Annotated in this window: 55 protein-coding genes (2 of these 55 only partly in view); 36 read left to right on the top strand and 19 right to left on the bottom strand. The window is 57.9% G+C overall.

Features of this window, described 5'->3' with window-relative positions; all coding sequences use genetic code 11:
* On the top strand, window positions 1-324 hold the 3' portion of the coding sequence (locus LG383_RS16910) for an L-ribulose-5-phosphate 4-epimerase (RefSeq protein ID WP_106994063.1). Its footprint begins 363 nt before the window's first position; the window shows 324 of its 687 coding nt (coding positions 364-687); its start codon lies off the left edge, out of view; it ends in the stop codon at window positions 322-324.
* Between the two features lie 81 nt (window positions 325-405).
* Here LG383_RS16910 and yjfY read toward each other — a convergent pair whose 3' ends face one another.
* The gene (gene yjfY, locus LG383_RS16905; RefSeq protein WP_032616201.1) at window positions 406-681 is read right to left on the bottom strand and encodes a DUF1471 family protein YjfY; all 276 of its coding nucleotides are present in this window, start codon (window positions 679-681) and stop codon (window positions 406-408) included.
* 343 nt (window positions 682-1,024) lie between these two features.
* Between yjfY and rpsF the strand changes: the two genes are divergently transcribed.
* From rpsF to LG383_RS16880, 5 genes are all read left to right on the top strand, one after another.
* Entirely contained in the window at window positions 1,025-1,420 is a 396-nt protein-coding gene (gene rpsF / locus LG383_RS16900; protein ID WP_011915632.1) for a 30S ribosomal protein S6, read from the top strand.
* A gap of 6 nt (window positions 1,421-1,426) precedes the next feature.
* Window positions 1,427-1,741: a primosomal replication protein N gene (priB, locus tag LG383_RS16895; RefSeq protein ID WP_014068638.1), complete on the top strand. Its 315-nt coding sequence runs from the start codon at window positions 1,427-1,429 to the stop codon at window positions 1,739-1,741.
* Between the two features lie 4 nt (window positions 1,742-1,745).
* The gene (rpsR, locus tag LG383_RS16890) at window positions 1,746-1,973 is read left to right on the top strand and encodes a 30S ribosomal protein S18 (protein ID WP_000135199.1); all 228 of its coding nucleotides are present in this window, start codon (window positions 1,746-1,748) and stop codon (window positions 1,971-1,973) included.
* 41 nt (window positions 1,974-2,014) lie between these two features.
* The gene (rplI, locus tag LG383_RS16885; protein ID WP_032616202.1) at window positions 2,015-2,464 is read left to right on the top strand and encodes a 50S ribosomal protein L9; all 450 of its coding nucleotides are present in this window, start codon (window positions 2,015-2,017) and stop codon (window positions 2,462-2,464) included.
* Between the two features lie 151 nt (window positions 2,465-2,615).
* Complete coding sequence (locus LG383_RS16880; protein WP_106994064.1) at window positions 2,616-3,557, top strand: DMT family transporter; 942 nt, start codon at window positions 2,616-2,618, stop codon at window positions 3,555-3,557.
* Between the two features lie 23 nt (window positions 3,558-3,580).
* Here LG383_RS16880 and LG383_RS16875 read toward each other — a convergent pair whose 3' ends face one another.
* Window positions 3,581-4,216 (bottom strand): OapA family protein, encoded by a 636-nt coding sequence (locus LG383_RS16875; protein ID WP_106994065.1) that lies wholly within the window; start codon window positions 4,214-4,216, stop codon window positions 3,581-3,583.
* Between the two features lie 231 nt (window positions 4,217-4,447).
* Between LG383_RS16875 and fklB the strand changes: the two genes are divergently transcribed.
* Window positions 4,448-5,068 carry an FKBP-type peptidyl-prolyl cis-trans isomerase gene (fklB, locus tag LG383_RS16870; RefSeq protein WP_032616205.1) on the top strand — a complete coding sequence of 207 codons (621 nt, stop codon included), beginning with the start codon at window positions 4,448-4,450 and terminating at the stop codon, window positions 5,066-5,068.
* A 305-nt stretch (window positions 5,069-5,373) separates the two neighbouring features.
* Window positions 5,374-6,783, top strand: a complete 1,410-nt coding sequence (gene cycA, locus LG383_RS16865) for a D-serine/D-alanine/glycine transporter (protein ID WP_225759747.1) — start codon at window positions 5,374-5,376, stop codon at window positions 6,781-6,783.
* A gap of 95 nt (window positions 6,784-6,878) precedes the next feature.
* Here the strand turns inward: cycA and ytfE are convergent, their stop codons facing one another.
* Window positions 6,879-7,541 carry an iron-sulfur cluster repair protein YtfE gene (gene ytfE, locus LG383_RS16860; RefSeq protein ID WP_225759746.1) on the bottom strand — a complete coding sequence of 221 codons (663 nt, stop codon included), beginning with the start codon at window positions 7,539-7,541 and terminating at the stop codon, window positions 6,879-6,881.
* Window positions 7,542-7,783: 242 nt separating this feature from the next.
* On the opposite strand from ytfE, the gene LG383_RS16855 reads away from it, so the two are divergent.
* Window positions 7,784-9,433 carry a methyl-accepting chemotaxis protein gene (locus LG383_RS16855; protein ID WP_106994068.1) on the top strand — a complete coding sequence of 550 codons (1,650 nt, stop codon included), beginning with the start codon at window positions 7,784-7,786 and terminating at the stop codon, window positions 9,431-9,433.
* A gap of 41 nt (window positions 9,434-9,474) precedes the next feature.
* Here the strand turns inward: LG383_RS16855 and LG383_RS16850 are convergent, their stop codons facing one another.
* The 3 genes from LG383_RS16850 to LG383_RS16840 form a co-directional block, all read right to left on the bottom strand.
* On the bottom strand, window positions 9,475-10,434 hold the full coding sequence (locus LG383_RS16850; protein ID WP_225760159.1) for a DMT family transporter: 960 nt from the start codon (window positions 10,432-10,434) through the stop codon (window positions 9,475-9,477).
* A 75-nt stretch (window positions 10,435-10,509) separates the two neighbouring features.
* A complete protein-coding gene (locus LG383_RS16845; protein WP_225759745.1) occupies window positions 10,510-11,334 on the bottom strand; it encodes an AraC family transcriptional regulator in 825 nt (274 codons plus the stop codon).
* 80 nt (window positions 11,335-11,414) lie between these two features.
* Window positions 11,415-12,263, bottom strand: coding sequence for an SDR family oxidoreductase (locus LG383_RS16840; protein WP_225759744.1), 849 nt, complete (start codon window positions 12,261-12,263; stop codon window positions 11,415-11,417).
* Window positions 12,264-12,352: 89 nt separating this feature from the next.
* On the opposite strand from LG383_RS16840, the gene LG383_RS16835 reads away from it, so the two are divergent.
* Window positions 12,353-12,733 (top strand): helix-turn-helix domain-containing protein, encoded by a 381-nt coding sequence (locus LG383_RS16835; RefSeq protein WP_106994071.1) that lies wholly within the window; start codon window positions 12,353-12,355, stop codon window positions 12,731-12,733.
* A gap of 76 nt (window positions 12,734-12,809) precedes the next feature.
* On the opposite strand, the gene LG383_RS16830 is transcribed toward LG383_RS16835, so the two are convergent.
* Window positions 12,810-14,753: a bifunctional 2',3'-cyclic-nucleotide 2'-phosphodiesterase/3'-nucleotidase gene (locus LG383_RS16830; RefSeq protein WP_225759743.1), complete on the bottom strand. Its 1,944-nt coding sequence runs from the start codon at window positions 14,751-14,753 to the stop codon at window positions 12,810-12,812.
* Window positions 14,754-14,943: 190 nt separating this feature from the next.
* Here LG383_RS16830 and cysQ point away from each other — a divergent pair, with 190 nt between their 5' ends.
* Window positions 14,944-15,684: a 3'(2'),5'-bisphosphate nucleotidase CysQ gene (gene cysQ / locus LG383_RS16825; RefSeq protein WP_225759742.1), complete on the top strand. Its 741-nt coding sequence runs from the start codon at window positions 14,944-14,946 to the stop codon at window positions 15,682-15,684.
* Here the strand turns inward: cysQ and LG383_RS16820 are convergent.
* Window positions 15,678-16,235, bottom strand: a complete 558-nt coding sequence (locus tag LG383_RS16820; RefSeq protein ID WP_225759741.1) for a YtfJ family protein — start codon at window positions 16,233-16,235, stop codon at window positions 15,678-15,680. The two genes, cysQ and LG383_RS16820, sit on opposite strands and share 7 nt — an antisense overlap.
* 324 nt (window positions 16,236-16,559) lie before the next feature.
* Here LG383_RS16820 and LG383_RS16815 point away from each other — a divergent pair, with 324 nt between their 5' ends.
* Window positions 16,560-16,766, top strand: coding sequence for a DUF1107 domain-containing protein (locus tag LG383_RS16815; RefSeq protein WP_032616223.1), 207 nt, complete (start codon window positions 16,560-16,562; stop codon window positions 16,764-16,766).
* 69 nt (window positions 16,767-16,835) lie between these two features.
* Here LG383_RS16815 and LG383_RS16810 read toward each other — a convergent pair whose 3' ends face one another.
* Both LG383_RS16810 and msrA read right to left on the bottom strand, forming a co-directional pair.
* Window positions 16,836-18,173: a hemolysin family protein gene (locus LG383_RS16810; RefSeq protein ID WP_106994075.1), complete on the bottom strand. Its 1,338-nt coding sequence runs from the start codon at window positions 18,171-18,173 to the stop codon at window positions 16,836-16,838.
* Window positions 18,174-18,361: 188 nt separating this feature from the next.
* Window positions 18,362-19,003: a peptide-methionine (S)-S-oxide reductase MsrA gene (gene msrA, locus LG383_RS16805; protein WP_225759740.1), complete on the bottom strand. Its 642-nt coding sequence runs from the start codon at window positions 19,001-19,003 to the stop codon at window positions 18,362-18,364.
* 224 nt (window positions 19,004-19,227) lie between these two features.
* Here msrA and tamA point away from each other — a divergent pair, with 224 nt between their 5' ends.
* The 3 genes from tamA to LG383_RS16790 are packed head-to-tail and all read left to right on the top strand — an operon-like array spanning window position 19,228 to window position 25,081.
* Complete coding sequence (gene tamA, locus LG383_RS16800) at window positions 19,228-20,961, top strand: autotransporter assembly complex protein TamA (RefSeq protein ID WP_225759739.1); 1,734 nt, start codon at window positions 19,228-19,230, stop codon at window positions 20,959-20,961.
* Complete coding sequence (gene tamB, locus LG383_RS16795) at window positions 20,958-24,734, top strand: autotransporter assembly complex protein TamB (RefSeq protein ID WP_225759738.1); 3,777 nt, start codon at window positions 20,958-20,960, stop codon at window positions 24,732-24,734. The genes tamA and tamB overlap by 4 nt, the downstream gene beginning before the upstream one ends.
* A gap of 2 nt (window positions 24,735-24,736) precedes the next feature.
* Window positions 24,737-25,081, top strand: coding sequence for a gamma-glutamylcyclotransferase (locus tag LG383_RS16790; RefSeq protein WP_166181410.1), 345 nt, complete (start codon window positions 24,737-24,739; stop codon window positions 25,079-25,081).
* A gap of 145 nt (window positions 25,082-25,226) precedes the next feature.
* Here LG383_RS16790 and ppa read toward each other — a convergent pair whose 3' ends face one another.
* Entirely contained in the window at window positions 25,227-25,757 is a 531-nt protein-coding gene (ppa, locus tag LG383_RS16785; RefSeq protein WP_106994080.1) for an inorganic diphosphatase, read from the bottom strand.
* Window positions 25,758-26,066: 309 nt separating this feature from the next.
* On the opposite strand from ppa, the gene ytfQ reads away from it, so the two are divergent.
* The 5 genes from ytfQ (at window position 26,067) to LG383_RS16760 (ending at window position 32,339) form a co-directional block, all read left to right on the top strand.
* Window positions 26,067-27,023, top strand: coding sequence for a galactofuranose ABC transporter substrate-binding protein YtfQ (gene ytfQ / locus LG383_RS16780; protein ID WP_032616231.1), 957 nt, complete (start codon window positions 26,067-26,069; stop codon window positions 27,021-27,023).
* Between the two features lie 127 nt (window positions 27,024-27,150).
* Entirely contained in the window at window positions 27,151-28,653 is a 1,503-nt protein-coding gene (gene ytfR, locus LG383_RS16775) for a galactofuranose ABC transporter, ATP-binding protein YtfR (RefSeq protein ID WP_106994082.1), read from the top strand.
* Between the two features lie 10 nt (window positions 28,654-28,663).
* The gene (ytfT, locus tag LG383_RS16770) at window positions 28,664-29,689 is read left to right on the top strand and encodes a galactofuranose ABC transporter, ATP-binding protein YtfT (RefSeq protein ID WP_166181415.1); all 1,026 of its coding nucleotides are present in this window, start codon (window positions 28,664-28,666) and stop codon (window positions 29,687-29,689) included.
* Complete coding sequence (yjfF, locus tag LG383_RS16765) at window positions 29,676-30,677, top strand: galactofuranose ABC transporter, permease protein YjfF (RefSeq protein ID WP_106994084.1); 1,002 nt, start codon at window positions 29,676-29,678, stop codon at window positions 30,675-30,677. Before ytfT ends, yjfF begins: the two co-directional genes overlap by 14 nt.
* A gap of 93 nt (window positions 30,678-30,770) precedes the next feature.
* Entirely contained in the window at window positions 30,771-32,339 is a 1,569-nt protein-coding gene (locus tag LG383_RS16760; protein WP_225759737.1) for a methyl-accepting chemotaxis protein, read from the top strand.
* On the opposite strand, the gene LG383_RS16755 is transcribed toward LG383_RS16760, so the two are convergent.
* On the bottom strand, window positions 32,314-32,670 hold the full coding sequence (locus LG383_RS16755) for a LysR family transcriptional regulator (RefSeq protein WP_166181417.1): 357 nt from the start codon (window positions 32,668-32,670) through the stop codon (window positions 32,314-32,316). The two genes, LG383_RS16760 and LG383_RS16755, sit on opposite strands and share 26 nt — an antisense overlap.
* 159 nt (window positions 32,671-32,829) lie before the next feature.
* Window positions 32,830-33,828: a class 1 fructose-bisphosphatase gene (gene fbp, locus LG383_RS16750; protein ID WP_166181418.1), complete on the bottom strand. Its 999-nt coding sequence runs from the start codon at window positions 33,826-33,828 to the stop codon at window positions 32,830-32,832.
* 179 nt (window positions 33,829-34,007) lie between these two features.
* Between fbp and mpl the strand changes: the two genes are divergently transcribed.
* On the top strand, window positions 34,008-35,381 hold the full coding sequence (mpl, locus tag LG383_RS16745) for a UDP-N-acetylmuramate:L-alanyl-gamma-D-glutamyl-meso-diaminopimelate ligase (protein ID WP_225759736.1): 1,374 nt from the start codon (window positions 34,008-34,010) through the stop codon (window positions 35,379-35,381).
* 106 nt (window positions 35,382-35,487) lie between these two features.
* Here mpl and yjgA read toward each other — a convergent pair whose 3' ends face one another.
* Window positions 35,488-36,039: a ribosome biogenesis factor YjgA gene (gene yjgA / locus LG383_RS16740; protein WP_106994089.1), complete on the bottom strand. Its 552-nt coding sequence runs from the start codon at window positions 36,037-36,039 to the stop codon at window positions 35,488-35,490.
* A 95-nt stretch (window positions 36,040-36,134) separates the two neighbouring features.
* Between yjgA and pmbA the strand changes: the two genes are divergently transcribed.
* The 14 genes from pmbA to LG383_RS16670 all read left to right on the top strand — a co-directional run bounded on the left by pmbA (window position 36,135) and on the right by LG383_RS16670 (window position 47,689).
* Complete coding sequence (gene pmbA / locus LG383_RS16735; protein ID WP_106994090.1) at window positions 36,135-37,487, top strand: metalloprotease PmbA; 1,353 nt, start codon at window positions 36,135-36,137, stop codon at window positions 37,485-37,487.
* A 54-nt stretch (window positions 37,488-37,541) separates the two neighbouring features.
* Complete coding sequence (cybC, locus tag LG383_RS16730) at window positions 37,542-37,925, top strand: cytochrome b562 (protein ID WP_106994091.1); 384 nt, start codon at window positions 37,542-37,544, stop codon at window positions 37,923-37,925.
* Window positions 37,926-38,441: 516 nt separating this feature from the next.
* A complete protein-coding gene (locus tag LG383_RS16725) occupies window positions 38,442-38,780 on the top strand; it encodes a glycine dehydrogenase (RefSeq protein WP_106994092.1) in 339 nt (112 codons plus the stop codon).
* An 11-nt stretch (window positions 38,781-38,791) separates the two neighbouring features.
* A complete protein-coding gene (locus LG383_RS16720) occupies window positions 38,792-39,154 on the top strand; it encodes an SFCGS family glycine-rich protein (RefSeq protein WP_002437459.1) in 363 nt (120 codons plus the stop codon).
* A gap of 2 nt (window positions 39,155-39,156) precedes the next feature.
* Entirely contained in the window at window positions 39,157-39,456 is a 300-nt protein-coding gene (locus LG383_RS16715) for a DUF4312 family protein (RefSeq protein ID WP_006810338.1), read from the top strand.
* A 22-nt stretch (window positions 39,457-39,478) separates the two neighbouring features.
* The gene (locus LG383_RS16710; RefSeq protein ID WP_106994093.1) at window positions 39,479-40,255 is read left to right on the top strand and encodes a DUF4311 domain-containing protein; all 777 of its coding nucleotides are present in this window, start codon (window positions 39,479-39,481) and stop codon (window positions 40,253-40,255) included.
* Between the two features lie 13 nt (window positions 40,256-40,268).
* Window positions 40,269-40,910, top strand: coding sequence for a DUF4310 family protein (locus tag LG383_RS16705; RefSeq protein ID WP_106994094.1), 642 nt, complete (start codon window positions 40,269-40,271; stop codon window positions 40,908-40,910).
* Between the two features lie 42 nt (window positions 40,911-40,952).
* Window positions 40,953-42,086, top strand: a complete 1,134-nt coding sequence (locus tag LG383_RS16700; protein ID WP_225759735.1) for an amidohydrolase/deacetylase family metallohydrolase — start codon at window positions 40,953-40,955, stop codon at window positions 42,084-42,086.
* Window positions 42,070-43,188 (top strand): DgaE family pyridoxal phosphate-dependent ammonia lyase, encoded by a 1,119-nt coding sequence (locus tag LG383_RS16695; RefSeq protein WP_225759734.1) that lies wholly within the window; start codon window positions 42,070-42,072, stop codon window positions 43,186-43,188. The genes LG383_RS16700 and LG383_RS16695 overlap by 17 nt, the downstream gene beginning before the upstream one ends.
* The gene (locus LG383_RS16690) at window positions 43,185-43,925 is read left to right on the top strand and encodes a KDGP aldolase family protein (protein ID WP_225759733.1); all 741 of its coding nucleotides are present in this window, start codon (window positions 43,185-43,187) and stop codon (window positions 43,923-43,925) included. The genes LG383_RS16695 and LG383_RS16690 overlap by 4 nt, the downstream gene beginning before the upstream one ends.
* Window positions 43,926-44,028: 103 nt before the next feature.
* Window positions 44,029-45,165 carry a lactonase family protein gene (locus LG383_RS16685; protein WP_225759732.1) on the top strand — a complete coding sequence of 379 codons (1,137 nt, stop codon included), beginning with the start codon at window positions 44,029-44,031 and terminating at the stop codon, window positions 45,163-45,165.
* 19 nt (window positions 45,166-45,184) lie between these two features.
* Window positions 45,185-47,095 carry a transcription antiterminator gene (locus LG383_RS16680; RefSeq protein WP_225759731.1) on the top strand — a complete coding sequence of 637 codons (1,911 nt, stop codon included), beginning with the start codon at window positions 45,185-45,187 and terminating at the stop codon, window positions 47,093-47,095.
* A gap of 77 nt (window positions 47,096-47,172) precedes the next feature.
* On the top strand, window positions 47,173-47,415 hold the full coding sequence (locus tag LG383_RS16675; protein WP_103178029.1) for a type II toxin-antitoxin system RelB/DinJ family antitoxin: 243 nt from the start codon (window positions 47,173-47,175) through the stop codon (window positions 47,413-47,415).
* A complete protein-coding gene (locus LG383_RS16670; protein ID WP_225759730.1) occupies window positions 47,405-47,689 on the top strand; it encodes a type II toxin-antitoxin system RelE/ParE family toxin in 285 nt (94 codons plus the stop codon). Before LG383_RS16675 ends, LG383_RS16670 begins: the two co-directional genes overlap by 11 nt.
* A gap of 3 nt (window positions 47,690-47,692) precedes the next feature.
* Here the strand turns inward: LG383_RS16670 and nrdG are convergent, their stop codons facing one another.
* From nrdG to treR, 5 genes are all read right to left on the bottom strand, one after another.
* Window positions 47,693-48,157: an anaerobic ribonucleoside-triphosphate reductase-activating protein gene (gene nrdG, locus LG383_RS16665; protein ID WP_225759729.1), complete on the bottom strand. Its 465-nt coding sequence runs from the start codon at window positions 48,155-48,157 to the stop codon at window positions 47,693-47,695.
* Between the two features lie 127 nt (window positions 48,158-48,284).
* Window positions 48,285-50,423, bottom strand: coding sequence for an anaerobic ribonucleoside-triphosphate reductase (nrdD, locus tag LG383_RS16660; protein WP_225759728.1), 2,139 nt, complete (start codon window positions 50,421-50,423; stop codon window positions 48,285-48,287).
* A gap of 372 nt (window positions 50,424-50,795) precedes the next feature.
* Window positions 50,796-52,451, bottom strand: a complete 1,656-nt coding sequence (treC, locus tag LG383_RS16655) for an alpha,alpha-phosphotrehalase (protein ID WP_225759727.1) — start codon at window positions 52,449-52,451, stop codon at window positions 50,796-50,798.
* A gap of 48 nt (window positions 52,452-52,499) precedes the next feature.
* The gene (gene treB, locus LG383_RS16650; RefSeq protein ID WP_225760158.1) at window positions 52,500-53,918 is read right to left on the bottom strand and encodes a PTS trehalose transporter subunit IIBC; all 1,419 of its coding nucleotides are present in this window, start codon (window positions 53,916-53,918) and stop codon (window positions 52,500-52,502) included.
* A gap of 125 nt (window positions 53,919-54,043) precedes the next feature.
* Entirely contained in the window at window positions 54,044-54,991 is a 948-nt protein-coding gene (treR, locus tag LG383_RS16645; protein ID WP_225759726.1) for a trehalose operon repressor TreR, read from the bottom strand.
* Between the two features lie 391 nt (window positions 54,992-55,382).
* Between treR and mgtA the strand changes: the two genes are divergently transcribed.
* Window positions 55,383-56,667, top strand: the 5' end (the start) of a protein-coding gene (gene mgtA / locus LG383_RS16640) for a magnesium-translocating P-type ATPase (protein WP_225759725.1). It continues 1,418 nt past the right edge of the window; only the first 1,285 of its 2,703 coding nucleotides appear in the window; its start codon is at window positions 55,383-55,385; its stop codon lies beyond the right edge, outside the window.

The raw sequence follows: 56,667 nt of genomic DNA, 5'->3' as shown, positions 1-56,667 counted from the left end.
GGCGATATCCCCTGTACGCGGGCGCTCAGCGAAGAGGAGGTGCAGGGCGAGTATGAACTCAATACCGGCAAGGTAATCATCGACACGCTGGGAGAGGGTGAACCACTGCACACGCCGGGGATCGTGGTCTACCAGCATGGCCCCTTTGCCTGGGGTAAAGATGCCCAGGATGCGGTGCATAACGCCGTGGTGATGGAAGAGGTGGCAAGAATGGCGTGGATTGCCCGCGGCATCAACCCGCGCCTGCAACCGATCGACAGCTACCTGATGAACAAGCACTTTATGCGCAAGCATGGCCCGAATGCCTATTACGGGCAAAAATAAAAAAAGCCCCCGGGCAGGGGGCTAATTCGACTATGACATATTCTCGTTGTTGGCTTTCCTGGTGCTAGCGTCAAAGCATTATTACCGGTAGATATCTGCACTGACGTGCATATTGCCGTTGCTGCCCGGTTCACGGGTGAGCATGACGTGATAGTAGCGGGCATCCCGCGCATCGGCTTCTGCGTTAATGGCTTCAGTCGCTTCACTTTCCGTGGCGAAGTTGTGGTTGATATAGATGACGCCCAGACTTTGTACGTCATCCATATTTCTGGCCTGTCGGCCGTCAACCTGAATCGCTGCTGTCGCGTTTGCACTGAGCAAAAGCGCAGCCAGAATGGCAAGGTTTATCTTTTTCATGATATGCGCTCCACGACAAACTACGGTGCGACGATAATCACTTCGGGTTTGGTCCTCAGAAGGGGTCTGATTAAAGTGTAACCCCTTATCTGGCGGGTATTGGCGACCATTTCTGATGCTGTTGTTCAAAAAAGCGCCACGATCGACTCTGAGCAATGGTAAATCACCCACTTAGACGCGCTTTACGCTTTGTGCGAATTATTTGTGCAATGCGCTTGAGTTTCCAGGGGGGGGCAAGTATTATGGCGCGTCAATTTTTCGGCCGACCTTTAACACGTTCCTTGCCTCCCCGGGCCTCGGCTGACCCAGACAGGAGGCTGAATAATCCGTAAGGAGCAATTCGATGCGTCATTACGAAATCGTTTTTATGGTCCATCCTGACCAGAGCGAACAGGTTCCGGGTATGATCGAGCGCTACACTGGTGCAATCACTGCAGCAGAAGGCACGATCCACCGTCTGGAAGACTGGGGCCGCCGTCAGCTGGCTTATCCGATCAACAAACTGCACAAAGCTCACTACGTTCTGCTGAACGTTGAAGCGCCGCAGGAAGCGATCGATGAGCTGGAAACTAACTTCCGCTTCAACGATGCCGTTATCCGCAGCATGGTTATGCGTACCAAAAACGCAGTGACCGAAGCATCTCCGATGGTTAAAGCGAAAGACGAGCGCCGTGAGCGTCGCGATGATTTCGCAAACGAAACCGCAGATGATTCTGATGCTGGGGATTCTGAAGAGTAATTTCTGATGACCAACCGTCTGGTGTTGTCCGGTACCGTGTGCAGGACCCCCCTTCGTAAGGTCAGCCCATCAGGAATTCCTCACTGCCAGTTCGTGCTTGAGCATCGTTCAGTGCAGGAGGAAGCCGGGTTTCACCGGCAGGCGTGGTGCCAAATGCCCGTTATTATTAGCGGACACGAAAACCAGGCCATTACTCACAGTATAACGGTCGGTAGCGCAGTAATCGTTCAGGGGTTCATTTCTTGCCACAAGGCAAAGAACGGCCTGAGCAAAATGGTTCTGCATGCCGAGCAGATTGATTTGATAGATTCTGGAGACTAGCCATATGGCACGTTATTTCCGTCGTCGCAAGTTCTGCCGTTTCACCGCGGAAGGCGTTCAAGAGATCGACTATAAAGATATCGCAACGCTGAAAAACTACATCACCGAAAGCGGTAAGATTGTCCCAAGCCGTATCACCGGTACTCGTGCAAAATACCAGCGTCAGCTGGCTCGCGCTATCAAACGCGCTCGCTACCTGTCCCTGCTGCCGTACACTGATCGTCATCAGTAATCGGGCACGGTCCATTAATACGACTTTAAGAGGATAAGGTAATGCAAGTTATTCTGCTTGATAAAGTAGCAAACCTGGGCAGCCTGGGTGATCAGGTAAACGTTAAAGCGGGCTACGCTCGTAACTTCCTGGTTCCACAGGGTAAAGCTGTTCCTGCTACCAAGAAAAACGTAGAGTTTTTCGAAGCACGTCGTGCTGAACTGGAAGCCAAACTGGCTGACGTTCTGGCGGCTGCTAACGCTCGCGCTGAAGAAATCAACGCACTGGGCACCGTTACTATCGCGTCTAAATCAGGCGACGAAGGTAAACTGTTCGGTTCCATCGGTACCCGCGATATCGCTGATGCAGTAACTGCAGCTGGCGTTAAAGTGGCTAAGAGCGAAGTTCGTATGCCGAACGGCGTTCTGCGTACCACCGGTGAGCACGAAGTGGACTTCCAGGTTCACAGCGAAGTCTTCGCTAAACTGGTTGTTAACGTTGTTGCTGAGTAAGTAATTACTCGTCACCACGTCGAAGCGCCGGCCTTGTGCCGGCGTTTTGCTTTTTAATGAGACCTGTCCCACCTTTTGCCTTCCAGGGTAGCTATTCCCGCTGCATTCTCTGATAATAAAATGAAACGCCATTTTATCTTCGAGATTTGCTATGGACTCCGTTCTCCCCACGCCGATTTTTGCCCGTAAAAACATCGTTTTCGCCTGCGCGACGCTGTGCTGTTTGTTATGGGGCAGCTCCTATCCCGCGATTAAGAGCGGCTACGAACTCTTTCAGATCGCCACCAACGACATTCCCTCAAAAGTGGTCTTTGCCGGTTATCGCTTTGTGTTTGCCGGCCTGCTGTTGCTGCTGTTAGCCCTTGCCCAGCGCAAACCGATTGGTCGGCTCAGCCCACGACAGTTTGGCCAGCTAACGGTCCTCGGCCTGACGCAGACGGCGATCCAGTACACCTTCTTTTATATCGGCCTCGCTTACACGACGGGCGCCAAAGGGTCGATCATGAACGCCACCGCCACCTTCTTCAGCGTCATGCTGGCGCACTTCATCTATCAGAACGACAGGATCAGCTACAACAAAGCTCTCGGCTGTATTCTCGGTTTTGCCGGGGTGATGATCGTCAACTTTAACAGCGGCTTGCAGGACTTCCACTTTGTCTGGAACGGTGACGGTTTTGTGGTGCTGGCGGCGTTTATCCTCTCTGCCGCCACGTTGTACGGCAAACGTATTTCCCAGACGGTGGATCCGATGGTGATGACCGGCTGGCAGCTGGCTATCGGTGGGGTGATGCTGGTGGTGGGCGGCTACATCACCGGCGGGACGCTGGCACTCCCCAGCGTCAAAGCGGCGGCAATCCTGGGTTATCTGACCCTGCTCTCGTCGGTGGCGTTCGCGCTGTGGAGTTTGCTGCTGAAGTACAACCGCGTCAGCATGATTGCGCCCTTCAACTTTTTAGTGCCGGTGGCCGGCACCGTGCTTTCCGCCATTTTCCTTGGGGAGAATATCCTCGAGATCAAATATGCCGTGGCGCTGGTGCTGGTCTGCTCGGGGATCTGGTGGGTCAATAAAGTGAGTGGAAAACAGGCCCGGTAAGCATCACGCCACCGGGCAAAGGGCTATTTTGCGCGAACGAAGCTGCCGTCCGCCTGACGGGTAAACAGCACCTGCTGGCCATTGCCGCTGTCAATGGTCAGCCCGGTCACCACGCCGCTCGCATTCTGGCGGATCTGCACCATCTGACCGTTTTGCAGATTACTCAGCGGTTTACCGGCACCTTCAACCTGTGCCATCGCATAGACATCCGTCGGCGGCAGGTTGTGATCGCGGAACAGCTGCGCCATGGTTTTGCCGGACTCTACCCGGTAAGAACGCCACTGCTGTTCGATACCCGGCACCGGCTGCGACTGTACAGGCGCGGCGGCCTGCTCCTGCGGTTGCTCTTCCTGAATCGGCTCCGGCTCAACCGGCGCCATCTGGCCCGGATCGTTTGTCGGGGAAACCAGCTGCGTCTGCATCGGCTGGGTATCAGGTTGCGGCTGCGTCTGCGAGCGAAAATCCAGTTCGGCATCCCGCCGGACAGGCGTTGTCGCGCTGTCGTCAGCGCCTGGCAGCAGAAAACCAACGATAACCATCAGCGCACCGATGATAATGCCTCTGCGGTGCAGGGGCGGCAGCGGGTCCATGATGCGAAAGTTGTCTGGCGCATGCCAGATTTTCGTCAGGGTAGGTTTTAGTTCAAATGGCCCGGGCATGGCTCTCCTCCTGCTCCGCGTCTTTTTTCCTGTCCCGAGAAGTATAGTTCGCTAACTGCCTGATGAGCGTAGCAAACCCGGCTTCCGTGACACACATTCGGGAAAAATCCAGATAGTCTCTATTGTTTCCGTTTCATCGCAATTTGTCATCTTTCCATAAGACAAAGTTTTACCGGATGGAAGGTGGCTGTTATGCTGCCCGCTACTTTAAATGTGATGGAAGGAAATCCCATGACCACCCCGACTTTTGACACAATCGAAGCGCAGGCAAGCTACGGTATTGGTTTGCAGGTAGGACAGCAGCTGAGCGAATCAGGTCTGCAGGGTCTGTTACCAGAAGCGCTGGTGGCGGGTATCGCCGATGCACTGGAAGGTAAGCACCCGGCTGTTCCGGTAGATGTGGTTCACCGCGCGCTGCGCGAAATCCACGAACGTGCTGACTCCGTGCGTCGCGCGCGTTTTGAAGAGATGGCTGCGGCAGGCGAGAAATTCCTCGAAGAGAACCGTGAGCGCGAAGGCGTGAATAGCACCGAAACCGGCCTGCAGTTCCGCGTGATCAACCAGGGTGACGGCGCAATCCCGGCGCGTACCGACCACGTTCGCGTGCACTACACCGGTAAACTGATCGACGGTACCGTGTTCGACAGCTCCGTTGCCCGCGGCGAACCGGCTGAATTCCCGGTAAACGGCGTGATCCCAGGCTGGATCGAAGCCCTGACCCTGATGCCGGTAGGCTCCAAATGGGAACTGACTATTCCTCAGAACCTGGCCTACGGCGAGCGTGGCGCAGGCGCGTCCATCCCGCCATTCAGCACCCTGGTGTTTGAAGTCGAGCTGCTGGAAATTCTGTAATCCCGCTCGCTTTCCTCTCCCCGACCGGGAGGGGAAATCAGTTAAAAAACCTATAGTTACGCGCTAATCAACAGATTATCTTGCAAATGATCGCATTAAGTGTATTTTTGTGAGCTGTTTTGCGTTGCTTAAGTGATATGACACTCACTTTCAACATATTGTTAACATAATATTTAAATCATAGTATTCATCCCGCCGATTCTTACCTAATATCGATGAGTCCTTAATCGGGCCGTCGCTTTTCGACGTAATAAAGGGCCAGAAGAGCCTAAACAACACAGGCAGTTACAACAGGAAAACATCACATGGTAGATCAGGTAAAAGTCGTTGCCGACGAAGAGGCACCGTCTGAACAGTCACTACGGCGTAATCTCACAAACCGTCATATTCAGTTAATCGCCATTGGCGGTGCCATTGGTACCGGGCTCTTTATGGGGTCAGGCAAAACCATTAGCCTTGCCGGTCCGTCGATCATTTTTGTCTATATGATCATCGGCTTCATGCTCTTTTTCGTGATGCGTGCAATGGGAGAGCTGCTGCTCTCGAATCTCGAATATAAATCCTTCAGCGACTTTGCCTCCGACCTTCTCGGGCCGTGGGCGGGTTATTTCACCGGCTGGACCTACTGGTTCTGCTGGGTGGTCACCGGGATGGCCGATGTTGTCGCCATTACGGCCTATGCCCAGTTCTGGTTCCCCGGACTGTCGGACTGGGTTGCCTCGCTGGCGGTGATTGTTCTGCTGCTGAGCCTTAACCTCGCCACCGTAAAAATGTTCGGTGAGATGGAGTTCTGGTTCGCGATGATTAAAATCGTCGCTATCGTTGGTCTGATTGTGGTCGGCCTGGTGATGGTGATGACCCACTTCACCTCTCCGACGGGCGTTGAAGCCTCGTTCTCCCACCTGTGGAATGACGGCGGCTGGTTCCCGAAAGGGCTGAGCGGATTCTTTGCCGGCTTCCAGATTGCGGTCTTCGCTTTCGTGGGGGTTGAGCTGGTAGGTACTACTGCCGCAGAAACCAAAGATCCGGAGAAATCCCTGCCGCGGGCGATCAACTCTATTCCGATCCGCATCATCACGTTTTATGTGTTTGCGTTGATCATTATTATGTCCGTCACGCCGTGGAGCTCCGTCGTACCGACCAAGAGCCCGTTCGTTGAGCTGTTCGTGCTGGTTGGCCTGCCGGCTGCGGCGAGCCTGATTAACTTCGTGGTGCTGACCTCTGCAGCCTCGTCGGCCAACAGCGGCGTGTTCTCCACCAGCCGTATGCTGTTCGGCCTGGCGCAGGAAGGCGTGGCGCCGAGTGCGTTTGCCAAGCTGTCAAAGCGTGCGGTACCGGCGAAAGGGCTGACCTTCTCCTGTATCTGCCTGCTGGGCGGCGTGGTGATGCTCTACGTGAATCCAAGCGTGATTGGCGCGTTCACCATGATCACCACCGTCTCGGCGATCCTCTTCATGTTCGTCTGGACCATCATCCTGTGCTCGTACCTGGTGTACCGCAAACAGCGTCCACACCTGCATGAAAAGTCGATCTACAAGATGCCGCTGGGCAAGCTGATGTGCTGGGTCTGCATGGCGTTCTTCGTGTTTGTGCTGGTACTGCTGACTCTGGAAGAGGATACCCGTCAGGCGCTGATCGTCACGCCGCTGTGGTTTATCGCGCTGGGGCTGGGCTGGCTGTTTATCGGTAAGAAAAGAATGGCAGGCGTAAGATAAAAGCAAAACGGCAACGTCGGTTGCCGTTTTTTATGTGTTCTCCCTCTCCCTGTGGGAGAGGGGCGGGGTGAGGGCATCAGGCCGCAGCGGCTTTTTTATTCCCCGGCCAGCGCCCGCGGGAACAGCACGTTATTCTCGAGGCTGATGTGCTCCATCAGATCGTCGATCATCTCGTTAATCCCGTTATACATCGCGCGCCAGGTGGTGCAGGCATCCGCCGGTGGGGTGACGTTATTGGTGATATGTTTGATCACCTCCACCAGTTCACCCGCGTCGTCATGCTCGCTTTCCATCACGCTGATAGGCCCCATCGCCTGGCTACCCATCCCCTGTTTAATCATCGGGAACAGGATCTGCTCCTCTTTCATCATGTGGCTGGATAGCTCTTCGTGCAGCATGGTCAGATTTTTCGCCAGGCCGCGCGGGACAGAGGCTTTTTCCGCATGGACGCGTTCAACTTTGGTCGCCTGCAGGATCAGTTCCGGCAGTTGTTCGCGGTGACGGTCATGGTAGCGGACGACAATGTGATTGATGATTTCGCCCAGCGCCACGCTGCGCCAGTCTTTTTCCAGCGGCTGCTCAGCCAGTTTCGCCAGTTCAGCTTCGATGAGGTCCAGATCCAGTTCCTTACGCGATGCCGCACGCGCCAGGGTTTGCTTACCGCCGCAGCAGTAATCCATATCGTATTTACGAAACAGCGCAGAAGCGCGTGGGATGGAGAGCGCCAGCTCGCCTAAAGGTTGGTCGCGGAAGGCCATGGTCGTTACCTCATCGTTATTTGATAAGATGTATTTTAAATGCATCTTTAAGGCGAGGATATAACTCTTTAGGAGCAGAGGGTAAAAAGGCGGGCAACTCTAAAAACTTTCTTATGTTTTAACTTGCTGAAAGGATTTAATTATTTCCGAAAAACAGGGTGGTTAGACCACGAAACGTTAAATAACACGCCTGCTTTGCCGATATGTCCTCCACAGACAATGTCCTGCACATAAGGTTAAGAATGTTTAAACGGATTAAAGTAATCACCCTGTTAGTCTCGGTACTGCTGGTGCTCGGACTGATGCAAATCATCGCCGCGACAGTTTTTATCAATGCCCTGAACAACGATAAGGACAATTTCACCGTCTCCCAGCTGTCCAGCCAGAACGTGGCAGAGTTTACCGACGCGTGGATCAGCCTGAACCAGGCGCGCGTTACCCTTAACCGCGGCATGCTCCGTCTGCAAAGCAGCACGGCGACCGAAATCAACGGCACGCAGCTGGGTGAGCTGGTCACTGCCGCAAAAGCGCTGTTGGCCGAGGCGCAGGGCCATTACGACAAATATTATGCCCTTCCGGAAACACCGGGCATGGATGAGAAGCTGGCGGAGCGGCTGGAAGAGCAGTATCGCGCTTACCACACCACGCTGGCGAAAATGAACGAGCTGCTGGCCGAGGGCAAGCTGGACGATATGTTCAAGCAGAATGCTGAGAAGAAGCAGGTGGCGATGCAGGCGGTATACCGCGAATGGCGTGAGGCGCAGGCGAAGTTGACCCGCGCGGGCATCACCGATAACGAGAACGACTACCAGCGTATCCTGTGGATCCTCTCGTCCATTATGGTGATTGTGGTGGCGGTGATTGTCGCCAGCTGGATCGCCATGCGCAACGTGCTGCTGAAGCCGCTGCATGAGGTCATTGCCCATATTCGCGCTATTGCCGCCGGCGACCTGACCCAGCCGGTCAATGCCCACGGCCAGAACGAAATGGCGATGCTGGCACGCAACGTTGACGAGATGCAAAAGGCGCTGGCCAATACCGTAGGCGTGGTCCGCGATGGTGCGGATACCATTTACACCGGTGCCGGTGAAATCTCCGCAGGCAGCAACGATCTCTCTTCCCGTACCGAGCAGCAGGCGGCCTCCCTGGAAGAGACGGCGGCCAGCATGGAGCAGTTAACGGCCACCGTGAAGCAGAACGCCGATAACGCCCGTCAGGCGTCACGCCTGGCCCTGGACGCTTCCTCTACCGCGAAGAAAGGCGGTAACGTGGTTGAAGGCGTAGTGCGCACCATGGACGAGATCGCTACCAGCTCCAGCAAGATTGCCCAGATCACCAACGTGATTGACGGCATTGCCTTCCAGACCAACATTCTGGCGCTGAACGCGGCGGTAGAAGCGGCGCGTGCCGGCGAGCAGGGGCGTGGGTTTGCGGTAGTAGCAGGGGAAGTACGTACTCTGGCCCAGCGCAGCGCCCAGGCCGCGAAAGAGATCAAAGGCCTGATCGACGACTCTGGCGCGCGCGTCAGTGCGGGTTCCGCGCTGGTGAATGAAGCCGGAGCGACGATGGCGGAAATTGTCAGCGCCGTGACCCGCGTGACCGACATCATGGGCGAAATCGCTTCCGCCTCGGATGAGCAGAGCCGGGGGATTGATCAGGTAGGCCAGGCGGTCGCCGAGATGGATCGTGTGACCCAGCAGAACGCCTCGCTGGTTGAGGAGTCCGCAGCGGCAGCGGCGGCGCTGGAAGAGCAGGCGGCACGTCTGAACGAGGCGGTAGCGGTGTTTAAGATTGTCCACGGCCAGGCAGCCAAAGCGGCGCCGGTGAAAACCTATACTGCAAAAGCAAAACCGGTGCTGGCGACCACGGACGCTAACTGGGAAACCTTCTGACAGATGCCGGGTGGCGGCTTCGCCTTACCCGGCCTACGGAACTACGAAACCGGCACTACTGCCGGTTTTTCCGGCTTCGCACTTACCGCGATCACCACTCCCACCACCAGTAACAAAATCCCCGTCCCGGTTAACAGCGGCGGCAGGCTCTGGCGCATCAAAAAGGTATACAGCAGCCCGGCAAGGGTTTCGAAAACGATCAACGGCCCTAAAATCACCGTCGGCAATTTCTGGCTGGCGACGTTCCAGCACAGCGCACCCACCCACGAGCAGCAGACAGCAATCACCACCATCAGCCCGAGGAAGACCCAGGGCCGCGGCCCCAGCGGCAGGGCGAAGTCCGGCTGCTGCACATTCAGCCAGGCGCAGGCAGCGAGATAGCCCAGCAGCGACACCGGCAGCGTCACCAGCGCCTGAGCGGTGGCCCACATCATCGGATGTTTGTCCGGATTTTCCCGCAGCCAGCGGGCATTACGCAGGGCATACCACGCCCAGCAGACCACCGACACCGACGCCAGCAGGATCCCCGAGACATAGCGCCAGCCGCTGCCTCCGGCCACGCCGAGACGCAGCTCGGCAATGTTGACGCAGGCCAGCCCCAGCGCAATCGCCACCAGGCCGGGCACCATCTTTGACCATGCCAGTTTGCCATCGCGCTGGCTGTAGAGCAGATTGGCGAACACCGGGATCACCACCGGCAGCGTGCCGATGATCATCGTCGAAACGGGTGCCCCGGTGCGCTGGATGGCGCTCGCCAGGCAGATGTAATAGATCAGGTTGCCCATCATGGTCAGCGCGAGGGCGGTCAGCCAGTCCTGGCGCGAAAGCTGGCGTAACCGCGTCCGGCCCAGCCAGGCGATCGGCAGGGCGATCAGCCCCAGCGCCAGATAGCGCCCCATCGACTGCAACGCCGCCGGGTACTCCGGCACAATCAGCGGGCCGACAAAAATCAGCCCCCACATTAACCCTGCAAGCAGGGCATACAACACGCCGCTAACCATTTTCGTATCCATTTTCGCTAAACCTGCTGGCAGTGTAGAAGGGCAAAAGGGGGGCGTATTGTATGAGATTGCGCATTAGCGCTTCGCGACCTGTTTCTGGTAGCGCACAGGAGTGATGCCGTACCGACGGGTAAACGCCCGGGTCAGGTGCGACTGATCGGTCAGACCCGTTGCGGCGGCCACCTCTGCCGCTGGCAGGCCCTGCGTAAGAAAGGCTTTGGCGCGCCACAGGCGGATCGCCATCAGCATCTGATGGGGCGTGACGTGAAAGTGGGCTTTGAACTGGCGCTGAAAATGGTACGGGCTGAGGGACACCACCTGCGCCAGCTCATCAAGCGTCAGGGAGTGCATATAGTTGTCATGCAGATAATCGCGCACGCGATCGAAACGATGCGCCCCTTCAGGCAATACCGGAGCATGACGCGCCAGCGGCTGGAAGGTATTAATCAGATCCAGCAGCAGGCCTTTTTGCGCCAGCGGATCCTCGGTGTGCCACAGGCCATAGATCAGCTGACCAATCTGCTGCGAACGGCGCGGATCGTGGCGGGTCACGTCGCTAAACCACCAGTGACGAATGCCTGTCACCTCTTCCAGCAAATCTGGCTCGAGGTAGATCATCCGGTAGCGCCAGCCGTCGGCGGTTTCGGCCTCGCCGGTATGCAGCTCATCGGGATTCATGGTGACAACGGAATGGACGGGGGCCACGTACTGGGTCCCGCGATAGCGAAAGCGTTCGGCACCGGCTTCAATGGCGCCGATACCGAAGGCCTCGTGGGTGTGCGGCTCAAAGGCGTAGCGTGAGATATGGGCGTGATAGAGCTCTACGCCCGGCAGCTGCGCCAGATGGCGAAAGCGCGCGCTGTCTCTCTCATCGAAGAACTGTTCGGGTACGCCTTGCACGGTGAGCCTCCTCGCGGGTCAGATTTCATTATCAGAGATGACCCGCGGGGATGCCACAATAATTAACCACATTTTAACAATTACAGGATGCCTTTCACGCTCTCGGCCAGCGTCGTGGTCGGGCGACCCAGCAGCGCGCTCAGGGTGCGGCTGTCATCAAACAGACCGCCTTTCGAGGCACCCACATCGGAGTCGGCCAGCATATCCGCCAGGCCCGCCGGCAAGCCCACGCCTTTCAGCGCGGCGGCAAAATCGGCCTCGCTCAGGTTCTGGTACGCCACGTTTTTCCCGCTCTGGCGACTGAGTTCGGCAGCCAGGTCGCTTAAGGTCCACGCCTGGTCACCCGCCAGCTCATACACTTTCCCGGCATGACCCTCTTCGCTGATAACCCGGGCCGCGGCGGCGGCATAGTCGGCGCGAGTGGCAGAGGCGATTTTGCCCTCACCCGCAGAGCCGATGAATACCCCGTGCTCCAGCGCTGGTGGGGCGTTGGCGAGGTAGTTTTCGGTATACCAGCCGTTACGCAGCAGGGCGTAAGGAATGCCGGATTGTGCCAGCGCTTTTTCGGTGTCGACGTGCTCCACGTGCAGCCCCAGCGGTGAGGTATCGGCATGCAGCAGGCTGGTGTAGGCGATAAATTTCACCCCCGCCGCCTTTGCCGCGTTAATCACGTTCTGATGCTGCGATGCGCGCTGGCCCACTTCGCTGGAGGAGATCAGCAGCAGTTTATCCACGCCCGCGAGTGCGGCGGTAAAGGCGGCCTGGTCGGTGTAATCGGCCTGACGGACGATCACCCCTTGCTGGCTCAGCGCGTCGGCCTTGGCCGGGTTACGCACAATGGCGACCAGCTGGCTGGCCGGAACGGTTTTCAGCAGCTGTTCAATAACGAGTTGGCCAAGCTGGCCGGTAGCGCCGGTAATCGCGATCATGATGAATATCCTTCGTCTCGTGTGAATGTTGTGGCACACTACCACCCAAGCTAACTTTTAGTAAGTACGTACAAAAAGGTAAGTATCAAATGACCAATCCAACCCTCAGCGAGCAGTTGCGCGACGGCAATCTCTTTGCCGAGCAGTGCCCTTCCCGGGATGTGCTTAAGCATGTAACCAGCCGCTGGGGCGTGCTGATCCTGGTGGCGTTGCGTCAGGGCACCCATCGCTTTAGCGATCTGCGGCGCAAGATGGGCGGGGTGAGCGAGAAGATGCTGGCCCAGTCGCTGCAGGCCCTGGAGCAGGATGGCTTTATCAATCGCGTGTCGTACCCGGTGGTGCCTCCGCACGTGGAGTACAGCCTGACGCCGCTGGGGGAAGAGGTAAGCGAGAAGGTGGCGGCGCTGGCCGACTGGATCGAGCTGAATTTACCGCAGGTGATGAGTAACAGGGGGGAGCGTGCGGCCTGATGCCCTCACCCTGGCCCTCTCCCACGGGGAGAGGGAACAAACACTAAAAACGGCAACGTGCGTTGCCGTTTTGCTTTTACCTGCTTAAATCCACCTGATAAATCGCAAATCCGATCTCATCGGTGGCTACCTGCTGCATCGGATACTGCGCTTTCTCTTTGATAAACGCCGCCGCTTTTTCGGATGGCGCGGTCTCAAAGCGAATATCCAGCTTCACGTTGCTGTGGATCGGCGCCAGGCGCCAGTTGTTGTCCGCTGCCGGGTGGATTTTACCTGCCTTTTTCGACTGCTCACCGATCCACGCCGCCAGCACCGAGCGGTTCTCGTCCGGGGAGGCAAAGGCGATGTGACTGTCACCGGTCCCGGCAAACTTGCCGCCGTAGGCGCGGTAGTTATTGGTGGCCACCAGGAAGGTCGCTTTTGGATCAATTGGTTTGCCGTTGAAGGTCAGGTTTTTAATGCGCTCCGCCTGGGCATTCACCACCTGGCACTCGCCGTCATATTTCGCTGGCTGGGAGACATCAATCTGGTACTCCACGCCGTCGATGACGTCGAAGTTATAGGTGCGGAATCCGTCCCAGTTGATCAGCGCCTGCGGTTGGGTGCTGTTGACATCGATCTGGTTGAACTGCCCGGCTGAGCACTCCAGCCACTCCTTTACCTCTTGGCCGGTGGCTTTAACCACCACCAGGGTGTTTGGATAGAGATAGAGATCGGCGGCGTTACGGAAGGTCAGCTGGCCTTTCTCCACTTCGACATAGCTGGCCGGATCGTTCTTGCGTCCGCCCACCTTAAACGGCGCAGCGGCGGAGAGCACCGGCAGTTTCGCCAGGTCCGGATCGCCCTGAATATAGCGTTCCACGTAGGCTTTCTGCGCCAGGTTCACCACCTGCACGGTAGGATCGTCCTGCACCAGCGACAGGTAGCTGTACATGTTGTCGGAAGCGTTGCCGATCGGTTTGCTGACAAACTCGCGGGTGGCGTCGTGGTCGTGCTTCAGCACCTCGACGATCTTTTTATCCTCGCCCACCAGCGCTTTTTTGGCGGCCAGATCGTAAATCGGCCGCGCTTCGGCCTTCGACTCGGTCACCTGCCATTTGCCGCCGTCATTATTCAGCACCAGATCGACCACCCCCAGGTGATCGCCCCACATGCCCGGCATCACCGCCGGCACGCCGTTCAGCGTCCCTTTGGCAATGTCCGCCCCTTTAATGCTGGCGAAATCTTTGCCCGGGAACACCGCGTGGGCGTGACCGAAGAGAATGGCGTCGACGCCTTTCACTTCGCTGAGGTAATAGACCGAGTTTTCCGCCATCGCCTGATACGGATCGGCAGAGAGACCGGAGTGCGCCACCACGACCACCAGATCAGCGCCTTTCTCACGCATCTCAGGCACATATTTGCGCGCGGTTTCGGTAATGTCGTTAACCGTCACTTTGCCGCTCAGGTTGGCTTTATCCCAGGTCATGATCTGCGGCGGCACAAAGCCGATATAGCCGATCTTCAGGGTCTGCGGTTTTCCATCCTGATCGACTACGGTGGTCTCTTTGATCAGATAAGGCGTAAACAGCGGCTTGTTGGTCTTAACGTCGATGATATTGGCGTTAACGTACGGGAATTTGGCCCCCGATAGCGCCATGTGCAGATAATCCAGCCCGTAGTTAAATTCGTGATTACCGAGGTTGCCCACCGCATAATCCAGGGTGTTTAGCGCCTTATAAACTGGATGGATATCGCCCTTTTTCAGACCTTTCGCCGCCATGTAATCGCCAAGCGGACTACCCTGAATTAAGTCTCCGTTATCGATCAGGACGCTGTTTTTCACTTCGCTACGGGCGGCATTAATCAGGCTGGCAGTGCGCACCAGGCCGAATTTTTCCGTCGGCGCATCTTTGTAGTAGTCGAAGTCCATCATATTGCTGTGCAGGTCGGTAGTTTCCAGAATGCGGAGATCGACCGTCGCTGCCTGTACACTCGCCGCAATCAGCGTCGCCAGGAGCGTTGCGCTAAACTTAATCATCAGAGGAGTCCTTTTTTTGAACCAGGCCACAAAAGAATATGTATCTATATTTTTTTGCTTACAGAATTGTGAATCCTGCCAGAAAAAAGTGCCCTGAAACCGGAATTGCTTCACAGATAGCGGATTTATTCACAATGCGATATAAATAAAACAAAGAGTTAAACCCACTGTGTTAACAAAGAGGTGGAGAATGTTAGATAAAATTTGTCAGCTCGCACGGGATGCGGGCGAGGCCATTATGCAGGTCTATGATGGCAAGATCCCGATGGACGTGATCCAAAAAATCGATGACTCACCGGTGACCGCCGCCGATCTCGCGGCGCACGGGGTGATCCTCCAGGGCTTGCAGGCGCTGACGCCTGATATTCCGGTGCTGTCCGAAGAGGATCCTCAGCCCTGGGAAGAGCGCCAGCACTGGCAGCGTTACTGGCTGGTCGACCCGCTGGACGGCACCAAGGAGTTCATCAAACGTAATGGTGAATTCACCGTGAACATTGCCCTGATTGAGAAAGGCAAAGCGGTGCTGGGTGTGGTCTATGCCCCGGTACTGAAGGTGATGTACAGCGCCGCCGACGGCAAAGCGTGGAAAGAGGAGTGCGGCGTGCGCAAGCAGATTCAGGTGCGTGATGCCCGGCCACCGCTGGTGGTGATCAGCCGCTCGCACGCGGATAACGAACTGCAGGAGTACCTGCATCAGCTGGGTGAGCATCAGACGACGTCGATCGGCTCCTCGCTGAAGTTCTGCCTGGTGGCGGAAGGGCAGGCGCAGCTCTATCCCCGTTTCGGGCCAACCAACGTCTGGGATACGGCGGCAGGTCATGCCGTTGCCGCCGCTGCGGGGGCGCACGTTCACGACTGGCAGGGCAAGCCGCTCGACTATACCCCGCGTGAGTCCTTCCTCAATCCCGGCTTCCGGGTCTCGCTTTACTGACCGACGAGCTTATGCAGCAGGGCAGTTACCTGCTGCACCTCTTCCTGGGTCAGCGCCCCGTCTTTCGCCCACTGAATGCGACCCTCTTTATCCAGCACTGCAATCGCCGAACTTTCCTCTTTCAGCTGCCATGCGCCGCGCGCCGTGCCGTTACTGTCGACGATAATCTGTGACCACGGATAGAGCTTTTTATTGCTCTCGAGGCTGCTACGCACAAACATGGCGGAGCCCGGAATCGCATCATCGGTGTTCACAATGGTGGTGGTCTGGTAGCGATCTTTAGGTAAATTTGCCGACTTGATCGCTTCAATTAAGGTTGCGTTTTTCTCTTTTGCCGATGAGCGACCGGCAATATGCAGCACAACTCGCACTTTGCCTGGGAGCTGCGCGCTATTCCATTTTTTGTAGCTAAACTCATTATTGTCGAGGATCAATTCTCCCCGGTCGGCGATGCCCACCGGCGGCACACGTTGTCCCTTCTCAAAACTGTCTGCGGAAGCCATCAGTGGCAGCATCAGGCAGGCGGTTGCCAGAATGTTACGTAGGGTCATGGTGTTTCCTTATTTTTTTAGCAGGTGATCCGACCACTTGGTCTGACGTTTTAATCATATGTGCGATCGCGGCGATTTACCCGCAATCCCGGTGCCAGAGTGAGGGGGAACGCACATATCTGCACAAAAACGAAGGCTTATACTGTCCGAAAGTTACCATTGCAAAGAATATTCTGATTATTTGTCATCAAAAGGTAAATAAACTTATGCAGACTGGGTATCACCGTTTTTCTGGACTATAGTCATTGGGCAATAAATTTGCGCTCCAGAGAGTCGGCCCGATTGTGGTGCCGCAAGAGCGTATGATTCGCAGGAGATAATAGAATGAAAATTTTTCAACGCTACAATCCGCTTCAGGTGGCGAAATACGTAAAAATCCTGTTCCGTGGACGGTTGTATATCAAGGATGTTGGCGCTTTTGAGTTTGATAAGGGCAAAATCCTTGTCCCGAAAGTGAAGGATAAACAGCACTTTTCTGTGATGTCCGAAGTCAACCGTCAGGTTATGCGTCTGCAAACTGAGATGGCTTAACCAACGTGCTATGCAGTAATAAAGCTGTAAAAAAAACGGCTCCCAGAGGGAGCCGTTGATGTTTCTGGCTTAGGCCGAAGCGTTCTCTTCGGCGTCCGGCAGTTTCGGCACCAGCACGGTCGGTTTGTTGTCGATGCGCGTCACCAGCAGCTGGTCGATGCGGTAGTTATCGATATCCACCACTTCGAACTTGTAGCCCGAGAACTTCACCGAGTCGGTGCGTTTCGGGATCTTACGCAGCATAAACATCATAAAGCCGCCAATGGTCTCGTAGTTGCCGGACTGCGGGAACTCGTCGATATCCAGCACACGCATGACGTCGTCAATCGGCGTACCGCCGTCCACCAGCCATGAGTTCTCATCGCGGGCCACAATCTGCTCTTCCAGACCCTGACCCACCAGATCGCCCATCAGGGTAGTCATCACGTCATTGAGGGTGATGATCCCTACCACCAGCGCGTATTCGTTCATGATCACCGCGAAGTCTTCCCCGGCGGTTTTGAAACTTTCCAGCGCTTCAGAGAGCGTCAGAGTGTCCGGGACAATCAGCGTATTGCGGATCTGCACGCCGCTGTTCAGGGCCAGACTCTGGTTCGCCAGCACGCGGTTCAGCAGGTCTTTGGAGTCCACGTAACCGATGATGTGGTCGATATCCTCATTACAGACCAGGAACTTGGAGTGCGGATGTTCCGCCACCTTGTTCTTCAGACTCTGCTCGTCTTCGTGCAGATCAAACCAGATCACGTTCTCACGGCCGGTCATTGACGACGGCACGGTACGCGACTCCAGTTCAAACACGTTCTCGATCAGCTCATGCTCCTGCTTACGCAGCACACCCGCCAGCGCACCCGCTTCGAACACCGCGTAGACATCATCAGAGGTGATGTCGTCTTTACGCACCATCGGCAGCTTGAACAGGCGGAAGATAGTGTTCGCCAGGCCGTTGAAGAACCACACCAGCGGGCGGAACACATACAGGCAGAAGCGCATCGGGTTGATGATGCGCAAAGCCACGGCTTCGGGCGCAATCATACCGATGCGTTTCGGGGTCAAATCGGCAAACAGAATGAACAGGCCAGTCACCAGGGAGAAGGAGAGAATAAAGCTCAGCTGGTCGGAGAGTTCGGGGGAGAAGTAGCGGGAGAAGACGCTATAAAACACCGGTGAAAACGCCGCATCACCGACGATACCGCCAAGAATGGCGACCGCGTTGAGGCCGATTTGCACCACGGTGAAGAACATCCCCGGGTTTTCCTGCATTTTCAGCACGCGTTGAGCATTGATATCGCCATCATCGGCGAGCAGTTTGAGTTTGATTTTACGGGATGCGGCCAGAGAAATTTCTGAAATTGAGAAAAATGCACTGACGGCTATCAGACAAAGTATTACTAAAATACTGTTTAACATATCTTATCCGGCTTCTCGCCAGATCCTCGGAGGGAAGTTGGTCACACAGGGTTGTAGACATTTTGAACACCGGTCCGAAGCGGTAGGCCGGTTATTTCAGCGGCTAGTATAGCGTAACGAACTGTAAAGTCGCCAGAGATCACTTTTTGAGCCGGTTCTGCCCGCAAACAGGCAGAACCGGTTTATTGTTATGCCAGCTGCGGCGGCAGGCAAACGCCAATACCACCGATGCCGCAGTAGCCGTACGGATTTTTGTGCAGGTACTGCTGGTGATCGTCTTCCGCGTAGTAGAACGGCAGGGCGGTGGCGATCTCGGTGGTCACCTGACGGTCGTCGTTGGCAGCGAGCATCGCCTGCTGGAAGCGTGCCAGGCTGTCGCGGGCCGCGGTATCCTGTTCCGGGGTCAGCGGATAGATCGCCGAGCGGTACTGGGTGCCGTGGTCATTGCCCTGACGCATACCTTGCGCCGGATCGTGATTTTCCCAGAACACCTGTAACAGCTGTTCGTAGCTGATGACGTTCGGGTCATACACCACGCGCACCGCCTCGGCATGACCGGTCTGGCCGGAGCAGACTTCGCGATAGGTTGGGTTAGGGGTATAGCCGCCGGTGTAGCCCGCCGCGGTGCTATAGACGCCCGGCAGCGGCCAGAACAGGCGCTCCACGCCCCAGAAGCAGCCCATTGCGAACAGGGCGATGGCCATGCCATCCGGGACGTTGGTCATCGAGTGACCGTTCACGGCGTGCAGGGTGGCGACGGGCATCGGGGTGTTACGTCCCGGTAATGCATCCGCCTGAGCAACCAGGTGCTTTTTATCGAATAAACTCACGGTGTGACCTCCGGACAGGTGATGTTTGGGTTAAGGTTGTCACGACGCGTTTAATTGAACACAATAAATGCGGTGAATGAGTCTAGATTTAAACATAAGAAATATTAGGGTGTTTAACCATTTTTCAACCCGTAAATTGGGTTTTGGGCTTTATGCCGTGATCTGCTGCGGAGCGGCACTTCATCTGCTTCCAGGGGTGGAAACAAGGATATTCAGGAGAAAACGTGCCAAAAATCCGCCAGTTATGTTTTGTCAGTCTCTTGCTGACAAGCGGAATCGCCGACGCGGCGAATGTTCGTCTGCAGGTTGAGGGGTTATCCGGCGCGCTGCAAAAAAACGTCCGCGCACAGCTCTCCACGATCGAGAGCGACGAAGTGACGCCAGACCGTCGCTTCCGCGCCCGCGTGGATGATGCAATCCGCGGCGGTTTAAAAGCGCTCGGCTACTACGAACCGACTATCGACTTCGAACTGCGTCCACCTCCGGCCAAAGGTCGGCAGGTGCTGATTGCCCGCGTCAAGCCGGGTGAGCCGGTGCTGATCGGCGGTACCGATGTGGTGCTGCGCGGTGGCGCGCGCACGGATCATGACTACCTTGATCTGTTGAGTACGCGCCCGAAGAACGGCACCGTGCTCAATCACAGCGACTATGACGGCTTCAAAAAAGATCTGACGAAAGTGGCGCTGCGCAAAGGCTACTTCGACAGCCAGTTCAATAAAAGCCAGCTCGGCGTCTCCCTCGACCGGCATCAGGCGTTCTGGGATATCGATTACGACAGCGGGGAACGCTACCGCTTTGGCGACGTCACCTTTGAAGGGTCGCAGATCCGCGACGAGTACCTGCAGAATCTGATCCCCTTCAAAGAGGGCGACTATTACCAGTCGAAAGATCTGGCCGAGCTCAACCGCCGCCTGTCGGCTACCGGCTGGTTTAACTCGGTCGTGGTGGCGCCGGAATTTGATAAAGCGCGGCAGACCAAAGTCCTGCCGCTGCACGGCGTGGTGTCGCCACGTACCGAGAACACCATTGAGACCGGGGTGGGTTACTCCACCGACGTCGGCCCACGAGTCAAAGCGACGTGGAAAAAGCCGTGGATGAACTCCTGGGGCCACAGCCTGACCACTAACGCCAGTATCTCCGCGCCTGAGCAACAGCTTGATTTCAGCTATAAAATGCCGCTGCTGAAAAACCCGCTCGAGCAGTATTACCTGGTGCAGGGCGGCTTTAAGCGCACCGATCTGAACGATACCGAAGCGGACTCCACGACCCTCGCGGTGTCGCGCTACTGGGATCTCTCCAGCGGCTGGCAGCGTGCCATTAACCTGCGCTGGAGTCTCGACCACTTTACCCAGGCCAACGTGACCAACACCACCATGCTGCTCTATCCGGGGGTGATGATCAGCCGGACCCGCTCCCGCGGCGGGTTGATGCCGACCTGGGGCGATTCCCAGCGCTATTCGGTGGACTACTCCAATACCGCCTGGGGCTCGGATGTGGACTTTGTGGTGGTGCAGGCGCAGAACGCCTGGATCCGCACCCTCTACGATCGTCACCGCTTCGTGATGCGGGGCAATCTCGGCTGGATTGAAACCGGCGACTTCGAAAAAGTGCCGCCGGATCTGCGCTTCTTCGCCGGGGGCGATCGCAGCATTCGTGGCTATAAATACAAATCCATCGCGCCAAAAGATGACGACGGCAAGCTGATCGGGGCCTCGAAGCTGGCCACCGGCTCGCTGGAGTATCAGTACAACGTCACCGGAAAATGGTGGGGGGCGACCTTTATCGACAGCGGGGAGGCGGTGAGCGATATCCGCCGCAGCGACTTCAAAACCGGCGCCGGTGTCGGGGTGCGCTGGGAGTCACCGGTCGGGCCGATCAAGCTCGATTTCGCCGTGCCGGTGGGTGATAAAGATGAACACGGTTTACAGTTTTACATCGGTCTGGGGCCTGAATTATGAGTTTATGGAAGAAAATCAGCCTCGGCGTTGTGCTGTTTATCCTGCTGCTGCTGTCTGCGGTGGCCTTCCTGGTGGGCACCACCAGCGGGCTGCATCTGCTGTTTAAGGCGGCTAACCGCTGGGTGCCGGGGCTGGAGATTGGCCAGGTCACCGGCGGCTGGCGCGACCTGCATCTGAAAAACGTCCGCTATGACCAGCCGGGCGTGGCGGTCAACGCCGGGGATCTGCACCTGGCGGTGAAGCTCAGCTGTCTACGCGACAGCAGCCTGTGCATCAACGATCTGTCGTTAAAAGACGTCTTCGTAACGATCGATTCGAAAAAAATGCCGCAATCGGAGCAGGTCGCCGAAGAGGATAGCGGGCCGCTGGATCTCTCCACGCCATACCCGATTGCCCTTAGCCGGGTGGCGCTGAACAACGTCAACGTTAAAATCGACGACACCACCGTGTCGGTGATGGACTTCACCTCCGGCCTGCGCTGGCAGGAGAAGAACCTGACCCTGACCCCGACCAGCCTGCAGGGGCTGTTGATCGCTCTGCCAAAAGTGGCCGAGGTGGCGCAGGAAGAGATCGTCGAACCAAAAATTCAGAATCCGCAGCCGGAAGAGAAGCCGCTGGGCGAAACGCTGAAAGATCTGTTCTCGAAACCGGTCCTGCCGGAGATGACCGACGTTCACCTGCCGCTGAACCTCAACATCGAGGAGTTCAAGGGCGAGCAGCTGCGTCTGACCGGCGATACCGATCTGACGGTCTTCAACATGCTGCTGAAGGTGAGCAGCATTGACGGCGATATGAAGCTCGACGCGCTGGATATCGATACCAACCAGGGAAGCGTCAACGCCACCGGTAACGCGCAGCTGCGCGATAACTGGCCGGTGGATATCACCCTCAACAGCAGCCTGAACATCGACCCGATCAAGGGCGAGAAGGTGAAGCTGAAGGTGGGCGGCGCCCTGCGCGAGCAGCTGGAGTTTGGCGTTAACCTCTCCGGTCCGGTGGATATGGTGCTGCGTGGCCAGACCCGGCTTGCCGAAGCGGGCCTGCCGCTCAACCTGGAAGTGGTCAGCGAACAGCTCTACTGGCCTTTCACCGGCGAGAAGCAGTACCAGGCCGATGACGTGAAGCTGAAGCTCACTGGCAAAATGACCGATTACACCCTGTCGTTCCGCACGGCGGTGAAAGGGGAGGGGCTACCCTCCGCGGGCATTACCCTTGATGCGAAGGGCAACGAGCAGCAGATCAACCTCGATAAGCTGACGGTCGCGGCGCTGGAGGGTAAAACCGAGCTGACGGCGCTGCTCGACTGGCAGAAGGCGATCAGCTGGCGCGGGGAGCTGAAGCTCACCGGGATCAACACCGCCAAAGAGGTGCCGGACTGGCCATCGAAGCTCGACGGGCTGATTAAAACCCGCGGCAGTCTGTACGGCGGCAGCTGGCAGATGGATGTCCCGGAGCTGAAAATCACCGGCAACGTGAAGCAGAACAAGGTCAACGTGAATGGCTCGCTGAAGGGCAACAGCTATCTGCAGTGGATCATCCCGGGTCTGCACGTGGCGCTGGGCCGCAATACCGCCGACATCAAGGGCGAGCTGGGGGTGAAAGATCTCGATCTGGATGCCACCATCGACGCGCCGAATCTTGATAATGCCCTGCCGGGGCTGGGCGGGACGGCGAAAGGGCTGGTGAAAGTGCGCGGCACGGTCGAAGCCCCACAGCTGCTGGCCGATATCACCGCCAACGGCCTGCGCTGGCAGGAGCTTACCATCGCCCGCCTGCGCGTTGATGGCGACGTCAAATCCACCGATCAGATCGCCGGGCATCTCAACCTGCGCGTCGATCGTATTTCCCAGCCGGGCGTGAACCTCAGTCAGGTCACCCTGGAAGCCAAAGGCAGCGAGAAACAGCACGACCTCCAGCTGCGCGTCCAGGGCGAGCCGGTCTCCGGCCAGCTGCACCTGGCGGGCAGCTTTGACCGCAAAGAGATGCGCTGGAAAGGAACGCTGGATAACACCCGCTTCGCCACCCCGGTGGGGCCGTGGTCGTTAACCCGTTCGATTGCGCTGGATTATCGCAATGCGGAGCAGAAGATCAGCATCGGGCCACACTGCTGGACCAACCCGAACACCGAGCTGTGCGTGCCGCAGACCGTTGACGCTGGGGCCGAAGGGCGGGCGGTGGTCAATCTCAACCGTTTCGACCTGGCGATGCTCAAGCCGTTTATGCCGGAGTCGACCCAGGCCAGCGGCGTGTTCAGCGGCAAGGCCGATGTCGCCTGGGATGCCACTAAGCCGGGGCTGCCGCAGGGCAACGTCACGCTCTCCGGGCGTAACGTGAAGGTCACCCAGGTGGTGAACGACGCGCCGCTGCCGCTGGCGTTTACCACCCTCAATCTTACCGCCGATCTGCATAACAACCGCGCCGAGCTGGGCTGGCTGATCCGTCTCGCCAACAACGGCCAGTTTGACGGCCAGATCCAGGTCACCGATCCGCAAGGGCAGCGCAACCTGGGCGGCAACGTCAATATCCGCAATCTCAACCTGGCGATGGCGAACGCTATTTTCTCCCGCGGCGAGAAGGCGGCAGGCATGTTGAATGCCAACCTGCGGCTGGCGGGTAACGCCCAAAGCCCGCAGCTGTTTGGTCAGATGCAGCTCAATGGCGTGGATATCGACGGCAACTTTATGCCATTCGATATGCAGCCGAGCCAGCTGGCGATGAACTTCAACGGCATGAGTTCGACCCTGACCGGGACGGTGCGTACCCAGCAGGGCCAGATCAACCTCAGCGGCGATGCCGACTGGAGCCAGCTCGATAACTGGCGCGCGCGGGTAGCGGCCAAGGGCAGCAAGGTGCGCATTACGGTGCCGCCGATGGTGCGTCTGGACGTCTCGCCGGATGTGGTCTTTGAGGCGACGCCGCAGCTGTTCACCCTCGATGGCCGGGTTGACGTGCCCTGGGCGCGCATCGTGGTGCATGATCTGCCGGAGAGCGCGGTAGGCGTCTCCAGCGACGAGGTGATGCTCGATAAAAATCTGCAGCCGGAAGAGGCGCAGCGGGCTTCGATTCCGATCAACAGCAACCTGATCGTGCACGTGGGCAACAACGTGCGGCTGGATGCCTTTGGTCTGAAGGCGAGGCTGACCGGCGATCTGAAGGTCGCGCAGGATAAGCAGGGTCTGGGCCTGAACGGGCAGATCACCATTCCGGAAGGGCGCTTCCACGCCTACGGCCAGGATCTGATCGTGCGTAAAGGCGAGCTGCTGTTCTCCGGTCCGCCGGATCAGCCGCTGCTGAATATCGAAGCGATCCGTAATCCGGAAGCCACCGAAAATGACGTGATCGCCGGGGTGCGCGTGACCGGCACCGCCGACGAACCGAAAGCGGAAATTTTCTCCGACCCGGCAATGTCCCAGCAGGAAGCGCTCTCATACCTGCTGCGCGGGCAAGGTCTGGACAGCAATCAGAGCGACAGTGCAGCGATGACCTCAATGTTAGTCGGTCTGGGGGTTGCACAAAGTGGTCAGGTTGTGGGTAAAATCGGGGAGACGTTTGGCGTAAGCAATCTGGCGCTGGACACCCAGGGAGTCGGTGACTCTTCCCAGGTGGTGGTCAGCGGCTATGTACTGCCGGGTCTGCAGGTGAAATATGGCGTGGGGATCTTTGACTCGCTGGCGACACTCACGTTACGCTATCGCCTGATGCCTAAGCTATATCTGGAAGCGGTGTCTGGCGTAGACCAGGCGCTCGATTTGCTCTATCAGTTTGAGTTTTAGCAATGCGAATATTTGTTTACGGCAGTTTACGAACCAAGCAAGGCAACAGCCACTGGATGACCAACGCCCAGTTGCTGGGAAATTACAATATTGAACACTACCAGTTGTACAGTCTGGGCCACTATCCAGGCGCGGTTCCGGGGAACGGAACGGTACAGGGTGAGGTTTATCGTATTGATAACGCTACGCTGGCCGAACTTGATGCCTTGCGCACCAAGGGCGGGGAATACGCTCGCCGGTTGATCCAGACCCCCTACGGCAGTGCATGGATGTATGTGTACCAACGTTCGGTCGACGGCCTGACGCTGATTGAAAGCGGTAACTGGTTAGACAGAGACCAGTACTGAGATAAACCACGCCACCTTCGGGTGGCGTTGTTTTTTGACATCCGTGGACGGTTTTGTAGGCCGGGTAAGGCGTAGCCGCCCGGCAGCAGGTCGCACAGACAAAAAAAAGCCCCGACAAGTCGGGGCTCTCTTCACGCAGAAAGAATTACTTCTTCTTCGCGCGTTCGAAAGAGGCAACGATTTCAGCTTTTGCCGCTTCAGCGTTGTCCCAGCCGTCAACCTTAACCCATTTGCCTTTCTCGAGATCTTTGTAGTGCTCGAAGAAGTGGGTGATCTGCGCTTTCAGCAGTTCTGGCAGGTCGTTCACATCATTGATGTGATCGTACTCTTTGCTCAGCTTGGTGTGCGGTACCGCAACCAGTTTCGCATCTTCACCAGCTTCGTCGGTCATTTTCAGAACGCCAACCGGACGGCAGCGGATAACCGCGCCTGGCTGCAGTGGGTATGGGGTTGGGACCAGCACGTCTACCGGGTCACCGTCCAGAGACAGGGTGTGGTTGATGTAACCGTAGTTGCACGGATAGAACATCGCGGTAGACATGAAACGGTCAACGAACAGCGCGCCAGTGTCTTTGTCGATTTCGTATTTGATAGGATCAGCGTTCGCCGGGATTTCGATAACTACGTAGATGTCTTCCGGCAGTTCTTTACCCGCTGGGACGTTGAGTAAGCTCATGTCTGTGTCCTTTAAAATGATTGGTAATCAAGTGGCGAGTATTATAGCCAACTGGCACGGAATGTCTTCGCCTGTTTTCGCTAATACCCGCTCCCTGATGTCACTATCAGCCCTTTCTCATGACAAGATAATCCATAAACTCAGCCGCTTTTTTAATGGTCCAATGAAAGCGATTACAAACTTGTGATTAACGTTTTATTCACTTCTCCGAAGTGTGATGTAACACACTCCGTTACATCTCGCATTGTCTATAGTTTTTTCGCAGAACACCTTTTACCCAACAATAAACTACCCTACGAGGACGTTCTTATGTGGAAGCGCTTACTTCTTGTCACAGCAGTTTCAGCAGCCATGTCGTCTATGGCAATGGCCGCCCCATTAACCGTAGGATTCGCACAAGTCGGCTCGGAATCAGGCTGGCGAGCGGCTGAAACCAACGTCGCGAAAAGCGAGGCCGAAAAGCGCGGCATCACGCTGAAAATCGCGGATGGGCAACAAAAGCAGGAAAACCAGATCAAAGCGGTACGCTCTTTTATCGCCCAGGGCGTTGACGCCATCTTCATTGCACCGGTCGTGGCAACAGGCTGGGAGCCGGTACTGAAAGAAGCCAAAGATGCCGAAATTCCGGTCTTCCTGCTCGATCGTTCCATCGATGTAAAAGACAAATCTCTCTATATGACTACCGTCACTGCCGACAACGTTCTGGAAGGCAAATTAATCGGTGAGTGGCTGGTGAAACAGGTGGATGGCAAGCCGTGTAACGTGGTTGAGCTGCAGGGCACCGTCGGGGCCAGCGTGGCCATCGACCGTAAGAAAGGCTTTGCCGATGCCATCTCCAAAGCGTCAAACATCAAGATTATCCGCTCTCAGTCCGGCGACTTCACCCGCAGTAAAGGGAAAGAGGTTATGGAGAGCTTCATCAAAGCCGAGAACAACGGCAAAAACATCTGCATGGTTTACGCCCATAACGACGACATGGTGATCGGCGCCATTCAGGCCATTAAAGAAGCGGGTCTGAAACCGGGCACCGATATCCTGACCGGCTCCATCGACGGCGTGCCGGATATCTATAAAGCGATGATCGACAAAGAGGCCAACGCCAGCGTTGAGCTGACGCCAAACATGGCAGGCCCGGCCTTCGACGCGCTGGAAAAATTCAAGAAAGACGGCACCATGCCGGAGAAAGTCACCATCACCAAATCCACCCTCTACCTGCCTGATACCGCGAAAGAAGAGTTAGAGAAGAAGAAAAATATGGGCTACTAAGCCCCTCACCCCCGCCCTCTCCCCGCAGGGGAGAGGGAGAAAGGCAGGGCGGAGCTGGGACTTAACCATTGGCACGATAAATTCCCTCTCCCCTGCGGGGAGAGGGTTAGGGTGAGGGGGAAGCAGTATGACCACAGACCAACACCAGGAAATCCTCCGCACAGAAGGATTGAGCAAGTACTTTCCCGGCGTAAAAGCGCTGGATAGCGTTGATTTCAGCCTGCGCCGTGGCGAGATCATGGCCCTGCTGGGAGAGAACGGCGCCGGGAAATCCACGCTAATCAAAGCCCTGACCGGCGTCTATCACGCCGATCGCGGCACCATCTGGCTGGAAGGCCAGGCCATATCGCCCAAAAACACCGCCCATGCCCAGCAGCTGGGGATCGGGACGGTCTATCAGGAAGTGAACCTGCTGCCGAACATGTCGGTGGCCGATAACCTGTTTATCGGTCGCGAGCCGCGTCGTTTTGGCTTTTTGCGCCGCAAGGAGATGGAGGCCCGCGCCACCAGACTGATGGAGTCCTACGGCTTTTCCCTCGACGTGCGCGAACCGCTGAACCGTTTTTCGGTGGCGATGCAGCAGATCGTCGCCATCTGCCGCGCCATCGACCTCTCCGCCAAAGTGCTGATCCTCGATGAACCCACCGCCAGCCTGGATACCCAGGAGGTGGAGATGCTCTTCACCCTGATGCGCCAGCTGCGCGATCAGGGGGTGAGCCTGATTTTCGTCACCCACTTCCTCGATCAGGTGTATGAAGTGAGCGACCGCATTACCGTCCTGCGTAACGGCAGCTTTGTCGGCTGCCGTGAAACCCGCGAGCTGCCGCAAATCGAGCTGGTGAAGATGATGCTTGGGCGCGAGCTGGAGACCAACGCCCTGCAGCGTGCGGGCCGGACGCTGCTCAGCGAGAAACCCATTGCGGCGTTCAAGGATTACGGCAGGAAGGGCACCATTGCCCCCTTTAACCTCGAGGTGCGCCCTGGCGAAATCGTCGGCCTGGCGGGGCTACTGGGCTCCGGTCGGACCGAAACCGCGGAGGTGATCTTTGGTATCAAGCCTGCCGACACCGGCAGCGCGCTGATCAAAGGCAAACCCCAGGCGCTGCGCTCCCCGCATCAGGCCTCCAGCCTTGGGATTGGCTTCTGCCCGGAAGACAGGAAAACCGACGGGATTATTGCCGCCGCCTCGGTGCGGGAAAACATCATTCTGGCCCTGCAGGCCCAGCGCGGCTGGCTGCGACCGATCCCGCGTAAAGAGCAGAACGCCATTGCCGAGCGCTTTATTCGCCAACTGGGGATCCGTACCCCGAGTGCGGAACAGCCGATCGAATTTCTCTCCGGCGGCAACCAGCAGAAGGTGCTGCTGTCGCGCTGGCTGCTGACCAAACCGCAGTTCCTGATCCTCGACGAGCCGACGCGCGGTATCGACGTAGGGGCGCATGCGGAGATCATCCGCCTGATCGAAACCCTCTGCGCCGACGGCCTGGCGCTGCTGGTTATCTCGTCGGAGCTGGAGGAGCTGGTGGGCTACGCGGATCGGGTGATCATCATGCGCGACCGCCAGCAGGTGGCCGAGATCCCGCTGGACGAGCTGTCCGTTCCGGCAATCATGAACGCCATTGCGGCATAAGGAGTAGATCGTGATGCCACGTTCACTTTCTCAGACTGGCGAGCCGAAGCGCCGCTTCCGCTGGCCCACCGGTATGCCGCAAATCATTGCGCTGCTGCTGGTGTTGCTGGTAGATAGCCTCGTTTCGCCGCATTTTTATCAGATTATCCTCCAGGATGGCCGCCTGTTCGGCAGTCCGATTGATATTTTAAACCGCGCTGCCCCGGTGGCGCTGCTGGCGATTGGCATGACCCTGGTGATCGCCACCGGAGGGATCGATCTGTCGGTAGGGGCGGTGATGGCTATCGCCGGGGCCACCGCGGCCTCGATGACCGTGGCCGGACACAGCCTGCCGGTGGTGCTGCTGGTGACCCTGGGCACCGGGGTGCTGGCGGGGTTGTGGAACGGTATCCTGGTCGCGATCCTCAAAATACAGCCCTTCGTCGCCACCCTGATTTTAATGGTGGCCGGACGCGGGGTGGCGCAGCTGATCACCTCCGGGCAGATCGTCACCTTTAACGCCCCTAATCTGGCGTGGATCGGCAGCGGTTCGCTGCTGTTCTTCCCGACGCCGGTGATCATCGTGGTGGTGACCCTGATTGCCTTCTGGCTGTTCACCCGCAAAACCGCGCTCGGGATGTTTATTGAAGCGGTGGGGATTAACATTCGTGCGGCGAAAAACGCCGGGGTCAGTACCCGCCTGATGGTGATGCTCACCTACGTCTTAAGCGGGGTATGCGCCGCCATTGCCGGGATTATTGTCGCGGCGGATATTCGCGGGGCGGACGCCAACAACGCCGGCCTGTGGCTGGAGTTGGATGCCATTCTGGCAGTGGTGATCGGTGGCGGGTCGCTGATGGGCGGGCGCTTCAACCTGCTGCTGTCGGTGATTGGCGCGCTGATTATTCAGGGGATGAACACCGGCATTCTGCTTTCCGGCTTCCCGCCGGAACTCAACCAGGTGGTGAAAGCGGTAGTGGTGCTCTGCGTGCTGATCGTTCAGTCGCCGCGCTTTATCAGTCTTATTAAGGGGATGCGTGGCCATGATAAAACGTAATTTACCGCTAATGATCACCCTGGGCGTGTTCGTGCTGGGCTATCTCTACTGTCTGACGCAGTTCCCCGGCTTTGCCTCGACGCGGGTGATCTGCAACATCCTGACCGATAACGCCTTCCTCGGGATCATTGCCGTCGGCATGACCTTCGTGATCCTCTCCGGCGGGATCGACCTCTCCGTCGGGTCGGTGATCGCCTTTACCGGCGTCTTCCTGGCGAAAGCGATCGGCTACTGGGGGATCTCCCCGCTGCTGGCTTTCCCGCTGGTGCTGGTGATGGGCTGCGCCTTCGGGGCCTTTATGGGCCTGCTGATCGATGCCCTGAAGATCCCGGCGTTTATCATCACCCTCGCCGGGATGTTCTTCCTGCGCGGGGTCAGCTATCTGGTGTCGGAGGAGTCGATCCCGATTAACCATCCGGTCTACGACACCCTCTCCAGCCTGGCGTGGAAAATTCCCGGCGGCGGTCGGCTGAGCATTCTTGGCCTGATCATGCTGGGGGTGGTGGTGATCGGTATCTTCCTGGCCCACCGTACTCGCTTCGGCAACGAGGTGTACGCTATCGGTGGCAGCGCGACCTCCGCCAACCTGATGGGCATCTCCACCCGCAGCACCACCATTCGCATCTATATGCTCTCCACCGGGCTGGCGACGCTGGCGGGGATCGTCTTCTCCATCTACACCCAGGCGGGCTACGCCCTGGCGGGGGTGGGCGTGGAGCTGGACGCCATTGCCTCGGTGGTGATTGGCGGCACGCTGCTCAGCGGCGGGGTCGGCACGGTGCTGGGGACGCTGTTCGGGGTGGCAATCCAGGGGCTGATCCAGACCTATATCAACTTCGACGGCACCCTCAGCTCGTGGTGGACCAAGATTGCGATTGGCATCCTGCTGTTTATCTTTATCGCCCTGCAGCGTGGTCTGACGGTACTGTGGGAGAACCGCCAGAGCTCGCCGGTCACCCGGGTGAGCACCACCACCCTCAAGCGGTAACCCGCTGAATTTTCGCAATGTCTAAATCTTTTCCGGTAGCGGCCGATAACCCTTAATTCTGTCCAGATTTATCTCGCTACCGGAAATTACATCATGCTGAAAACGCTATCGATTCGTACCGGCTTGCTTTCGTTACTGGCCGTCATGACCCTCCTGCTGCTGCTCGTCAGCGGTATTGGCATTTATGCCCTCACGCAGAGTTCCGCTTCACTGCAGCGCATTAATCATCTTCAGGGCGAGCAGCTGGTGCAGCTCAATTCGGGCTACACCCTGATCCTGCGCGCGCGCAACGAAGCGGGGCAGGCCGTTCGCATGATGGAGGTGGGCCTGCTGGATGACGCCGCCAAGTCGGTGAAAAACATCAATGACGAAATCAACCAGGCACAAATCACGTTGAAAAACGTGATCGATAGCGGAGTGGACGATCCAGAAGGTGAAGCGCTGCTGAAGAAGGTTGCGGCGAGTCTCGCGGCCTATAATGCCCAAGGGATCGTGCCGATGCAGAACGCCCTGAAAGCGCAGAGTGCCGATGCGTATTACGATCTGCTGGAGAACCATCTGGTGCCGGTGGCGCGTCAGTTTGATAACGACATGCAGGCCTTCCAGACCTGGAGCGAAAGCCGCGGCAAAGCCGAAGTGGCGGCGGTGCAGGCCAGTAAAAGTAAGGTGATGATGCTGATTATTGTCGCCGCGCTGCTGACCGCGGGCATCATTGTGCTGGCCTGGCTGGCCCTGCGCCATATGCTGCTCAAACCGCTCTCCACCTCCATCGCCCAGCTGGAACATGTGGCCGCCGGGGATTTGACCCACGCCCTGACCGCGCCCGCCAGCCAGGAGTTTAACCGCCTGAATGCCGCCATCGAAGAGATGCGCCAGTCGCTGATGGGCTCGGTGCTGCGCGTGCGCGACGCCAGCTCGCAGATCGACACCGGCAGCCGGGAGCTGACGGCTGGCAACATGCACCTGGCCCAGCGCACGGAATCGACCGCTACCTCTCTGGAGCAGACCGCAGCCAGCATGGAAGAGCTCACCGCCACGGTGAAACAGAACGCCCACAACGCCGAGCAGGCGCATCAGGTGGCGAAGACGATGTCTGATACCGCCGATCGCGGCAGCGAAATGGTCTGCTACGTGATTGAGAAGATGCGCGACATCTCCGGCAGCGCCGGTCGTATCGCCGATATTCTCAGCGTTATCGACGGCATTGCCTTCCAGACCAATATCCTGGCGCTAAACGCCTCGGTCGAGGCTGCCCGCGCGGGTGAGCAGGGCCGTGGTTTTGCGGTGGTGGCCGGGGAAGTACGTATCCTCGCCAGCCGCAGCGCCGATGCGGCAAAAGAGATCCGCACCCTGATTAGCGATTCGCAGTCACACGTCAGCGAAGGCAGCGAGCTGGCCCAGCAGGCGGGTGAAACCATGGATGAGATTGCCACCGAGGTGATGCGCATGACCCGCCTGATGCGTGAGATTGCTAACGCGTCGCACGAGCAGAGCCGGGGGATTGAGCAGGTGAATATTGCGGTCAATCAGATGGACGAAACCGCGCAACAAAACGCGGCGCTGGTCCAGCAGTCTTCCGCCGCGACGCGCTCGCTGGAAGAGCAGTCCCGCGAACTGATCGAGGCGATGTCGTCCTTTAAACTGTCGATGCAACAGGCATAGCGTTATCACATTCCGGCGCCGCAGCAGGCGTCGGGATGCTCTCACCCATGGACGGCGCGCTGGCGATATGGTCGTGGATCAAGCCCAGCAGCTTTTCCATCTCGGCGGTCAGGTGCAGCGCATAAGGCGTTGGCTCAAGAAACAGACCCTTGCGGTTAAACAGCGGCGCATTAAAAAGCATCCCAAAGCGTTTCAGCGCCAGGCTCACGGCGGGTCTGGACATATCAAGACGTAAAGAGGCTTTGGCCATGCTCCCGCACCTGACGACTTCAATAAATACCGGAATCAGATTGAGGTCGATCCCAGTGGATGAGCGAGAGAGATTTTTCATTTCTGCTGATTTCCATTGAACACTATTTGAACGCCGTAATGATGACGGATTGATTCAGCGGGTTACAGCAGCATTTTTATATAGCTTTATACCGACACCGGTATAAATCGTTGGAAAAATAAAAGGGGCCTTGCGGCCCCTTCTGGTCAAACTCAACAATCACGCATCCGGGTATTCACGGATTAAGCGTTCAACGTCTTCCACCATATGATCGTTGCCGACGAAGAACGAACGGCGCTGGTGCAGACTCTCAGGAATGATATCCATAATCCGCTCTTTACCGTCGCTGGCTTTACCGCCCGCCTGCTCGGCGAGGAAGGCCATCGGGTTGCACTCGTACAGCAGACGCAGCTTGCCTTCCGGGTGGCTGGCGGTGCTTGGGTAGAGGTAGATCCCACCTTTCAGCAGGTTGCGGTGGAAATCCGCCACCAGGGAGCCGATATAACGTGAGGTATAGGGACGCTGGGTGGCAGTATCCTCTTCCTGGCAGAATTTAATGTATTTCTTCACCCCGGACGGGAATTTGATGTAGTTCCCTTCGTTGATGGAGTAGGTGCTGCCTTTCTGCGGGTAGCGCATGCGTTCCTGGCACAGGCAGAACACGCCCAGCGACGGATCGTAGGTAAAGGCATGCACGCCGCAGCCGGTGGTGTAGACCAGCATGGTGGAGGAGCCGTAAACCACATAGCCTGCCGCAACCTGCTTGTTGCCCGGCTGCAGGAAATCTTCTTCGGTTACCGGGGTGCCGACAGGGGTAACGCGGCGGTAAACAGAGAAAATGGTGCCGACAGAGACGTTAACGTCGATGTTGGAGGAGCCATCCAGAGGATCCATCAGAACGACATATTTTGCGTGTTCACACCCTTCAAAGACTACGATTTCGTCTTCTTCTTCGGAGGCGATCCCCGCCACGATGTCGCGTGCGCGCAGTGCAGCTTTCAGTTTTTCATTCGCGAACAGATCGAGTTTCTGTTGAACTTCGCCCTGCACGTTTTCAGCACCGCTGGCACCCAGGATATCGACCAGACCGGCCTTGTTGATATCGCGATGGATGATCTTGGCGCCCAGCTTTATTGCCGACAACAAAGCAGTGAGTTCACCGGTAGCATGCGAGAACTCGTGCTGCTTTTCGACAATAAATTCACCTAACGTTTTCATAACACCTTCCCTGCATTGGATGTTGAGTAAAGTTGTTGATGCCCAACAATCTTAACAAACTTTCAAATCTTCGCGCAGAGGTGAATCGCGCCAGCTAGGTACAGATTTTCCTGAAATGCGTTTCTCTGCCGCAGACATATGCGTAAAATGTGCGCCACATTGAAGAGGGATAGTGACGTATGCGCATTCATATATTGGGGATTTGTGGCACTTTCATGGGCGGCCTGGCTATGCTGGCGCGCGCTCTTGGCCATGAGGTGACAGGTTCGGACGCCAATGTGTATCCGCCGATGAGCACGCTGCTGGAAAACCAGGGCATCTCACTGATTGAAGGGTACGACGCCAGCCAGCTGGAGCCGCAGCCGGATCTGGTGATCATTGGTAACGCCATGACCCGTGGAAATCCGTGCGTGGAAGCCGTGCTGGAGCGCAACATTCCTTACATGTCTGGCCCGCAGTGGCTGCATGACTTTGTGCTGCGCGATCGCTGGGTTGTTGCTGTTGCGGGGACGCACGGCAAAACTACCACCGCCGGGATGGCGACCTGGATCCTCGAAGCCTGCGGCTACAAGCCGGGCTTTGTGATCGGCGGCGTACCGGGGAATTTCGAGGTTTCTGCCCGTCTGGGCGACAGCCCGTTCTTTGTCATTGAAGCGGACGAATACGACTGCGCCTTCTTTGACAAGCGCTCTAAATTTGTTCATTACTGCCCGCGCACCCTGATCCTCAATAACCTTGAGTTCGATCATGCGGATATCTTCGACGACCTGAAGGCGATTCAGAAGCAGTTCCACCACCTGGTGCGTATCGTGCCGGGCCAGGGGCGCATCATCCTGCCGGAAAACGACGTCAATCTGAAGCAGACCCTGGCGATGGGATGCTGGAGCGAGCAGGAGCTGGTGGGCGAGCAGGGCCACTGGCAGGCGAAAAAACTGACCAACGACGCCTCCCAGTGGGAAGTGCTGCTGGACGGTGAAAAGGTCGGGGAGGTGCACTGGGCGCTGGTGGGCGAACACAACATGCATAACGGCCTGATGGCGATTGCCGCCGCCCGTCATGTGGGCGTGCTGCCTGCCGACGCGGCCCATGCGCTGGGATCGTTCATCAACGCCCGTCGCCGTCTTGAACTGCGCGGCGAAGCCAATGGCGTGACGGTGTATGACGATTTTGCCCATCACCCGACGGCGATCCTCGCGACGCTGGCGGCCCTGCGCGGTAAAGTGGGCGGCACGGCACGCATTCTGGCGGTGCTGGAACCCCGCTCCAACACCATGAAGATGGGCATTTGCAAAGACGATCTCGCTCCGTCGTTAGGCCGTGCGGATGAGGTCTTCCTCCTGCAGCCGCAGCACATTCCATGGCAGGTCGCAGAAGTCGCGGACGCCTGTATTCAGCCTGCGCACTGGAGTGCGGATGTCGATGTGCTGGCGGATATGGTGGTGAAAGCCGCTCAGCCGGGGGATCACATTCTGGTGATGAGCAACGGCGGGTTTGGTGGGATCCATCAGAAGCTGCTGGACGGTCTGGCGAAGAAAGCAGCAGTAGCAGAGTAATAAAAAAGCCCGGTGGCGCTAACGCTTACCGGGCCTACAGTTCGTGCGCATTTGTAGGCCGGATAAGGCGTTTACGCCGCCATCCGGCGAACAGCATGCACGAGGATTAACTTTCGGCTTCCGCCAGTTCGCGCAGATACTGGAAGATCAGACGCGCAGACTTCGGCGGCTTATTCCCTTCTTTCTCTTTCTTGGCGTTACGGGCAAGCGTGCGCAGCTGCTGGCGGTCGGCGTCCGGCCACAGGTTCAGCACCTCCGCCAGGGCATCATCGCCATTATCAATAAGACGATCGCGGATCTGCTCCAGCTTATGGAACAGGGCAACCTGCTGGTTGTGGCGGTTTTTCAGCTTATCCAGCGCCTGGCGGATAGGCTCTACGTCGCGCTGACGCAACATTTTACCAATCAACTGAAGCTGGCGGCGACGGCCCTCTTTCTTGATGCGCTGTGCCAGTTCGATGGCGGCACGCAGATCCGGATCGAGCGGGATTTTATCCAGCGCGTTCTTACCCAGCTCTACCATTTCCGCACCAAGCTGTTTTAACTCTTCGGCGTCGCGTTTAATTTCACTTTTACTGACCCAGATGATCTCATCATCTTCGTCTTCGATGTCATCACCGGGAACGTCGTCGAGCCAGTCTTCGGGCTGCTTAGTCATGTCAGGCTCCTTAAAAAAAGAGGCTAATCTTACCAGTTTAGGCGCGTACTGAGAAACGGTTCTCTGATAGACTTCAGCTAACTACACCTTACATTATGGCATTTACGATGAAAGTGATCTCACAAGTTGCAGCACAGCGTAAAGCACTGGAAGAGGCCGTCTCCATGGCCCTGGAGCTGGCGTCAGCGAAATCCGACGGGGCAGAAGTCGCCGTCAGTAAAACCACCGGCCTGAGCGTCAGCACCCGCTATGGTGAAGTGGAAAACGTTGAATTTAATAGTGATGGCGCGTTAGGGATTACTGTTTATCACCAGAACCGTAAAGGCAGCGCCTCCTCCACCGACCTCAGCCCGGACGCTATTGCGCGTACCGTGCAGGCGGCGCTGGATATCGCCAGCTACACCTCCCCGGACCCTTATGCGGGCGTGGCAGACAGAGAATTACTGGCCTTTGAAGCCCCGGATCTGGATCTGTTCCACCCGGCAGAAGTGACCCCTGATGAAGCCATTGATTTCGCCGCGCGTGCAGAACAGGCCTCCCTGAATGCCGATAAGCGCATTACCAACACCGAAGGCGGCAGCTTTAACAGCCACTACGGCATCAAGGTGTTTGGCAACAGCCACGGCATGCTGCAGGGCTACAGCTCCACCCGCCACTCGCTTTCCAGCTGCGTCATCGCTGAAGAGAACGGCGACATGGAGCGTGATTACGCCTACACCATTGGCCGCGCGCTGGGCGATCTTCAGTCGCCAGAGTGGGTTGGGATGGAGTGCGCAAAACGCACATTGTCCCGCCTCGCTCCACGAAAACTGTCTACCATGAAAGCACCGGTGATCTTCGCCAATGAAGTGGCGACCGGGCTGTTCGGGCATCTGGTCGGGGCGATCGCGGGTGGCGCGGTGTACCGTAAATCGACCTTCCTGCTCGACGCGCTGGGTACGCAAATTCTGCCAGAATGGCTGACCATTGAAGAGCACCCGCACCTGCTGAAAGGGCTGGCGTCTACGCCGTTCGACAGCGAAGGCGTGCGCACGGAGCGTCGCGATATCATTAAAGACGGCATCCTGACCCAGTGGCTGCTGACCAGCTACTCCGCACGCAAACTGGGGCTGCAAAGCACCGGCCATGCGGGCGGCATCCACAACTGGCGGATCCCGGGTCGTGGCCTGAGCTTTGAGCAGATGCTGAAAGAGATGGGCACCGGGCTGGTGGTAACCGAGTTGATGGGCCAGGGCGTTAGCGGCGTGACCGGCGACTACTCGCGCGGGGCGTCCGGCTTCTGGGTAGAAAACGGTGAAATTCAGTATCCGGTGAGCGAAATTACCATCGCCGGCAACTTAAAGGATATGTGGCGCAATATCGTGACGGTGGGCAACGATATTGAAACCCGCAGTAATATACAGTGTGGATCGGTGTTGTTACCGGAGATGAAGATCGCCGGCCAGTAATACTCAAGCGCACTCCGGTGCGCTTTTTTTTAATAATAAAAAAGGAAGTGAGCAATGCGTAAACATCTGTTAGCAATCGTCGCAGCTTCAACGCTGGTAATGAGTACGTCGGTCCTGGCTGACCTGGAAGACAACATGGACACCCTCAGCGAAAATCTGAAGGTGGTGCAGAAAACGGACAATGCGGCGGAAATGAAAGACGCCCTGACCAAAATGCGTACTGCTGCGGTGGATGCGCAAAAAGAGACCCCGCCGAAGCTGGAAGGCAAAGCGGAAAACAGCGCGGAGATGAAAGATTTCCGTCACGGTCTGGAGACCCTGGTGGGGCAGATTGACGGCGCGCTGAAGCTGGCCAACGAAGGCAAAGTCAAAGAAGCACAGGCGGCAGCCGATGGGTTTGTCACCACGCGTAATACTTATCACAAAAAATACCGCTAATGGGTGCCTGAGCCTTACGTCCTCTCCCGTGTTGCGGAAGATGATTATTGTCAAAGAAATGATCATCAAAACCCTGATACTGGGATCTCTGCGTTTCATGGATGCCTCCTTGCTTTTAAAGCGGGCGAGGTAGCGAACTCCACGGTGTGACGTGTCGTTTCGAGCCCCCGCCCTGATTTTTAGTCAGGCGGGGCTTTCCACTTCCCGTCCCATGCATGAGACGGTCAGTCTCAAGCACCCACGGCCACTCTACCCAATCCGCATAAGAAAACCTTATCCAGCTCACATTTCTACGAGTCTGCTCGTAAACTTTTTCACTTCCACAACGCCGCTTTACCCGCTCAGGAGCGTGATATTCATCACGTAAACCCAGCGAATTATCATCATTCAGCGCAATTATGTGGCACAGATCACTGGCGCCGGGTTCCTTTCCACTTCGAAGTGGAAAGGAACTCGCTACAAACAATTAACCCCCGGCGTTAGTTTTATCCCAGAGCCAATAACGGGGTAAGACGAGTGATTAACGGAACGGTAATAAACGACACTGGAGACCAGGCGGCGCAAACTGAACAGCTCGCCGACACCATGCTCAAGCAGACGTTCACTCTGCTTAGTCATCACCACATTATCCCCAATGCCGTTCAGGAGCAGATGCTCACCTCCCACGTTCGCGCGATGGCGCACCGGTCGGTGACCGGCGAGCCGCTGCCAGAGGTTGAGGCTGACCTGTTCGACGAAATTTCACCTGAATCAATGCGGCTTGCCCGCGAAGTCGTGGCGCAGTTTGGCAACCTTCCTGATGAAGAAGCCTGGCTGCTCTCCGTTCACTTTGAAGTCGCAAAAGACAACCTTTAAGGAGCAACACTATGGAACAAATTACAGTCGTTATCGGCGATCGCCTGGGTAAAGGTCAGAAGGTTGCAGCAGGCGTTGAAAAAGCGGGTGGTCGCGCCGTGGTCGTGCCAGGCGTGGCGGCAGACATGAAGCTGGGTGACGTGATGAAGGCGGAAAACGCCACATTCGGCATCTCCTTCTGCGGCAGCGGCGGCGCGGGGGCGATCACCGCTCAGACCAAATATGGCTACAAAGCGAAGTACGGCATGCGTTCCGTGGAAGAGGGCGTCACCGCCATCAACGAAGGCTGCAACGTGCTCGGTTTTGGCTTTATGGATAAAGAAGAGCTGGGCGAGCGTCTGGTACAGGCGTGGCAGAAGAAGCACGGCGCATAAGCATGAAAGAACAGTTCACCACCACGGTGAGAGTGAAAGGCAAGGGTGACGCCAAAGCGCGCGCCTTTGCCGACGCGCTGAACCACGTTCAGGCCGCGGTGATGAAAGCATCGCCGCATATCTTACTGCGTATTGAGCCACAGGATGTGCAGGTTGTTCAGGCGCAAGAAGCGGTGCGTAAAGAGGCGTTTCTGTTCTTCTTTTTGCGCCGGGAAAGACGCACCTACAGCGTGGAGCTGGATGTGACCGTCAACGTGACTGCCATCAATCTGGACCAGGTGGACTTTGTCACGCAACGCTGATTCTTACTAATAGGGCAGACTAATGTTCCTGATAATTTTAATAAAATCGCTCATCATCGGCGGCCTGGTTGGCGTCGGCGTGGGCGCCGGGGCTGCACGCATGTTCCATGCGCCTACCACTCAGGGTATGGGCGCATTTCGTACGTTGGGGGAGCTGAACTCCTGTGAAGGGGATCCGGCCTCTCACTTCTCCTTTGGGTTAGGCTTCTTCTTCAACGCCTGGGCCTCGTCGGTTGCGGCGGGTTCCTTCACCCAGGACGTTGACCACCGCATCATCCCGAACTGGGGTGCCGCGGCACTGATGATCAAAAACCGTAACGTCGGCGAGACGCTGCACGATCCCCGCAAAATGGCGATTGCCTGCGGTGTGATCGGCATGATGGTCGTCACCTTCCTGAACCTCACCGCCTCGTCCGTTCCGGCTGCGCTTCAGGTCACCGCCGTGAAGGTGCTGGTACCGGCGGCAAACCTGCTGGTGAACACCGTGATGCCGGTGATCTTCTGGCTGGCGGCTATCGACGCGGGTAAAAAATCGGGCTTCTGGGCCACCGTCTTTGGCGGCGCGGCGCAGCTGATCATGGGTAACGCCGTACCGGGTCTGGTGCTGGGGATTCTGATCGGGAAAGGTGTGGAAGAGAGCGGCTGGAACCACGTCACCAAAGTGATGATGGTCGCCATCGTATTGCTGTTCGTGCTGAGTGGTTTCTTCCGCGGCTTCGACATGAAGATGATTGAATCCTTCCATCTGACCGTGCCGAACTGGCTCGACATGATCCACAACTCGCTCAGCGGCAAGTAACAGGAGCCTCTAAATGGAACAGAATAAAGGTTTTTGGTATGCCGACTGGTCGTTCCCGATCTTCGTTGGCCTGCTCTCTTCCGGCGTGTTCGCCGGGACGCACATGTACTACCTCTACGGCATCGGTGCCTTTAACGAAGTGGCCTTCGTGGCGATGCTGAAAGCGGGCATCGATACCGGTGCCTACGGCGCGGTGGCCGCCTTCGGCGCCAGCTTCCTGTTCGCCCGTATTATCGAAGGCTCCCTGGTAGGGATCCTTGATATTGGCGGGGCGATCCAGACCGGCGTGGGCTTAGGTGTTCCGGCGCTGCTGCTGGGAGCGGGGATTATGTTCCCGGTGACCAACTTCCTTGCCTCGCTGGCAACTGGCCTGGTGATTGGCCTGGCGATTGGTTACATCATCATCCTGGCGCGTAAGTTCACCATCAACCAGAGCAACTCCACTTACGGGGCGGATGTGATGATGGGGGCCGGTAACGCCTCCGGCCGCTTCCTCGGGCCGTTGATTATCCTCAGCGCCATGACCGCGTCGATCCCCATCGGCATCGGTTCCCTGTTAGGTGCCCTGCTGTTCTACATCTGGCAGAAGCCGATTACCGGTGGCGCCATCCTCGGCGCGATGCTGTTGGGCTGGCTGTTCCCGGTCGCCCTTTAATACCCGCGGGCGCTCAGGCGCCCGCCTTATCAGGAGAACCCCATGTTTGATTTACTCCTGCGCCGTGCGCGCCTTACCGACGATACCCTGACCGATATCGCCATTCAGGACGGGAAGATCGCAGCGGTGGGCGACATCACCGATCCCGCCCATCATACCGTTGAGCTGAACGGTGACACCTGGGTCAGCGCAGGCTGGATTGACTCCCACGTCCACTGCTACCCGAACTCCCCGATTTACCATGATGAGCCGGACAGCGTGGGCATTGCCACCGGCGTCACCTCGGTGGTGGACGCGGGCAGTACCGGGGCGGATGACGTGGATGACTTCTACGAGATTACCCGCAACGCCGCCACCGAGGTCTTTGCCCTGCTGAACATCTCCCGCGTGGGACTGATTGCCCAGAACGAACTGGCCAATATGGCCAATATCGACGCCAGCGCAGTGCAGCAGGCGGTGAAACGCCACCCGAATTTTATCGTCGGCCTGAAAGCGCGCATGAGCAGCAGCGTGGTCGGTGAGAACGGCATTACGCCGCTGGAGCGCGCCAAAACCATCCAGAAAGAGAACGGCGATCTGCCCCTGATGGTGCACATCGGCAACAACCCGCCGAACCTTGATGAGATTGCCGACCTGCTGAGCGCCGGGGACATCATTACTCACTGCTACAACGGCAAACCGAACCGCATTCTGACCCCGTCCGGCGAGCTGCGTGCCTCTGTCACCAACGCCCTGAAACGCGGCGTGCGTCTGGACGTGGGCCACGGCACGGCGAGCTTCAGCTTTGAGGTGGCGAAACGCGCCATTGCGCTGGGCATTCTGCCGCACACCATCAGCTCGGATATCTACTGCCGCAACCGCATCAACGGCCCGGTAGGCTCGCTGGCGAGCGTGATGTCGAAATTCCTCGCCATCGGCATGTCGCTGCCGCAGGTCATTGAATGCGTCACCGCCAACGCCGCCGACGGCCTGCGCCTGGCCCATAAAGGCCGCATTCAGCCAGGCCTCGACGCCGACCTGACGCTGTTCACCATTAAACGCCAGCCAACCGTGCTGACGGATGCCGAAAACGACAGCCTGCAGGCTGAACACATTCTGGTGCCGCTTGCCGCGATCCGCGCGGGCAAGGGCTACATGACCGAACAAGGGAGCACGGAACATGCCTTCAATTTTTGAGAAATACAATTTAAAACAGGTGATTAACACCTCCGGGCGCATGACCGCGCTCGGCGTCTCCACCCCGCGCCCGGAAGTGGTGCAGGCGGCCATGGAGGGTATGAACCAGTACTTCGAGATGAAGGATCTGGTGAACAAAACCGGCGAGTACATTGCGAAGCTGCTGGATGTGGAAGGGGCGACCATCGTCTCCTGCGCCTCGGCGGGCATCGCCCAGTCGGTGGCGGCGGTGCTGGTGAAAGACAGCGACTGGCTGCTGGAGAACCTGCACGTCACCCCGATTGAGAACAACGAGATCGTCATGCCGAAAGGCCACAACGTCAACTTTGGCGCCCCGGTCGGCACCATGGTGGCGCTGGGCGGCGGCAAGCTGGTGGAAGCCGGTTACGCCAACGAATGCTCCGCCGATCAGCTGGCGGCGGCGATCACCCCGCGCACCGCGGCAATCCTCTATATCAAATCCCACCACTGCGTGCAGAAGAGCATGCTCAGCGTGGAGCAGGCGGCAGTAGTAGCCCGTAAGCACGATCTGCCGCTGATCGTCGATGCGGCGGCGGAAGAAGATCTGCACGCTTACTACCGTTCCGGCGCGGACCTGGTGATCTACAGCGGCGCGAAGGCCATCGAAGGGCCAACCAGCGGCCTGGTGATCGGCCGAACTCAGTACGTTGAGTGGGTTAAGCGTCAGACGGCGGGCATTGGCCGGGCGATGAAGGTGGGTAAAGAGGGCATTCTGGGTCTGACCTGCGCCATCGAACACTACCTGACGGCCACCAAAGAGAGCGGCGACGAGATGGTGGCGAAGATGACCCCGTTTATCGATGCCCTGAATACCCTCAACGGCGTCACCGCCCGCGTGGTGTGGGACAGCGCCGGGCGTGACATCGCCCGGACCGAGATCAAGTTCGACGAAGCCACTACCGGCGTCGGCACCGGCGACCTGGTTGCGAAACTGAAGCAGGGCGAATACGCCATCTACTTCCGCGGCTACAAGGCTAACGAAGGGATCATCGAAGCCGACGTGCGCAGCGTCAGCGCTGACCAACTGAACATTGTTTATCGCCGCATCAGCGAAGTATTAGGCCAGGAGAAAAAGGCATGAAACTGACCCCCAATTTTTATCGCGACCGCGTCTGCCTGAACGTGCTGGCCGGTTCCAAAGCTAACGCCAGTGCCATCTACGAGGCGGCAGAAGGCCATGTGCTGGTGGGCGTGCTCTCCAAAAACTACCCGGACGTGGAGAGCGCCGTGGCCGATATGCGCGAGTATGCTGCGCTTATCGACAATGCGCTCTCCGTGGGCCTCGGGGCGGGCGATCCGAACCAGTCGGCGATGGTGAGTGAGATCTCCCGCCAGGTGCAGCCGCAGCACGTGAACCAGGTTTTCACTGGCGTCGCCACCAGCCGCGCGCTGCTGGGGCAGAGTGAATCCGTGGTCAACGGCCTGGTCTCCCCGACCGGCACCGTCGGCATGGTCAAGATCTCCACCGGCCCGCTGAGCAGTGCGGCACCGGACGGTATCGTGCCGGTGGAAACCGCGATTGCCCTGCTGAAGGATTTCGGCGGCAGCTCAATCAAATACTTCCCGATGGGCGGCCTGAAATGCCGTGACGAATACCAGGCGGTGGCGGAAGCCTGCGCCCGTCACGACTTCTGGCTGGAGCCGACCGGGGGCATCGATCTTGAGAACTTTGAGGAGATCCTGCAGATCGCTCTCGACGCGGGCGTGAGCAAGATCATTCCGCATATCTACAGCTCGATCATCGACAAAGCCAGCGGCGACACCCGTCCTGAAGATGTCCGCACGCTACTGGAAATGACGAAGAAGCTGGTGAAGTAAAACCTGCCCCTCTCCCAAAGGGAGAGGGAACCTTTACCCCCTCTCCCTTTGGGAGAGGGCCGGGGTGAGGGGAAACACACCGCACAAACCTGAAGGAGCCACCATGCACACCCGTAACCTGCTTGTCGCTTCACTCTCAATGCTTGCCACCGCCGCCGTCGCCCAGACGCAGTACGCCTGGGTGGGCACCTACAACCCCAACGGTGAAGGTCTGTACCGCTTTACCCTGGACCCGCAATCTGGTGCGCTCGCCAACAAAACGCTGGTGAGCACGCTGCCGAACGCCGCGCAGCTGACCGTCTCGCACGACGGCAAAACGCTCTATCTGGCCAGCGAAGTGGAGCAGGGCGTGGTGCAGGCGCTGCGGGTGGGCGATAACGGCGAGCTGAGTGAGCTCAATCAGGTGGCCTCCGGTGGGGCGGGTCCGGTGTATCTCTCCCTGACGCCGAACGGCCAGCATCTGCTGGTGGCGAACTACGTCAGCGGTTCGATTGCGGTTCTGCCGATCAACGCAGACGGCAGTCTGGGTGATGCCACCGACAAACATCAGGATCAAGGCGAACCTGGCGCCGCGAAACCGGAAGCGGCGGCAGAGGGCAGCTTTGCCATCAGCGATCACAATGGCCCCCATGCGCACATGATCGCCGCCGATCCGAGCGGGAAATACGTCTTTTCCACCGATCTGGGGCTGGATCGGATCTACCAGTACCGCTTTGACGATCAAAACGGAAAGCTGACCCCGAACGATCCGCCGTTTATCAGCGCCTCCTCGAAAGGAGCCGGGCCGCGCCACTTCGTCTTTACGCCAAAAGGGGATGCCCTGTGGCTGATTAACGAAGAGGCGTCTACGCTGACCCATTATGCCGTGGAGGCTAACGGCACCCTGAAAGAGGGCAACACCGTCTCTGCGCTGCCAGTAGGTTACAAAGGCACCAGTTTTGCCGCCGGGCTGGCACTCAGTGCCGATGGCAAACAGCTGTATGTCGCTAACCGTTTGCATAACAGCATCGGGCACTTTACCGTAACGGCGGATGGCACGCTGACCCATCAGGACGATGTCTGGACGCGCGGCGATTATCCCCGCACCCTGACGCTGGATAAACAGGGACGCTGGCTGTACGTCATGAACCAGCGCAGCGACAACATCACCCGTTTCCGCGTGGCGCAGGACGGCAAGCTGAGTTTCGAACCAGACTATACCCCGGTCGGCAGCCCATCCCAGATGGTCATTTCACCCTAAGCTGTAAGAGGACAACCACGTGCGATTTCCCAACCAACGTTTAGCGCAACTTTTCGATCTGTTGCAAAACGAAACGCTGCCTCAGGATGAACTGGCGCAACGGTTGTCGGTCTCCACGCGTACCGTCCGGGCTGACATTACCGCACTCAATGCGCTGCTGGCGGGAAACGGGGCGCAGTTTATACTCAGCCGCGGGAACGGCTATCAGCTAAAAATTGACGATCCGGCCCGCTATCAGCAGTTGCAGGATTCCCATCCGCGGATGCTGCGTATTCCGCGTACCGGCCCGGAGCGGGTGCACTACCTGGTGGTGCGCTTTCTCACCTCGGCCTTCTCCCTCAAGCTGGAAGATCTGGCCGACGAGTGGTTTGTCAGCCGGGCCACGCTGCAAAGCGATATGGCGGAGGTGCGGGAGTGGTTTCACCGCTACCGCCTGACGCTGGAGACCCGCCCGCGCCACGGCATGAAGCTGTTTGGCAGTGAGATGGCGATCCGCGCCTGTCTGACCGATTTGCTGTGGCAACTGGCGCAGCAGGACAACCTCAATCCGCTGGTGACGGAAGTGGCGCTCAACGCCGGGGTGCCGGAACAGCTTGCCGCCGTCCTGCATGAGACCTTCACTCGCCACCATATTCGCCTCACCGACGAAGGCGAGCTGTTTTTGCGCCTCTACGGCGCGGTGACGGTGCGACGCATCAGCGAAGGCTATCCGCTCCCGGAATTTAACGCTGAAGAGGTGGCCGAGAACGTGCGCGATGCCGCCCGGGATATCGCCAGCGCTATCGCCCGGCTGGCGGATAAGACCCTTTCGCCCGCGGAAGAGACCTGGCTGGGGGTGCATATCGCCGCGCGCCAGGTGCAGGAGATCTCTCCCAGCGCCATTAACGCCGATGACGAAGAGGCGCTGGTCAACTACATCCTGCGCTATATCAACACCCACTTTAACTACAACCTGCTCGACGACACCCAGCTGCACGCGGATCTGCTGACCCACATAAAAACCATGATCACCCGCGTGCGCTACCAGATCATGATCCCCAATCCGCTGCTGGATAACATCAAGCAGCACTACCCGATGGCGTGGGACATGACCCTCGCCGCGGTCTCCAGTTGGGGGAAATACACCCCATACGTGATCAGCGAAAACGAGATCGGTTTCCTGGTGCTGCACATCGGCGTCGGGCTGGAGCGCCACTACAACATTGGCTATCAGCGCCAGCCGCGGGTGCTGCTGGTCTGCGACGCGGGCAATGCGATGGTGCGGATGATCGAGGCGGTGCTGCAGCGCAAGTATCCGCAAATCGAGGTGACGCGCACCCTGACGCTGCGGGAGTACGAGCAGTGCGAGAGCATCAGCGAAGATTTCGTTATCTCCACTGCGCGGATCGCCGAAAAAGCCAAGCCGGTGGTACAGATTGCCCCGTTCCCGACCGACTACCAGCTAGAGCAGATCGGCAAGCTGGTGCTGGTGGACAGAACGCGCCCGTGGATGCTGGAGAAGTTCTTCGATGCCAGCCATTTCCGGGTTATCGATCGCCCCATCGACCAGCAGACGCTGTTCCGCGAGTTGTGCGGTCAGCTGCAGGCGGAGGGGTTTGTTGACGCGGAGTTTCTCGATTCGGTGGTGGAACGTGAGGCCATCGTCAGCACCCTGCTCGGCGACGGTATTGCCCTGCCGCACTCCCTCGGATTGCTGGCGCAAAAAACCGTGGTCTACACCGTGCTGGCCCCGCAGGGCATCCAGTGGGGCGACGATACCGCGCACGTCATCTTCCTGCTCGCCATCAGTAAAAGCGAGTACGAAGAGGCGATGGCGATCTACGATATCTTCGTCACCTTCCTGCGTGAAAGGGCCATGACCCGACTGTGCGGCTGCCACGACTTTGACGAGTTTAAAACCGTGGCGATGGAGTGTTTGAGTCGTTTTTGAGAGGCGTTATCCAGAATTCGATGTAATGCGATTGTAATGCTAAACTGCATTACAAATTCGATCTTATCGGAGGCATAATGGCCACGCTGAATGTCCGTCTGGATGACAAACTTAAAAACGAGGCTTATGCCGTGCTGGAAAAACTGAATATCACCCCCACAGAAGCTGTCCGGCTTCTGTTCCAATACGTCGCAGAAAATGGCCGTATGCCGGTCAAAACCGTGACGGTGAGCGACAGCGAAGACGAGCTGATCAGAACGGTCAGGGAACGGCTGGCAAATCCGCAAAAAGGGATCAAGGTTAGTCTGGATGACTTATGAGCTTGAATTCGATCCGCGTGCGCTAAAGGAGTGGCACAAACTGGGTGAGACTGTTAAAACCCAGTTTAAAAAGAGGCTAAAGGTCGTACTGTCCAACCCGCGGATAGAATCTGCCAGGCTCCATAACATGCCGGACTGCTACAAAATCAAGCTCAAAGCGTCCGGTTATCGGCTGGTGTATCAGGTCAGGGATGAAGTCATCACCGTTTTTGTGGTCGCAGTGGGAAAACGCGAAAAATCAGCCGTCTACCGTGACGCAAATCAACGGCTGTAAAACTCAACGCAAATGATGCACCACCTGATTACTGCTGCCGCGCCAGATAAGCATCGGATCTTTCAGATCCTGCATAAACTTGCCGTCGATCAGCACGTTGATCAGCTCTACAACCTGCATCTGGTCATCGTTTAATTCATCCAGCTTATAGCCGGTCCAGACCCAGATATCTTTGCCCTTACACTCGGTGCGAATGCGCTGCACCAGCCGCAAAATATCCGGCACGTTTTGCGGGTGCAGGGGATCGCCGCCGGAGAGGGAGATCCCCTGGCGTTTGATGCGCGTGTCGTTGAGATCGTCGATGATCCGCTGTTCCATTTCTGCGGTGAACGGCATGCCGGAGTTCAGCCGCCAGGTGCTTTTGTTGTAGCAGCCGGGGCATTCGTGGATGCAGCCGGAGACAAACAGAGTGCAGCGGGTGCCAGGACCGTTGACGATGTCGACGGGGTAGTATTGGTGATATCGCATAGAAGTCGTCCAGAAAGTCGTGCGCGCTGAGACCCTCACCCCGGCCCTCTCCCTGAAAGGGAGAGGGGGAAAAGACCGCACCGTGCAGTCCCCTCTCCCCTGTGGGGAGAGGGTTAGGGTGAGGGGATTAACCGAGCTGCCCATTCCCCAGATGCTTCACGCGGCGCTTCACCTCTTCCTGCTTCCCGGCGTTGAACGGACGCGCATCCGGGCTGCCGAGATAACCGCACACCCGGCGGGTAACGGAGACGCGGGCGGCGTCGTGATTACCGCATTTCGGGCAGGTGAAGCCTTTGCTGGTACATTCGAACTCGCCGGTAAAGCCGCACTCGTAGCACTCATCGATGGGCGTGTTGGTGCCGTAATAAGGTACGTGCTGATAGCTGTAATCCCATACGTCTTCCAGCGCCTTCAGGTTGTGCTGAATGTTCGGGTACTCGCCGTAACAGATAAAGCCGCCGCTCGCCACCGGTGGGTAGGCCGCTTCAAAGTCGATCTTGTCGTACGGGTTCACCTTCTTCTCCACGTCGAGGTGGAAGCTGTTGGTGTAATACCCTTTATCGGTCACCCCCTCCACCACGCCAAACTCGGCGGTATCCAGACGGCAGAAGCGGTCGCACAGGTTCTCGCTCGGGGTGCTGTAGAGGCTGAACCCGTAGCCGGTTTCGTCTTTCCACTGGTCCACCGCGTCGCGCAGACGCTGGACAATAGCGATGCCTTTCGCCCGCAGGGTTTCGCTGTCGTAGATATGCTGATCGCCTGCCAGGGCGTTAATGGTTTCGTGGATGCCGATATAGCCCAGCGAAATAGAGGCGCGGCCGTTTTTGAAGATCTCCGACACATCGTCATCAGCCTTCAGGCGCACGCCGCAGGCCCCTTCCATATAGAGGATCGGCGCGACACGGGCTTTGACCCCTTCCAGGCGGGCGATACGGGTCATCAGCGCTTTACGCGCCAGCAGCAGGCGCTCGTCCAGCAGCGTCCAGAACGCGGCTTCGTCACCTTTAGCTTCCAGCGCGATACGCGGCAGGTTCAGGCTGATCACGCCCAGGTTGTTACGTCCGTCGTGGATCTGCTCGCCATTTTCATCTTCGTACACGCCGAGGAAGCTGCGGCAGCCCATCGGGGTTTTGAACGACCCGGTGACTTTCACCACCTGGTCATAGTTCAGAATGTCCGGGTACATGCGCTTGCTCGCGCACTCCAGCGCCAGCTGTTTGATGTCGTAGTTCGGATCGCCGAACTTGTGGTTCAGGCCGTCGCGGATAGCGAACACCAGTTTCGGGAACACCGCGGTTTTGCGGTTTTTGCCGAGGCCAGAGACGCGGTTACGCAGAATGGACTGCTGGATCAGACGGGATTCCCAGCTGGTGCCCAGACCAAAGCCAAAGGTGACGAACGGCGTCTGGCCGTTGGCGGTGTGCAGGGTGTTCACCTCATATTCCAGCGACTGGAAGGCGTCATAACACTCTTTCTCGGTGCGGGAGCGGGCATAGCCGTCGGCATCCGGGATCTGCCACTCTTCTGCCGTCTGACGGTGCTTGTTAAAGCTGGCAGTCACAAACGGGGCCAGCACTTCGTCGATCCGGTTGATGGTGGTGCCGCCGTAGATATGGCTGGCGACCTGGGCGATGATCTGCGCGGTCACCGCGGTGGCGGTGGAGATTGATTTTGGCGGCTCAATCTCGGCGTTACCCATCTTAAAGCCGTGGGTCAGCATGCCCTTCAGGTCGATCAGCATGCAGTTGAACATCGGGAAGAACGGCGAGTAGTCGAGATCGTGATAGTGAATATCCCCGCGCTCGTGGGCCTGCACCACGTCGCGCGGCAGCAGGTGCTGACGGGCATAGTGCTTGGCGACGATACCGGCCAGCAGGTCGCGCTGGGTAGGGATCACCTTGCTGTCTTTGTTGGCGTTTTCGTTGAGCAGCGCAGAGTTGGTCTGTTCCACCAGGCCACGGATCTCCTGGTTCAGGCGACCACGTTTTTCACGCTCGATATCCCGGTCGTGACGGTATTCAATGTAGGCGCGGGCCAGTTGCTTATAAGGGCCAGACATCAGCTGGTTTTCTACCGCGGTCTGGATCTCGTTGATATCCACCTTGCTGCGGTTTTGCATCTGATTACTGACAACGTCTGCGACGGTGGCGCAGTAATCTGCGTCATCGACTCCCGCTGCTTTAGCTGCACGCAGAATCGCTTCCTGAATGCGCTCTGATTTGAAAGGCACGTTACAGCCATCTCGTTTCATCACATGCGGTGTCATGATCACTCCATTTTAAGAACAGGTTATCCACAGAGGCAGGGAAAGGGGTCGGGACCGTAACTGCCGACTCGCCCGCGATTTCTCCTGATATCGACCCTTTTTATCCACACTTTTGCGCAGCGTGGTTGGCATCGTCTTGTGGCAATAATAGACGATGAATACAACATCTTGGGTCGGCGAGCATTTTAAGTTCTATATGTAGTGCTTTGCATCAAACAAGTTTGCGATTTATTTGATTCAGGACAAGGTAAAAAACGAAGTGTACAGATGGCGGGCGATCCGGGGTTTGTAAATTCTGCAAGCGCTAATCTGGTTGATTTTCCACCAGAAAAGGCGTGCGCCGGGCAACCGTGCGGTGCCCGGCGGATAACGTCAGGCCTGCAGCCACCATACCGCCTCAAACGGACGCAGGGTCATGGCGCCAGGCTGCGGCGACACTTCGGTGTAGTTGCTCATCACCACCTGCCAGTCGCCCTCAACCGCCTGCGGCTGCCACGGCTGACACTCGCGGCTCAGGCTGGCGACCACCATCAGCGTCTGGCCCTGCCACTGGCGGCGATAGCACCACAGGGACGGGTGATCCGGGAGCAGATCATGGTAATCCCCCCAGGTCAGCACCGGCAGGGTTTTACGCAGCTGGATCAGCGTCTGATAGGCGTAAAACACCGAATCCGGATCGGCCAGCGCCGCCTCGACGTTGATCGCTTCGGCGTTATTCCCGAGGGCGATCCACGGCTCGCCGCTGGTAAACCCGGCATTGGCGGAGCTATCCCACTGCATCGGGGTGCGGCTGTTGTCGCGGGATTTACTGGCGAGGATCGCCAGCAGCTCGTCGGCATCCCGTCCCTGGGTGCGCAGCCCGGCGAACATGTTGTGGCTCTCCACGTCGCGGTAGTCGGTGATGCGGGTGAAGTGCGGGTTGGTCATGCCAATCTCTTCGCCCTGATAGATGTAAGGCGTGCCCTGCATGCCGTGCAGCACCATCCCCAGCATCTTCGCCGCCGGGACGCGGTACTCGCCCTCGTCGCCAAAGCGCGAGACGATGCGCGGCTGGTCGTGGTTACACCAGAACAGCGCGTTCCAGGCTTTATTGTGCATTCCCTGCTGCCAGTGGCTGAACAGCGCTTTCAGCGCCACGAAATCGGGTTTCGCCAGCGTCCACTTCTCGCCGTTGGGATAATCCACCTTCAGGTGGTGGAAGTTAAAGGTCATCGACAGTTCACGCCCGTCGAGGGCGGCATACTGCTGGCAGTGCTCCAGGCGGGTGGAGGACATCTCGCCCACCGTCATCAGGTTGCGCGGGGTAAAGACGTCCCGGCTCATCTCCTGCAGATAGTCGTGAATGCGCGGCCCGTCGGTATAGAAGCGACGGCCATCGCCAATGGTATCGTCCGGGAAATCCTGGTCTTTCGACACCAGGTTAATCACGTCGAGACGCAGGCCGTCCACGCCGCGATCGGCCCAGAATTCGCACACTTTTTTCAGTTCGGCACGTACCTCGGGGTTTTCCCAGTTGAGATCTGCCTGCTCGGGGGCAAATAGGTGGAGATAGTACTGCTCGCTTTCGGCATGCCAGCGCCAGGCGTTGCCGCCAAACTTGGATCGCCAGTTATTGGGCAGTTGCTCCGGGGTGCCGTCGCGCCAGATATAGAACTCCCGGTACGGGCTCTCTTTATTGAGCGACTCGCGGAACCACGCGTGCTGCGTTGAGGTGTGGTTAAACACCATATCCAGCACGATGCGGATCCCGCGTTGATGGGCTTCGGCCACCAGCTGGTCGAAATCATCCAGGGTGCCGTAGGCCGGATCGATGCTGACGTAGTTCGCCACGTCGTAGCCATTATCCACCTGCGGAGAGATATAAAACGGCGTCAGCCAGATGGCGTCGATACCGAGTGTGCTGAGGTAGTCGAGACGTTGGGTCACGCCGCGCAAATCCCCGGTGCCGCGCCCGGTGGTGTCCTGGAAACTCTTAGGGTAGATCTGATAGATGACGCCGTTCTGCCACCAGTGAGGAAGGGTATTCATGATGCGTTCCTGCAAATGCGAAGGGGCGCAACGGCGCCCCGAAAGAGATTAAACAATCTGCAAAGTGCCCTGACGGAACTTGCGCTGATAGATAATGGTGGTCAGCGCCATCGGGACGATAATCGCAATGGCCATCGCCAGGGAGAAGACCTGCCAGTAGCTGGTCTGGATAGAGAGGATGCCCGGCAGGCCACCGACGCCGATGCCGTTGGCCATCACGCCGTTCAGGCCGCACAGCAGGCCCGCCAGCCCGGAGCCGATCATCGCGCAGAGCATCGGGAAGCGGTATTTCAGGTTGATGCCGTACATCGCCGGCTCGGTGACCCCGAGGTAGGCGGAGATCGCCGCCGGAACCGAGATTTCACGTTCGTTATGCTTCCGGCTGACGATGATGATGCCTGTCACCGCCGAGGCCTGCGCAATGTTCGACAGGGCAATCAGCGGCCACACTGGGGTGCCGCCGAGGCTCTGGATCATCTGCATATCGATTGCCAGGGTGGTCTGATGCACGCCGGTGATCACCAGCGGGGCATACAGGAAGCCAAACAGCGCGGCGCCAATCGGAGCGAAGCTGCCGGTCATCAGGTGACGCACCGCGTACGCCACGCCGTCGCCAATCATGCGGCCAAACGGACCGATAAAGGCGTGGGCGAGGAACACTGCGATGATCAGGGAACACACCGGCACCACCACCAGATAGAGATAATCCGGCACCATGCGCTTGAGGCGGGTCTCAATCATCCCCAGCGCCAGACCGGCCAGCAGGGCCGGGATCACCTGCGCCTGATAGCCCACTTTGGCGATAGTAAACAGGCCGAAGTTCCACACCTCGGGCACCTGCTGCCCAAGTAAGTAAGCGTTCATTAACTGCGGAGAGACCAGGGTCACGCCCAGCACGATACCCAGAATCGGCGTGCCGCCCATTTTGCGCACCGCCGACCAGCAGATCCCCACCGGCAGGTAGAAGAAGATCGCCTCGCCAATCAGCCACAGGAAGTCATAAATGCTTTGCAGGGCCGGATACATCTGGGCGAGGGTTTTGCCGTCGCTCATCGGTATATCGCCGATCAGGTTACGGAAACCGAGGATTAAGCCCCCGCTGATCAGGGCCGGCAGCAGCGGGAAGAAGATCTCCGCAAAGTGTGAAATGAGCTGTTCATGCCACTTCATGTTCTGGCGCGCGGCCTTCTTGGCCTGCTCTTTATCCGCCGACGAGTGGCCGGTGGTGGCCAGCAGCGCCTTGTAGTAGTCGCCGACTTCGGTGCCGATCACCACCTGGAACTGCCCGGCGTTGGTGAAGCAGCCTTTCACCATCGACAGCTCTTCGATGGCTTTCGGGTTGGCCCTGGCCGGATCGTTTAACACAAAACGCAGGCGGGTAATGCAGTGGCTGACGGTGGCGATATTGTCACGTCCGCCAACCAGCACGATCAGCTGGTCGATATCCGTTTGTTTTACTTTGCTCATCATGAAACCTCATGACAGATGGTAGGGGTTATGGACTGGAGGCAAGCCTACTCTTTCAGCGTAACGCGGAAAATGGGAACGTTCCCGAAATCGGGCGAGGATCACAATAAAGCGTCTTTTGACGCTCAGGAGAGGGTGACGGGAATGACGATCTGGCGGGGTTCGCTGCGGCCGTTTATCTGCTCAATCAGCTGCATAGCGGCCTGACGGCCGGAGTCGGCGTAGCCCGGATCGACGGTGATGATCTCCGGGTGGAGGAACTTCATCAGCGGCGTGTTGCCCACGCTCGCCAGTTGCAGGTTGTCGAGGCGCTGCTCTTGTAAGTACTTACTTGCGCCCAGAGCCAGAGTATCCGTGGCACAGACCAGCGCAGTGGTTTGCGGGGTCAGCACGTCGGCCACCTTTTCATAGCCCTGTTTCATCCCCAGCCCGGGTAACGCAGCCACCGCAGGCAGCGCGTTTTGCTTGCAGAATTCGAGGTAGGCATTGTGGCGGCGCTGGCCGGTGGTGACGTCGCTGTGCGGCACGCCAAGATAGCTGATATGGCGGTGACCGCCGTCGTACAGGCGCTGCATCAGAACGCGAATCGCCCCTTCATCGTCGTAGCACACCGAGGCAAAGCCGCGGGCATCGCGGGCCAGCATCACCAGCGACGATTGCCACGATCCGAGCATCTGCTCGCCGAGGCCGGTAAAGCCAAACAGTACCACTCCGTCGATGTTGCGGCGTTTCAGCATCCCGAGATGCTCTTCCACCATCTGCGGCGAGAACTTGCTCTCCATCATGATCGGATCGTAGCCCTGCTCGTAGAAGACGGGCAGCATGGTCTGCACGGCCAGGTTTTCCGACAGCGAATCCAGACGGGTAACGATGATTGCCACCACTTTGTCGCTCTGCCCGCGCATGGCGCGCGCCGAGCGAGAAGGGGAGAACCCGTGCTGATTCATCACCGCCTCGACGCGTTCGCGGGTGCGCTCGCTGACACCACTTTCGTTGTTCAGCACCCGTGAGACGGTGGATTTACCCACGCCGCTCAGACGCGCGATGTCTTTGATGGTGAGGCGATTCTGCATGCTTTCATTCCTGTAACGCATTGATGAAATAATCATTAAGCCTAAATCGGGTGTCCGGTTCCGCAATGGGCAAAGTCTGGTTTACGTTTGGTTTAATTCCTGGGCGGTATCATACCGCCCGAATTGTCACGAGCGGTACGGCTAAAACACTATACTGCGCGCCGACTTACGCTTTTTTTACTTACCGGAGGCGATATGGATCCCGATCCCACCCCTCTCCCCCCAGGGAGACCCCTTTCTTTCCGGTAAGCCTGTTCTCACTGCCTTACCGGATGCGTAAGGCAGTGACGTTTTTCTGCGTCCCTGCATAACTGATACCGCCTTTCAGGTATGGCTTTGTCACGCCTGAAGGCAAGACTGCCTCCGTTTTTACGGGGGCGGGAGACGCATTATGTTCAAAAACTTCACCCAACAGCTGTTTACCCGGCTGAGCCGCCACCTGCCGCGCCGTCTGGTGCAGCGCGACCCGATGGCAACAGGCAAAACCGATACCGTCATCCCCGGTGCGCTTGCCGCTCACTGTCTGCGGGTGGCCGCGATGGACGAGCCCGCGCTGTGGCGGAGCTTTACCAGCCACCCGGAAGGGCTGACGGCCGCAGAGGTCGACGCCGCCCGCGCCATGCACGGCGAGAATCAGATCCCGGCGCAAAAACCGGCCCGCTGGTGGGTGCATCTCTGGATCTGCTATCGCAACCCCTTCAACCTGCTGCTGACGGTGCTGGGCCTTATCTCCTATGCCACCGAAGACCTGTTTGCCGCCGGGGTGATCGGCCTGATGGTGGGTATCTCCACGCTGCTGAACTTTATCCAGGAGGCCCGCTCCACCCGGGCGGCGGATGCCCTGAAGGCGATGGTCAGCAACACCGCCACCGTCTTACGCACCCTTAACGATAAAGGCGAAAGCGGCTGGCGGGAGGTGCCTATTGACCAGCTGGTGCCGGGGGATCTGGTGAAGCTGGCGGCCGGGGACATGATCCCGGCGGATTTACGCATTCTCCAGGCCCGGGACCTGTTTGTGGCCCAGGCCTCGCTGACCGGTGAATCCCTGCCGGTGGAGAAAGTCGCCCACAGCCGCGATCCGCAGCAGAGCAACCCGCTCGAGTGCGACACCCTGTGCTTTATGGGCACCACGGTGGTCAGCGGTACGGCGCAGGCGATGGTGATCGCCACCGGGGGCAATACCTGGTTTGGCCAGCTGGCCGGGCGCGTCAGCGAGCAGGAGAGCGAGCCCAACGCCTTCCAGCAGGGGATTGGCCGCGTCAGCATGCTGCTGATCCGCTTTATGCTGGTGATGACACCCATCGTGCTGCTGATTAACGGCTATACCAAAGGCGACTGGTGGGAAGCGGCGCTGTTCGCGCTCTCGGTGGCGGTGGGGCTCACTCCGGAGATGCTGCCGATGATTGTTACCTCGACCCTGGCGCGCGGAGCGGTAAAACTCTCGAAGCAAAAGGTGATCGTCAAGCACCTCGACGCTATCCAGAACTTTGGCGCGATGGATATCCTCTGCACCGACAAAACCGGCACCCTGACCCAGGACAAGATCGTGCTGGAGCACCATACCGACGTCTCCGGCAAGGTCTGCGAGCGGGTACTGAATACCGCCTGGCTGAACAGCCACTACCAGACCGGGCTGAAGAACCTGCTCGACGTCGCGGTGCTGGAAGGGGTGGATG

It is taken from the genome of Leclercia sp. Marseille-Q4284, from assembly GCF_916618945.1.
Lineage (GTDB): Bacteria > Pseudomonadota > Gammaproteobacteria > Enterobacterales > Enterobacteriaceae > Enterobacter > Enterobacter tamurae.
This window is presented reverse-complemented; position numbering and strand designations above follow the sequence as displayed.

What these genes read in the sequence shown, in the direction of transcription:
- fbp (WP_166181418.1), bottom strand. Translation starts at nt 33,828, where the DNA reads ATGAAAACGTTAGGTGAATTTATTGTCGAAAAGCAGCACGAGTTCTCG.
- LG383_RS16815 (WP_032616223.1), top strand. Translation starts at nt 16,560, where the DNA reads ATGAAAATTTTTCAACGCTACAATCCGCTTCAGGTGGCGAAATACGTA.
- LG383_RS16690 (WP_225759733.1), top strand. Translation starts at nt 43,185, where the DNA reads ATGAAACTGACCCCCAATTTTTATCGCGACCGCGTCTGCCTGAACGTG.
- priB (WP_014068638.1), top strand. Translation starts at nt 1,427, where the DNA reads ATGACCAACCGTCTGGTGTTGTCCGGTACCGTGTGCAGGACCCCCCTT.
- yjfF (WP_106994084.1), top strand. Translation starts at nt 29,676, where the DNA reads ATGATAAAACGTAATTTACCGCTAATGATCACCCTGGGCGTGTTCGTG.
- LG383_RS16835 (WP_106994071.1), top strand. Translation starts at nt 12,353, where the DNA reads ATGACCAATCCAACCCTCAGCGAGCAGTTGCGCGACGGCAATCTCTTT.
- LG383_RS16695 (WP_225759734.1), top strand. Translation starts at nt 42,070, where the DNA reads ATGCCTTCAATTTTTGAGAAATACAATTTAAAACAGGTGATTAACACC.
- LG383_RS16675 (WP_103178029.1), top strand. Translation starts at nt 47,173, where the DNA reads ATGGCCACGCTGAATGTCCGTCTGGATGACAAACTTAAAAACGAGGCT.
- yjfY (WP_032616201.1), bottom strand. Translation starts at nt 681, where the DNA reads ATGAAAAAGATAAACCTTGCCATTCTGGCTGCGCTTTTGCTCAGTGCA.
- LG383_RS16710 (WP_106994093.1), top strand. Translation starts at nt 39,479, where the DNA reads ATGTTCCTGATAATTTTAATAAAATCGCTCATCATCGGCGGCCTGGTT.
- rpsR (WP_000135199.1), top strand. Translation starts at nt 1,746, where the DNA reads ATGGCACGTTATTTCCGTCGTCGCAAGTTCTGCCGTTTCACCGCGGAA.
- tamB (WP_225759738.1), top strand. Translation starts at nt 20,958, where the DNA reads ATGAGTTTATGGAAGAAAATCAGCCTCGGCGTTGTGCTGTTTATCCTG.
- treR (WP_225759726.1), bottom strand. Translation starts at nt 54,991, where the DNA reads ATGCAGAATCGCCTCACCATCAAAGACATCGCGCGTCTGAGCGGCGTG.
- treC (WP_225759727.1), bottom strand. Translation starts at nt 52,451, where the DNA reads ATGAATACCCTTCCTCACTGGTGGCAGAACGGCGTCATCTATCAGATC.
- cycA (WP_225759747.1), top strand. Translation starts at nt 5,374, where the DNA reads ATGGTAGATCAGGTAAAAGTCGTTGCCGACGAAGAGGCACCGTCTGAA.
- LG383_RS16830 (WP_225759743.1), bottom strand. Translation starts at nt 14,753, where the DNA reads ATGATTAAGTTTAGCGCAACGCTCCTGGCGACGCTGATTGCGGCGAGT.
- LG383_RS16850 (WP_225760159.1), bottom strand. Translation starts at nt 10,434, where the DNA reads ATGGTTAGCGGCGTGTTGTATGCCCTGCTTGCAGGGTTAATGTGGGGG.
- ppa (WP_106994080.1), bottom strand. Translation starts at nt 25,757, where the DNA reads ATGAGCTTACTCAACGTCCCAGCGGGTAAAGAACTGCCGGAAGACATC.
- LG383_RS16760 (WP_225759737.1), top strand. Translation starts at nt 30,771, where the DNA reads ATGCTGAAAACGCTATCGATTCGTACCGGCTTGCTTTCGTTACTGGCC.
- fklB (WP_032616205.1), top strand. Translation starts at nt 4,448, where the DNA reads ATGACCACCCCGACTTTTGACACAATCGAAGCGCAGGCAAGCTACGGT.
- LG383_RS16810 (WP_106994075.1), bottom strand. Translation starts at nt 18,173, where the DNA reads ATGTTAAACAGTATTTTAGTAATACTTTGTCTGATAGCCGTCAGTGCA.
- yjgA (WP_106994089.1), bottom strand. Translation starts at nt 36,039, where the DNA reads ATGACTAAGCAGCCCGAAGACTGGCTCGACGACGTTCCCGGTGATGAC.
- cysQ (WP_225759742.1), top strand. Translation starts at nt 14,944, where the DNA reads ATGTTAGATAAAATTTGTCAGCTCGCACGGGATGCGGGCGAGGCCATT.
- LG383_RS16685 (WP_225759732.1), top strand. Translation starts at nt 44,029, where the DNA reads ATGCACACCCGTAACCTGCTTGTCGCTTCACTCTCAATGCTTGCCACC.
- ytfR (WP_106994082.1), top strand. Translation starts at nt 27,151, where the DNA reads ATGACCACAGACCAACACCAGGAAATCCTCCGCACAGAAGGATTGAGC.
- nrdG (WP_225759729.1), bottom strand. Translation starts at nt 48,157, where the DNA reads ATGCGATATCACCAATACTACCCCGTCGACATCGTCAACGGTCCTGGC.
- LG383_RS16880 (WP_106994064.1), top strand. Translation starts at nt 2,616, where the DNA reads ATGGACTCCGTTCTCCCCACGCCGATTTTTGCCCGTAAAAACATCGTT.
- rpsF (WP_011915632.1), top strand. Translation starts at nt 1,025, where the DNA reads ATGCGTCATTACGAAATCGTTTTTATGGTCCATCCTGACCAGAGCGAA.
- cybC (WP_106994091.1), top strand. Translation starts at nt 37,542, where the DNA reads ATGCGTAAACATCTGTTAGCAATCGTCGCAGCTTCAACGCTGGTAATG.
- LG383_RS16700 (WP_225759735.1), top strand. Translation starts at nt 40,953, where the DNA reads ATGTTTGATTTACTCCTGCGCCGTGCGCGCCTTACCGACGATACCCTG.
- LG383_RS16855 (WP_106994068.1), top strand. Translation starts at nt 7,784, where the DNA reads ATGTTTAAACGGATTAAAGTAATCACCCTGTTAGTCTCGGTACTGCTG.
- nrdD (WP_225759728.1), bottom strand. Translation starts at nt 50,423, where the DNA reads ATGACACCGCATGTGATGAAACGAGATGGCTGTAACGTGCCTTTCAAA.
- treB (WP_225760158.1), bottom strand. Translation starts at nt 53,918, where the DNA reads ATGAGCAAAGTAAAACAAACGGATATCGACCAGCTGATCGTGCTGGTT.
- LG383_RS16840 (WP_225759744.1), bottom strand. Translation starts at nt 12,263, where the DNA reads ATGATCGCGATTACCGGCGCTACCGGCCAGCTTGGCCAACTCGTTATT.
- LG383_RS16875 (WP_106994065.1), bottom strand. Translation starts at nt 4,216, where the DNA reads ATGCCCGGGCCATTTGAACTAAAACCTACCCTGACGAAAATCTGGCAT.
- LG383_RS16720 (WP_002437459.1), top strand. Translation starts at nt 38,792, where the DNA reads ATGGAACAAATTACAGTCGTTATCGGCGATCGCCTGGGTAAAGGTCAG.
- LG383_RS16715 (WP_006810338.1), top strand. Translation starts at nt 39,157, where the DNA reads ATGAAAGAACAGTTCACCACCACGGTGAGAGTGAAAGGCAAGGGTGAC.
- ytfE (WP_225759746.1), bottom strand. Translation starts at nt 7,541, where the DNA reads ATGGCCTTCCGCGACCAACCTTTAGGCGAGCTGGCGCTCTCCATCCCA.
- mpl (WP_225759736.1), top strand. Translation starts at nt 34,008, where the DNA reads ATGCGCATTCATATATTGGGGATTTGTGGCACTTTCATGGGCGGCCTG.
- LG383_RS16705 (WP_106994094.1), top strand. Translation starts at nt 40,269, where the DNA reads ATGGAACAGAATAAAGGTTTTTGGTATGCCGACTGGTCGTTCCCGATC.
- LG383_RS16670 (WP_225759730.1), top strand. Translation starts at nt 47,405, where the DNA reads ATGACTTATGAGCTTGAATTCGATCCGCGTGCGCTAAAGGAGTGGCAC.
- ytfQ (WP_032616231.1), top strand. Translation starts at nt 26,067, where the DNA reads ATGTGGAAGCGCTTACTTCTTGTCACAGCAGTTTCAGCAGCCATGTCG.
- LG383_RS16820 (WP_225759741.1), bottom strand. Translation starts at nt 16,235, where the DNA reads ATGACCCTACGTAACATTCTGGCAACCGCCTGCCTGATGCTGCCACTG.
- LG383_RS16790 (WP_166181410.1), top strand. Translation starts at nt 24,737, where the DNA reads ATGCGAATATTTGTTTACGGCAGTTTACGAACCAAGCAAGGCAACAGC.
- pmbA (WP_106994090.1), top strand. Translation starts at nt 36,135, where the DNA reads ATGGCATTTACGATGAAAGTGATCTCACAAGTTGCAGCACAGCGTAAA.
- LG383_RS16755 (WP_166181417.1), bottom strand. Translation starts at nt 32,670, where the DNA reads ATGAAAAATCTCTCTCGCTCATCCACTGGGATCGACCTCAATCTGATT.
- rplI (WP_032616202.1), top strand. Translation starts at nt 2,015, where the DNA reads ATGCAAGTTATTCTGCTTGATAAAGTAGCAAACCTGGGCAGCCTGGGT.